At 70.1% G+C, this 57,671-nt stretch carries 43 protein-coding genes and 1 pseudogene (1 of these 44 running past the window's edge); 25 read left to right on the top strand and 19 right to left on the bottom strand.

The window, feature by feature from the left end; genetic code table 11:
* Positions 1-220 precede the first annotated feature (220 nt).
* The 3 genes from CRP27_RS02865 to CRP27_RS02855 all read right to left on the bottom strand — a co-directional run bounded on the left by CRP27_RS02865 (position 221) and on the right by CRP27_RS02855 (position 5,654).
* Positions 221-1,174, bottom strand: a complete 954-nt coding sequence (locus CRP27_RS02865; RefSeq protein WP_097179219.1) for an HAD family phosphatase — start codon at positions 1,172-1,174, stop codon at positions 221-223.
* Positions 1,171-2,745 carry a SulP family inorganic anion transporter gene (locus tag CRP27_RS02860; protein ID WP_255257443.1) on the bottom strand — a complete coding sequence of 525 codons (1,575 nt, stop codon included), beginning with the start codon at positions 2,743-2,745 and terminating at the stop codon, positions 1,171-1,173. Before CRP27_RS02860 ends, CRP27_RS02865 begins: the two co-directional genes overlap by 4 nt.
* 581 nt (positions 2,746-3,326) lie before the next feature.
* Positions 3,327-5,654, bottom strand: coding sequence for an arylsulfatase (locus CRP27_RS02855; protein WP_097179217.1), 2,328 nt, complete (start codon positions 5,652-5,654; stop codon positions 3,327-3,329).
* A 429-nt stretch (positions 5,655-6,083) separates the two neighbouring features.
* On the opposite strand from CRP27_RS02855, the gene CRP27_RS02850 reads away from it, so the two are divergent.
* Positions 6,084-6,965 (top strand): formylglycine-generating enzyme family protein, encoded by an 882-nt coding sequence (locus CRP27_RS02850; protein ID WP_255257442.1) that lies wholly within the window; start codon positions 6,084-6,086, stop codon positions 6,963-6,965.
* 340 nt (positions 6,966-7,305) lie between these two features.
* Here the strand turns inward: CRP27_RS02850 and CRP27_RS02840 are convergent, their stop codons facing one another.
* A complete protein-coding gene (locus CRP27_RS02840; protein WP_369680006.1) occupies positions 7,306-8,130 on the bottom strand; it encodes an alpha/beta hydrolase in 825 nt (274 codons plus the stop codon).
* Between the two features lie 485 nt (positions 8,131-8,615).
* The gene (locus CRP27_RS02835) at positions 8,616-14,597 is read right to left on the bottom strand and encodes a DUF5979 domain-containing protein (RefSeq protein WP_097179214.1); all 5,982 of its coding nucleotides are present in this window, start codon (positions 14,595-14,597) and stop codon (positions 8,616-8,618) included.
* A 229-nt stretch (positions 14,598-14,826) separates the two neighbouring features.
* Here CRP27_RS02835 and CRP27_RS02830 point away from each other — a divergent pair, with 229 nt between their 5' ends.
* From CRP27_RS02830 to CRP27_RS02790, 9 genes are all read left to right on the top strand, one after another.
* Positions 14,827-15,252, top strand: a complete 426-nt coding sequence (locus CRP27_RS02830; protein ID WP_097179213.1) for an SHOCT domain-containing protein — start codon at positions 14,827-14,829, stop codon at positions 15,250-15,252.
* A complete protein-coding gene (locus tag CRP27_RS02825) occupies positions 15,200-15,685 on the top strand; it encodes a DUF6325 family protein (RefSeq protein WP_255257408.1) in 486 nt (161 codons plus the stop codon). The genes CRP27_RS02830 and CRP27_RS02825 overlap by 53 nt, the downstream gene beginning before the upstream one ends.
* Positions 15,686-15,696: 11 nt before the next feature.
* Positions 15,697-16,026, top strand: coding sequence for an SHOCT domain-containing protein (locus CRP27_RS02820; RefSeq protein WP_097179211.1), 330 nt, complete (start codon positions 15,697-15,699; stop codon positions 16,024-16,026).
* 57 nt (positions 16,027-16,083) lie between these two features.
* Positions 16,084-16,584 (top strand): general stress protein, encoded by a 501-nt coding sequence (locus CRP27_RS02815; RefSeq protein ID WP_141399663.1) that lies wholly within the window; start codon positions 16,084-16,086, stop codon positions 16,582-16,584.
* Positions 16,585-16,611: 27 nt separating this feature from the next.
* A complete protein-coding gene (locus tag CRP27_RS02810) occupies positions 16,612-17,106 on the top strand; it encodes a DUF1269 domain-containing protein (RefSeq protein WP_097179209.1) in 495 nt (164 codons plus the stop codon).
* A 29-nt stretch (positions 17,107-17,135) separates the two neighbouring features.
* Complete coding sequence (locus CRP27_RS02805) at positions 17,136-18,494, top strand: hypothetical protein (RefSeq protein ID WP_097179208.1); 1,359 nt, start codon at positions 17,136-17,138, stop codon at positions 18,492-18,494.
* A gap of 132 nt (positions 18,495-18,626) precedes the next feature.
* Complete coding sequence (locus CRP27_RS02800) at positions 18,627-19,661, top strand: AI-2E family transporter (RefSeq protein WP_176505438.1); 1,035 nt, start codon at positions 18,627-18,629, stop codon at positions 19,659-19,661.
* Positions 19,658-20,332 (top strand): GAP family protein, encoded by a 675-nt coding sequence (locus tag CRP27_RS02795; RefSeq protein WP_176505437.1) that lies wholly within the window; start codon positions 19,658-19,660, stop codon positions 20,330-20,332. Before CRP27_RS02800 ends, CRP27_RS02795 begins: the two co-directional genes overlap by 4 nt.
* On the top strand, positions 20,242-21,984 hold the full coding sequence (locus tag CRP27_RS02790; RefSeq protein WP_255257407.1) for a SulP family inorganic anion transporter: 1,743 nt from the start codon (positions 20,242-20,244) through the stop codon (positions 21,982-21,984). The genes CRP27_RS02795 and CRP27_RS02790 overlap by 91 nt, the downstream gene beginning before the upstream one ends.
* 22 nt (positions 21,985-22,006) lie before the next feature.
* On the opposite strand, the gene CRP27_RS02785 is transcribed toward CRP27_RS02790, so the two are convergent.
* Together CRP27_RS02785 and CRP27_RS02780 are read right to left on the bottom strand one after the other, a co-directional pair.
* Positions 22,007-22,240, bottom strand: a complete 234-nt coding sequence (locus CRP27_RS02785) for a hypothetical protein (protein WP_217990678.1) — start codon at positions 22,238-22,240, stop codon at positions 22,007-22,009.
* A 186-nt stretch (positions 22,241-22,426) separates the two neighbouring features.
* Entirely contained in the window at positions 22,427-24,952 is a 2,526-nt protein-coding gene (locus CRP27_RS02780) for a LuxR C-terminal-related transcriptional regulator (protein WP_141399661.1), read from the bottom strand.
* Positions 24,953-25,210: 258 nt separating this feature from the next.
* Here CRP27_RS02780 and CRP27_RS02775 point away from each other — a divergent pair, with 258 nt between their 5' ends.
* From CRP27_RS02775 to CRP27_RS02730, 10 genes and pseudogenes are all read left to right on the top strand, one after another.
* Positions 25,211-25,705 (top strand): DUF1269 domain-containing protein, encoded by a 495-nt coding sequence (locus tag CRP27_RS02775; protein ID WP_097179204.1) that lies wholly within the window; start codon positions 25,211-25,213, stop codon positions 25,703-25,705.
* Positions 25,706-25,778: 73 nt separating this feature from the next.
* The gene (locus CRP27_RS02770) at positions 25,779-26,045 is read left to right on the top strand and encodes a hypothetical protein (RefSeq protein ID WP_141399660.1); all 267 of its coding nucleotides are present in this window, start codon (positions 25,779-25,781) and stop codon (positions 26,043-26,045) included.
* A 2-nt stretch (positions 26,046-26,047) separates the two neighbouring features.
* Positions 26,048-26,343: pseudogene (locus CRP27_RS02765) on the top strand (IS3 family transposase); the annotation flags it as partial.
* A gap of 271 nt (positions 26,344-26,614) precedes the next feature.
* Positions 26,615-29,026, top strand: a complete 2,412-nt coding sequence (locus CRP27_RS02760; RefSeq protein WP_141399659.1) for a hypothetical protein — start codon at positions 26,615-26,617, stop codon at positions 29,024-29,026.
* A 304-nt stretch (positions 29,027-29,330) separates the two neighbouring features.
* Complete coding sequence (locus CRP27_RS02755; protein WP_097179201.1) at positions 29,331-29,867, top strand: DoxX family protein; 537 nt, start codon at positions 29,331-29,333, stop codon at positions 29,865-29,867.
* 77 nt (positions 29,868-29,944) lie between these two features.
* Positions 29,945-30,307, top strand: coding sequence for a metalloregulator ArsR/SmtB family transcription factor (locus tag CRP27_RS02750; RefSeq protein ID WP_097179200.1), 363 nt, complete (start codon positions 29,945-29,947; stop codon positions 30,305-30,307).
* A complete protein-coding gene (locus tag CRP27_RS02745) occupies positions 30,304-31,341 on the top strand; it encodes a cation diffusion facilitator family transporter (RefSeq protein ID WP_097179199.1) in 1,038 nt (345 codons plus the stop codon). The genes CRP27_RS02750 and CRP27_RS02745 overlap by 4 nt, the downstream gene beginning before the upstream one ends.
* A gap of 325 nt (positions 31,342-31,666) precedes the next feature.
* Positions 31,667-33,106 (top strand): ferric reductase-like transmembrane domain-containing protein, encoded by a 1,440-nt coding sequence (locus CRP27_RS02740; RefSeq protein ID WP_097179198.1) that lies wholly within the window; start codon positions 31,667-31,669, stop codon positions 33,104-33,106.
* Positions 33,103-33,609: an FMN-binding protein gene (locus CRP27_RS02735; RefSeq protein ID WP_097179197.1), complete on the top strand. Its 507-nt coding sequence runs from the start codon at positions 33,103-33,105 to the stop codon at positions 33,607-33,609. The genes CRP27_RS02740 and CRP27_RS02735 overlap by 4 nt, the downstream gene beginning before the upstream one ends.
* A complete protein-coding gene (locus tag CRP27_RS02730; RefSeq protein ID WP_255257406.1) occupies positions 33,606-34,355 on the top strand; it encodes an FAD:protein FMN transferase in 750 nt (249 codons plus the stop codon). Before CRP27_RS02735 ends, CRP27_RS02730 begins: the two co-directional genes overlap by 4 nt.
* A 152-nt stretch (positions 34,356-34,507) precedes the next feature.
* Here CRP27_RS02730 and CRP27_RS02725 read toward each other — a convergent pair whose 3' ends face one another.
* The 5 genes from CRP27_RS02725 to CRP27_RS02705 form a co-directional block, all read right to left on the bottom strand.
* Positions 34,508-35,257: an ABC transporter permease gene (locus tag CRP27_RS02725; protein ID WP_097179196.1), complete on the bottom strand. Its 750-nt coding sequence runs from the start codon at positions 35,255-35,257 to the stop codon at positions 34,508-34,510.
* A 48-nt stretch (positions 35,258-35,305) separates the two neighbouring features.
* Complete coding sequence (locus CRP27_RS02720; protein ID WP_097179619.1) at positions 35,306-36,886, bottom strand: Na+/H+ antiporter; 1,581 nt, start codon at positions 36,884-36,886, stop codon at positions 35,306-35,308.
* Positions 36,887-37,029: 143 nt separating this feature from the next.
* Positions 37,030-38,544 (bottom strand): glyceraldehyde-3-phosphate dehydrogenase, encoded by a 1,515-nt coding sequence (locus CRP27_RS02715; RefSeq protein WP_255257405.1) that lies wholly within the window; start codon positions 38,542-38,544, stop codon positions 37,030-37,032.
* A complete protein-coding gene (locus CRP27_RS02710; protein ID WP_097179195.1) occupies positions 38,541-39,920 on the bottom strand; it encodes a phosphoenolpyruvate carboxykinase (GTP) in 1,380 nt (459 codons plus the stop codon). Before CRP27_RS02710 ends, CRP27_RS02715 begins: the two co-directional genes overlap by 4 nt.
* Before the next feature lie 123 nt (positions 39,921-40,043).
* On the bottom strand, positions 40,044-41,492 hold the full coding sequence (locus CRP27_RS02705; protein WP_097179194.1) for a helix-turn-helix transcriptional regulator: 1,449 nt from the start codon (positions 41,490-41,492) through the stop codon (positions 40,044-40,046).
* 134 nt (positions 41,493-41,626) lie between these two features.
* On the opposite strand from CRP27_RS02705, the gene ppsA reads away from it, so the two are divergent.
* Positions 41,627-44,029, top strand: a complete 2,403-nt coding sequence (gene ppsA / locus CRP27_RS02700) for a phosphoenolpyruvate synthase (RefSeq protein WP_097179193.1) — start codon at positions 41,627-41,629, stop codon at positions 44,027-44,029.
* A gap of 71 nt (positions 44,030-44,100) precedes the next feature.
* Here the strand turns inward: ppsA and CRP27_RS02695 are convergent, their stop codons facing one another.
* The 5 genes from CRP27_RS02695 to CRP27_RS02675 form a co-directional block, all read right to left on the bottom strand.
* Positions 44,101-44,643 carry a HutD family protein gene (locus tag CRP27_RS02695; RefSeq protein WP_176505435.1) on the bottom strand — a complete coding sequence of 181 codons (543 nt, stop codon included), beginning with the start codon at positions 44,641-44,643 and terminating at the stop codon, positions 44,101-44,103.
* A complete protein-coding gene (locus tag CRP27_RS02690) occupies positions 44,640-45,968 on the bottom strand; it encodes an MFS transporter (RefSeq protein ID WP_097179192.1) in 1,329 nt (442 codons plus the stop codon). The genes CRP27_RS02695 and CRP27_RS02690 overlap by 4 nt, the downstream gene beginning before the upstream one ends.
* 23 nt (positions 45,969-45,991) lie before the next feature.
* Positions 45,992-47,554: a histidine ammonia-lyase gene (gene hutH / locus CRP27_RS02685; RefSeq protein WP_097179191.1), complete on the bottom strand. Its 1,563-nt coding sequence runs from the start codon at positions 47,552-47,554 to the stop codon at positions 45,992-45,994.
* Positions 47,551-48,216: an IclR family transcriptional regulator gene (locus CRP27_RS02680; RefSeq protein WP_097179190.1), complete on the bottom strand. Its 666-nt coding sequence runs from the start codon at positions 48,214-48,216 to the stop codon at positions 47,551-47,553. Before CRP27_RS02680 ends, hutH begins: the two co-directional genes overlap by 4 nt.
* 157 nt (positions 48,217-48,373) lie before the next feature.
* Complete coding sequence (locus CRP27_RS02675) at positions 48,374-49,147, bottom strand: IclR family transcriptional regulator (RefSeq protein WP_097179189.1); 774 nt, start codon at positions 49,145-49,147, stop codon at positions 48,374-48,376.
* Positions 49,148-49,350: 203 nt separating this feature from the next.
* Between CRP27_RS02675 and hutU the strand changes: the two genes are divergently transcribed.
* The 4 genes from hutU to hutI are packed head-to-tail and all read left to right on the top strand — an operon-like array spanning position 49,351 to position 54,831.
* Positions 49,351-51,033 carry a urocanate hydratase gene (gene hutU, locus CRP27_RS02670; RefSeq protein ID WP_255257441.1) on the top strand — a complete coding sequence of 561 codons (1,683 nt, stop codon included), beginning with the start codon at positions 49,351-49,353 and terminating at the stop codon, positions 51,031-51,033.
* Positions 51,034-51,035: 2 nt separating this feature from the next.
* Positions 51,036-52,262, top strand: a complete 1,227-nt coding sequence (locus CRP27_RS02665; RefSeq protein ID WP_217990677.1) for an allantoate amidohydrolase — start codon at positions 51,036-51,038, stop codon at positions 52,260-52,262.
* Entirely contained in the window at positions 52,259-53,587 is a 1,329-nt protein-coding gene (locus CRP27_RS02660; protein ID WP_255257404.1) for a formimidoylglutamate deiminase, read from the top strand. The genes CRP27_RS02665 and CRP27_RS02660 overlap by 4 nt, the downstream gene beginning before the upstream one ends.
* Positions 53,584-54,831, top strand: a complete 1,248-nt coding sequence (gene hutI, locus CRP27_RS02655; protein ID WP_097179187.1) for an imidazolonepropionase — start codon at positions 53,584-53,586, stop codon at positions 54,829-54,831. Before CRP27_RS02660 ends, hutI begins: the two co-directional genes overlap by 4 nt.
* Here hutI and CRP27_RS02650 read toward each other — a convergent pair.
* Together CRP27_RS02650 and CRP27_RS02645 are read right to left on the bottom strand one after the other, a co-directional pair.
* On the bottom strand, positions 54,800-55,954 hold the full coding sequence (locus CRP27_RS02650) for a DUF475 domain-containing protein (protein ID WP_097179186.1): 1,155 nt from the start codon (positions 55,952-55,954) through the stop codon (positions 54,800-54,802). The two genes, hutI and CRP27_RS02650, sit on opposite strands and share 32 nt — an antisense overlap.
* 146 nt (positions 55,955-56,100) lie before the next feature.
* Positions 56,101-57,671, bottom strand: the 3' portion of a protein-coding gene (locus CRP27_RS02645; protein WP_176505434.1) for a UDP-N-acetylglucosamine 1-carboxyvinyltransferase. It continues 4 nt past the right edge of the window; only the last 1,571 of its 1,575 coding nucleotides appear in the window; its start codon lies off the right edge, out of view; it ends in the stop codon at positions 56,101-56,103.

The following is a 57,671-nucleotide window of genomic DNA, read 5'->3' as shown; positions in this document are numbered from 1 at the left end:
AGGACCCGCGCCGCTGCGAGGAGCCTGACGCTCGACGAACAGAACAGGATCAGGACATGGCGCAGTAACCACATGGTTCGAGCATCGGTGACTCGATCGCTGCGGGGTCCGCCCGGTTCGGTTGAACGACCGGAACTCCCGAGGGCACTCCGTGCTGAAGTGCAGGGCGCGTCGCATTGGCGGAGCACCGATGTCAGAGCGGTCGCGACGGAGAGGACCATCAATGGAGCGACGTCGGTACAGCCCGTTCCGTCGGCATCGGTCGTACGAACACGCGAGCCCAGTCGTCGCGAACGCTCACCACGGTGATGTCGGACCGGTCTGCAGCGTGCAGGATCTGACCGGCGCCCTCGTCGTAGGGAGCGTCTCCACGCCCTGTGTCGTCATCATGGTGGATGAGTAGTCGCAGTGCGCGGTGGGCGGGCCCGGCGTACTCGAGCATCTCGCGGTCCCCATCGGAGTTGCCGACGGCGACGACTGGGCGCCGTCCGATCCGGCTCCAGATCCGTGTCGGCTTCTCCGGTCCGTCGTCGAAGAACGCCATCGTGTCCCCGTACCTGACGTCGCTGTTTGAGTACTTGAGTCCCATGGCGGTGCCGATGACCTGTTCGGGTGGGATTCCGTAGTTCAGCTCGGTCATCGGCCGCATGAAATCGCGTTCGCCTGCCGACACGACGTAACAGGTGAAGCCGCGCGATCGGAGCCACTCGATGAGTTCGACCATCGGCTGGTAAACGGTTTGCGCATACGGCACGCCCAGCGTCGGGTGGAGTGCGCTCGCGTAGAACGACGACACGATCTCCGCGTACCGTTCGACACTCATGTCGGCGGTCACTCGGACGACTGCAGCGAGGAGCGCCTGCAGGTCGGCATCATCACCTGCGGCGTGCTTCTCGAGGGCCCTGCCGAACCACGAGTGATCGCCAGTTGAAGCGGCCAGGTACGGCTGAGTACGTCGAAGCGCGGGATCGTGCTCGGCGGCTGACGCCCAGCGGCCGATCAGCCAGTGGAGCTGCGTCGGCATCGGCTTCTCCGTCCAGAGCGTGCCGTCGTTGTCGAACACTGCGACTCGGTCGGAGACCGGCAAAGCGTTGCGACCACTCGTGACTCGATCGACGTAGCGTTCGATGACGTCCCGTGTGTGGCCGTTCCGCCACGAGTTGAGTGTGCTCACGAGCTGCTTTCCTCTCTCGGCTCTGACTGCTGTGCGGCGTCGCTCGGTCCTGGATGGCTCGGGAGGAGCTTGCTCGACCTCGCCGCGGTCAAGGCGCTGTCGAGGTCCGGGTGGACACGCCCGGTCGCGGCGAGTCCGCGGAACCACTCCGTACGGCGCGCGGTCGCGGTCGCTTCTTCGGGCAGCGCGGCGATAAACAGCGTGACGCCGCGTGTGGTGAGTTCGCGGTCGAGATCGGCGAGGCCTTCGAGCACGGTCACCGAAGTGACGTACATCTGTGGAAGCTCGAGGACGACGACGTCCGTCGAGCCATCATCGCTGACGAGCGCGAGGACAGCGCGTTCGTACTCGAGCACGTTTGCGGTGTACACGGAACCATCGATCCTGGCCGTGAGGACGGCGCCGAACCTCGGGCCAGGTGTCAGGCGCACCCGACGGAGCTCCCGGAGGACGAGGAAGAACGTTCCGAGCACTCCGACAAGGACTGCGGGGAGGAGCCCTGCACTCAGCCCGACCGCAGCCGTGACGGCAGCGAGACAGAAATCTCGTCGACTCACGCGGGCGAGGTCCGCCAGCGCTCGGAGGTCGATGAGGCCGATCACCGCCGTGAAGACAAGCGCGGCCAACGTCGCGGCCGGCATGGCGGCGAGCACCGGCCCGAGAACGAGCGCCACCGAAACGGCCAGGGCGGCGGTGATAAGTCCGGACAGCTGGGTCCGAGCGCCAGAACGTTGGTTGACCGCGCTCTGCGAGAACCCGCCGGCGGCCGGAAGCGCCTGCGTCGCGGCGCTGGCGATGTTCGCGACTGCGGTTGCCAGGAGTTCCCTGTCGCTGTCGATCTGGGGCTCATCGGGACGGCGGATGCCCCTGGCGACCGCGGCTGATTCGAGGAACGCCATCGTGGCGATGCCCACAGCGCCGGGCAGCAGCGCTGGAACGAGCGTGAGGTCGGGAACCACCGGAACCGGGAAGCCCGAAGGGATCGCAGCGATCGACTCCACGCCGACGGACGGGAGGTCGAGCACGATGCTGGCGGTGATCCCACCCGCGACAACGACGAGCGGGCCGGGAACGCGCGGTGCCACCCGACGAAGGACGAGGAGCGACCCGATCGAGATTGCCGAGAGCACGACGGTCGGCACGTTCGCGTCACCGATCGCTTCGAGGGTCGCCACGAGGGAGCGGAAGAACCCTCGGCCGGATGGAGCGTCGTCGATTCCCAGCAGCTTCGGCACCTGACCGACGGCAACGGTGGCCCCGACGCCCACCTGCACCCCCACGAGCGTGGATCGGTTGATGTTCTCGACGAGCGAACCGAGGGAGAGGAACCTCGCCGCGAGAAGCACGAGTCCCACGAGCAGCGCAAGCGTCGCCAGTGCCCTGGTCGGTTCGTCCGACGTCGATGCGACGTTCGCCGAAACGAACGTGGTCGCCGTGAGCGTGGCGATCGTCGATGTCGTCGACACGCTCATCGAGCGGGAACCGCCGAGCACTGCGTACGCGACCATCGGAGCGATGCAGGTGTAGAGACCGACCTGTACTGGGAGGTCGGCGATCGTCGCGTAGGCCATCGCCTGCGGTACGACGACGGCGCCCGCCGCGAGGCCAGCAACGAGGTCACGGGTGAGCCATGCACGGTCGTAGCGGCGAAGGGTGGGTGCGAACCAATCCATCCGAAGGGCGTGGCCTTCGGATGACGTACCACTGCGCACTGCTCCGGCTGGCGACATGGGTTCATGGTCGCCGCGCGGCTCCTGCCGCGCACCACCCCTTCAGGGTGACCGGAACGAGCGGTCGCGACATCAGTGGATCGGAAGGTGACCACCATGTTCCGAGACCGTGAGGCGCCGATCGGAAGCTCTTGTGCGGGATCAGCGCGACGTCCGACCGACGCCGTCAGTGCATCCGCGTGAGCAGCGCCGTGAGGGGTGTCCCACGGGACGGGAAGGGGCCGGTCGTCGTTCGGTCGTCAGCTCATCCCCACTGCTCGAACGCTCGCCGCGCCGCAGCGTGGCGCGCGCATCACGTGCCTTCGCGGCGCTGGGGAACGTCGCGGGTGATCATGTCGGTCCGACCACTCGACCGTCGATGCCGGCCGCGGGGTCGGGCGCGCCTCGATCAGAATCGCACGACCGACCCCGCAGGGTGACTGCTACTCCCGGGCGAGCATGCCGCGAGCCTCGATCTCCTCGTCGACGTAGTGGTCACCAGCGAGGGAGACTGCGACGTGGTCGATGGTGATGCCCGACGAGCGGGATGTGGTGCCGTACCGCTGCGTGACCGGGTCAGCGGAATCACGTCCGACAGCGAGTCCTTCTCCCGCGAGTGCGAACTTGCCCGGTTGCGTCCGCAGCGGACCGGCTCCGACGGGCTGACCGTCGATGCGGAGGGTCAAGGTGCCGTTCGCGACGCCTCTGGGCTCCTCACCCTCCTTCGCGAACTCCGCCGTGATCGTGTGGTTCCCGACCGGGACGACTGTGTCGCTGGAGACGACGGTCTCGTCGATTCCGAGGAAGTTGTACACGTAGTACAGCCGACCATTGTCGAGGAACAACGCGTGACCTCCGAAGCGGCTGCCTTGCGCGAGCACGATTCCCGCGGCATCGGTGGAGTCGACGTCGACCACTGCCGAGATCGTGTAGGAACGGTTCCGGATGTTCGGTGCAACTCCCTCCGGAACCTCAGCTGTGCCGGGGTAGTACGTGTACTCGGTCCGGTGCGGTGCCACTTCCGGCCGGGTCTCGGTCAGCCGTTCGCGGGCGGTCCGGTCGTCGAGCGGGAAGACGTTGTTGCGGCCCGCGATGGCGAACCACATGCCGATCATCTCCGTGACACGTTCTGGCTCCTGTTCTGCGAGATCGTGCATCTCGGATCGGTCCTGATCGGTGTGGTAGAGCTCCCACACGTCGTTGCCGAAGCTCCCGACGCCGGACAGCGGTCCGTGGCGCGAGACGATCTTCCATCCGTCGTGGAACAGTGCCCTGCTCCCGAGCATCTCGTAGTACTGCGTGCGCCGGCGGGTCGGAGCTTCCGCGTCGGCGAACGTGTAGTCGAGGGATTCGCCCTGGATCGGAACCTGCGGGTACCCCTTGATCGTCTCGGGCGGTTCGACACCGAGGCAGCTGTAGATGGTGGGAACGATGTCGATCGCGTGGTGGTACTGGTCGCGGACCTCGCCAGCCACGTCGCGCATCCTTGCCGGCCACGCGATGATCAACGGGTCGGCGATGCCGCCCTCGAGCGTGTAGCGCTTGAACATCTTGTACGGGGTGTTGAACGCGACGGCCCACCCAGTCGGGTAGTGGTTGTAGGTCCCCGGGCCGCCGAGCTCGTCGATCTTCGCGAGGTTCTCTTGAAGGTCGTCGGGCCAGTTGTTGAAGAACTTGTTCTCGTTCACCGAGCCGTTCGGGCTTCCCTCACCGCTCGCCCCGTTGTCCGAGCACACGACGATGATCGTGTTGTCGAGCTGGCCCGACTGTTCGAGGTACTCGACGAGACGTCCGAGTTCGTGGTCCGTGTAGCTCGAGAACCCTGCGTACACCTCGGCCATCCGGACGAAGAGCTTCCGCTCCGCGTCGGACAGCTCCTCCCAGGGGCGCACCTGATCCGCCTCGGTGACGACTTCTGGTGCCGGCCACGGATTGATGGGCCCGAGTTCGGTGTCCAGCGGCACGATCCCCAGTTCCTTCTGCCGAGCGAGGGCGCCTTCCCGGTAGAGCTCGTATCCGTCGTCGAACACGCCCTTGTACCGGTCCGCCCACTCTGCCGGGGCGTGGTGCGGCGCGTGATTCGCGCCGAACGCGAGGTACATCAACCATGGCTTGTCCGGAGCGATCTGCTTGCCATCCCGGATGAATTCGATGGACTTGTCCACGAGGTCCTTCGACAGGTGGTACCCCTCTTCCGGCGAGGCAGGCTGGTCGACGGCGTGGTTGTCGTACACGAGGTCCGGGTACCACTGGTTCGTCTCTCCGCCGAGGAACCCGTAGTAGCGCTCGAACCCGCGACCGATCGGCCAGGTGCGCCGGGAGGACGCCATGTTGGACTCGTTCTCGGGCGTCAGGTGCCACTTGCCGACGCAGTACGTGTTGTAGCCCTCCTCGACGAGGACTTCGGCGACCGTCCCGTTTTCGGGCGGGATGACCGCGGACTGACCGGGGTAGCCCGCGGCACCTTCGACGATGCAGGCCATCCCGTTCATGTGTGCGTTCCGACCGGTGAGCAGGCTCGACCTGGTCGGCGAACACAACGCGGTGGTGTGCCAATTCGTGTAGCGGAGTCCGAGCTCCGCGATGCGGCTGAGCGTCGGCATCTCGATGCGGCCGCCGAACACGTCCCAGGCGGCGATGCCGGTGTCGTCCCAGACGACGTAGAGGACGTTCGGGGACCCGGGCCGTGCGGTCGGGGGCTGGAACGGCTCCCAGTCCGGGGTGGAATCGCGGACGTCCATGTTGATGACGCCGCGGAATGATTGCGACATGTCTCAGTCCTCACGCTCGATCGGCGGAACCGCGGTTCAGCGGGCCGCGGGACGTCGCAGTGTTCGCCCCGTACCACCTTCCGACCTCGCGTGCGGCGCGCCCTCGCCCGGAGCGGGTGAACCGCAGGATCGTGACCGTCCCGAGTCCGCCCTGCGACGCGCTCCCGCGGCTTTCACCCCGAGTGGGTGATCCGGACCACCGAGAACCGGTCGAATCTGTGCTCAGTGGTAGCCGGCGAGCACCTGCCGCGAGGGATGTGTCGGAACGAGCGAGGGGAACGGCCGATGAACGGGGAGACGCCCGGCGGATGCTGCGCTCCCAACGGCCGGATGATGCCGACCGGGTGGAACAGCACGACGACCTCCGGGCCGACTGATCCGCGGCACCGCGGGTCTTCGGCGACACGTCACACGATCGCCCAGTCTCGAGTGCCTGCGCAAACGTTCTGGATGGGCGATGCCCATGGTGACGCGAAGTGGGGCGACGGTGAGACGCCTGCGCACCCCGTCTCGCTGGACTCCTTCGACATCGACGTCACGAGTGTGACGAACGACGATTTCGCCCGGTTCGTCGACGCGACGCGGTACGTCACGGATGCTGAGCGCTTCGGGTACTCCGCTGTGTTCCACCTCGCGCTCGAAGCTCCACCCGAGGACGTCCTGGGACAACCCCCCGCCACTCCTTGGTGGTTCGGCGTGGCGGGGGCCGACTGGCGGCACCCAGGGGGGAGATGGTCGTCCATCGAGGAGCGCGGTGACCACCCGGTGGTGCACGTGTCATGGAACGACGCAGTCGCGTACTGTGCATGGGCTGGTCGCGAGCTTCCCACCGAGGCACAGTGGGAAGTCGCGTCACGTGGAGGCCTCGCCGCTGCTCGTTATCCGTGGGGCGACGAACTCCGCGCTGGCGGACGGTGGCAGGTCAACATATTCCAGGGCGTCTTCCCTGGGCGGAACACACTGGATGACGGGTTTCTCACGACGGCACCCGTTCGATCGTTCGACCAGAACGGGTACGGCCTCTGGCAGATGGTCGGAAACGTCTGGGAGTGGTGCGCGGACGTCTTCGACGTCGACACCTATGGCCGAGACGCAGCGCGCGGACGAGTCGAGAACCCCAAAGGTCCGCCCGCACGCTCATCTGAGGAGCCGCGAGTGATGCGTGGTGGGTCGTACCTCTGCCATGACTCCTACTGCAACCGCTACCGGAACTCCGCGCGGTCACAGAACACCCCGGACTCATCCATGGGCAATGCGGGCTTCCGCACCGTCAGCCGGACGCACACGCCCGGTCGGCAGGACGATCAATGAAGGCGTAGAGCTTCGGGAGGACTGCGGGGTGGGCGTGACGAGGATCACCGCACGACGCCGCCCGAGCAGCCGCTGATCGGCTCCGCACCCGTTCCAGGTGTGGACCGCGAGCAGGCGAGGAAGCCGCCCATCCGACACTGCGAAAGCTGCCCGGCCCTGCTGGAAGGCCCGGCGCTCTGGCTCGTCGGCGGGGACACCAGCGGAGACGGACTGCAGGTGGATGGCGACGAGACCGTGCTGTCAACACTACAGTCCGTTCTGCAGCCCGGAGGCCCGGCGTCCAACATCGTCGTGCCGTAGCTCGTCACTCGGCGATCGGGCGCACCGGTCGCTTCCCGCCTCAGCGGGACGCGACCGGCAGCGTCCGACCCCACCGCCGCACGGCCGTGTAGGCCTGCTCGCGGACGTCCGGTGCGGAGAGCATCACGTCGTGGAGCGCGTCGTGGACGCGGACGACGGACACGTCGTCGCCGAGCGACAGCGATCGGTGTGCGACGGCGTCGACGTTGAGTGCGACGTCCGAGCGGTTCATCTCCTCCGACCACTTGGGTGAGAGCAGACTGTGCGTACTCAGCAGCACCAGGGTGGGGGTGCTGCTGGCGAGTCCTTCCGCCAGTTGCGCTTGCCCTGCGAACACGGCCGAGAGCCATCCGGGATGAAGGGGAAATCCGCGCTCTGGCCGCCAGGACTGGTTGTAGGCCCATTCGCCGTCTGCGTCGCTCGACACCGTCCGCGTGTAGAAGCCGGGGTCGACGGTCGGCATCGGAGCAAGCGGATTGCGGCGTGCTCCGAGTTTCAGGATCGGCGCGATGAACTCGCGGGCCAGACTGCTCGCTTGGAACTCCAGCCATGGACTGTTGAGCATCAGCCCGGAAGCGATCCCCGGGTGGCGAGCGTTCCAGAGCGCGAGGGTGAGCCCACCAGTCGAGTGGCCGAAGAGGATCAGCCGGCGGCGACCGCTTCCTGTTTCGCCGTGGCCCATGACTTCCAGTGCGGCGGCGATGTCCTCGTCGTACGTCTGGAGGTCATCGACGTACCCGGGGGTCTGGTGCGGCAGCAGGCTCCGGCCGTACTTGCGGAGATCCACGGCGTAGAACCGGGCACCGAGCAGCTCGATGTGCTCCGCCATCTCGCGTTGGAAGAAGTAGTCCGACCATCCGTGCACGTACAAGACGTCCGACCGGCTGAGCGGCCGCCGGTCGGTCCGCGGTCGCACCGTGGTCCGCCAGCGACCGAGCGGGCGGTGCGTCGCGGTCCGGCGGACCAGTGTCGCGGTGACAGGTCCTTCGTCGTCGTCTTCGAGGGGGAGCCGGAGCGATTCGAAGTCAGCGCCCAGGACGTCGCGCGTCCACCGCGTTGTTGGGTGGTCATGGGGGCGACCTCGTGTCGACGGGGCGGGACTCACTTGCGGTGGCGGGGTTTGGTGGGGCTGTCCGAGGAGAGTCTGATCGGGGTTGTCGTGGTCGGCAGATCCCGACCGTTCGGTACGGGCACGATCGTCACCGGCACGGGTGCGGGTTGGCGGGACTCTTCGGGGCGTCGTTGCGGGTTCATCGGCCCTCCTTGTTCGTGCACCCCACTGCACCACGCCGCGACAGTAGGAGGATCACCCTGTCCGTGCGAATTCCCGGCCGCCGTGGCGGCCGGTGATCATCGGCGGCGTCGAACGGTGCGCCGGATGAGGAGGCCACTGGTACACAGCAGCGCGGCGAGGATGAGCAGCGACAGTGCTGCGCCACCGTCCGCGCCGGTGAATGCCAGCCCGACCGGGCGGGGGCCGCTCGCGTCCGCGCTGCCGCCGTCGGAGCCGTTCTGGCCGGGAGCGGGTGCCGGTGTGGGGCCCGGCGGGGTGGGGGTGGGCGTGGGCGGTGTGGGTGTGAGGTTGTAGGAGTTCGTGATGGTGACCACCTGCAGCTCCGGGACCGCTTCGCCGGCGCCGGTCGGCGTCAGGATGGTGACGGTGCCGGGCGTGATGGTGCGGACGGCTTCGCCGTACGATCCGTCGTCGCCGTCCTCGGTGACCGTGCACTGTGCTCCGAGGGGGATGCCGTCGACACGGGCTTGAAGCATGTCGGCGCGGTCCAGGACCAGTTCGGCGGAGTCGCCCAAGTCCACCGGCGCGCCGGCGACTACGCAGCTGACGTTGGCGGTGAATCGGTCGGGTGCCGCTGCGGCTCCTGCACCAGTGATCTCCTTCTGCACCAGGAGCGAGCCTGCGGTGAGGATCACGCCGACCTTGACTGGTGCTTGCGCGAGGGGCAGCGCACCGTTGGTGAGGGTGGCGGTCGTGCCGACCTGGTTGTACGCGACGTCGCCGCCGGCCGGCACGCTGACGGGAGCAGCGTCTGGACGTGCGGCGCCGGCGGGCACGTTCACGGTGCGGTAGCGAGCGGTCACGGTGCCGCCAGGTGCGACGCCGCCGGCCGGGGATACGTCCACGATGATGCGGACGCCGGTGACGGCGCCCCAGTCGCCGGCGAAGGTGTCACCGTCGGTCCACGTGTTCGCCGCGCAGGTGGTGTCGGAAGTCCACGTCGATCCGCTTCCGTCCGCGCACACTGCCGCGTCGGTGGTCACTTGCCAGGTTGTGGTGGCACCGTCCGGTGCGTTGACGCTCACCCCGAACGGGCCGTCGAATGCGGGCCGATAGGTGCTGCCGCGACTGGATCCGGTTGCGAGCAGGATGTCGCCTGGCGTGGGAAGCGCGTCGACGAAGGTCACGGTGTCCTGGTTCACGGTGCCGGTGTTCCGGGCGGTCAGTCGCCATTCGTCGGTTCCGCCGACCCGGGTTTCGGCGACGCACGGCGGCAGCGTGAACCCCTCGCCGTCCGGGGTGCAGGTGCTGCCCGGATCGGTCGGGTTGACGGCGCCCGAGACGAGGCTGTTGATGATGTCGCCGCGGACGGCCTTGCTCGTTTGGAGGGCCGGGCCGGGGGTCGGCTGCACATAGTTCGTGGTTCCGCACTGGTTCGCGGGGAGCTCCGGGATGGTGCCCTGGCCGTTGCCGGAGGTGTTGGTGCAGGCGTCCAGTGCGGTGGTCGTGGTCGCGGTGACGGCGTTGGTGGCGCGCTCGTTCTCCTGCAAGCCGGGTTGCAGGGTGAGCGGGATGACGACGGTGAACGTCTCGTCCGGAGCCATCCGGTTGCCGGTCGTGGGCCACGTGAAGGTGAGGGTCCCGTCGTCGTCTTGCGCGAGGGTGACGTCGGTGGAGAGTGTGCCGCCGTCGCTGGTGGTGTACGTCGGGTCGGTGCCGTCCCAGGTCAGGGCGGCGGGCAGCTGATCGTCGACGGAGGTGAGGGTGATGATGCCCGTGCCGGTGTTGTGCATCGTGATCGTCCACGGGACGGTGCTGCCCACTGGAACGGTGTGCTGGTTGTCTGCGGGCGCCTTCACGATGTCGAGGCTTCGCGTGCCCGGGTCGAGGGTGAGCGTGTCGTCGGCGGTGCTAGTGGCGTCGGGGAACAGGGTGTCCTCAGCGCGATGCGAGGTCACCGTGGTCGTGTCGCCGATCGTGCTCGGGAACCTGACGGCGTTTCCGTCTCGTTCTGTCTCGAGGATCCGGACGTGCAGTGTGGCGGCGGCGGTCCATGCTGCGGGCGGGGTCGTGTGGGAGAGGACGTCGCCGTCGGCGCGGGTGAAGACGAACCGGATCCCGGTGATCGCCGCAAGGTTCGACGTGGGAAGGGTGGCTGTGGTGGATGGGGTGCCGGTCTGCCAGGAGGCCGTGCCGTTCGTGCGCACGTCGACGCGGACCTGGTCGGCGCCGGCGGGGAGGGTCACGTCATCGGGGGAGAAGGACTCGAGTCGGACGGCGTTCCAGAAGTCTGTGTCGCTGTCCTCGATCGTGACGGTGTCCGGCGCGACGGTCGCGTCCGGCCCCTGCTTCGCGGTAAGGGCGACATCGATGGTGCTGGCGCGATTCGCTTCCAGCACCGTGTTGGGTGTGAAAGTCTTCCCGGCGTTGACGTCGAGCACCCCGCGGACGAGGCGGACGTCGGCCGAGGTGGAGTCCGTGGGGGTGCTGGTCTGACCGGACGGTGCGAGAACCGGGTCGTACGACTGCGCGAAGGCACGGTTGGTGACGGTGGTGGTTGCGGTGACCGGAACGGATGGCAGGCTCCGGAGCGTTGCGCGGAGCTGGGTGTGCATCGTCATGACCAGGGCGTCGTCGGAGGAGATGGTGCCGCCGGTGGTGGCGGGGTCGGCGCCTTGGTACACGACGCTCACTCCGACGACGTCGGCGAGGTCGGCGGTGGATGCCGCTCGAGCTCCGGTGATCGTGGTCGTGCTGGTGGTCAGTGTCCCGTCCCCGTCGCGGTGGAGCAGGGACACGATCGAGGCGTCGGCGTCCACTTCGCTGGCGTCGAAGGTGAAGTCCAATCCGGTCAGGGTGAACCGTTCGAACGGGTTGGTGGTCGTGTAGATGGCGTCGGTGTAGGGGTCTGCTGCCCAGTCGTCGGCGGCGCTGGTGCAGTCGGCAAGGGTCGACGGTGAGCACGGCATGGGATCGGTGACGCGGACGTAGGACGCTCGTGACGCGGAGCCATTTCGCGCGGAGACGGTCATGTCGTTCGTCGGGTAGGCGGATGGGTCGACGTCGCCTGGCACCGGGACGGACAGGACGTCGTGCTCGGACGTCTTGGCGACGCTGACCAGCGGCGGCCGGTCGAGGATGACGAGGTCGTCGTGGGCCGTCGCATCGCGTGGCCCGTCGGTGGTGGCGGCGTCAACGTTCACGGTGTTGCGGATCGATCCGGCCGCGGTGAGGTTGTAGTCGGTGGTGCCGTTCACCCACCGGTCGCCGGCGTTCTGCGGGTCGCGGAGCGTGTTCCGGAGCGCCCAGACGAGGTTGAACGCGCGCGGTGTCGTGCTGGTCGCGATGCCGGATCCGGGGACAGGGCGGGTCGGGTCGGTGCTTGCTGCGCGAGCGGCGTCATCGGGGGTGATGGTGATGCGCACACCGGTGGTCGCCGCGGACTGCGCAGCGGTGAGCGTGTAGCCGACGAAACCGCTGTCGTCCACCCAGCCGGCGGCGGGGGCGGGGACTGTCGACCAGGTGCCGCCGCTGAACAGCTCGATCGAAGCGACGTCGTCCCACTGCCAGAGTCGGTCGGTGGTGACGGGGACCGGTGCGATGGCTTGGAGGTTGAACGCTTGGAACGTGGTCGCCGCCGGGTCGTCAGCGTTGCCGGCGGGGTCGGTGACGGTCATCGTTGACGTGCCGGTGGTCCGTGCGCCCCACTCGAGTGTTGACCCGACCTGTTCGCCGGACTGACTGTCGACGGTGGTGCGGTCGGTGGTGAAGTCGGTGTCGGTCCACCGTTTCCCGGCGATGAGGCTGCCGTCGCCGCTGGTCGACTCGATCGACGTGCCCGCATCAGCTTCGGCGACGTCGCTGTCGATGGTGCCGCCGCCATCGACGGTGCCCTCGCCTTGCGCTGTCGCGTGGTTCGTGTACGGGGTCGGGTCGCCGTCGGGGGTGCTGGTGGGGTCGCCGCCGTAGCGTTGGTCGGCTCGAGCCTGCGAGACGAAGTTCGGTTGCACGGTGGTGCCCTGTGGGAACCCATCTGGGTTGGTGAACACGAACCGGAGCCCGGTGATGTCGCCCTGGAGATCCGTGGGGATGGTGCCAGAGAACGTCGTGGGACCGGTGGCGGGCAGACCGTCGATGGGGAGCTGCTGCCAAGTGTCACCGTCGTCGCTCGTGTACTGGATCGTGAGGGTCGCGCCCGCGGGAACCTGCGTCGGTGCGATCGCGACGGGGTCGAACGCGTTCCAGAAGGAACTGTCTTCATGGGGTGACGGGGCGACGTCCTCGATCGTGATCGTGGTCGGGGTCACGAATGCGGAGTCGGTGGAGGTGGTTGCGGGAAGTTCGGCGACGACGGTCCCGCCGGGGGCGATCGGTTCCTGCGGACTGAGGGTCTTGCTCAGGGCGATGTCGATGTCCGGCGTGAACACGTCGAGCGGAGCGTTCGCGTCGTCGGAGGCGGAAGCGTCGCCATTGACGACGGTGACGTCGGCGGTGTTCGTGGTTCGGAGTGTTTCGGTGGCGGCGGCATCCGGTGCGGTGTCGATCGTGAACGGTGTCGTCGTTGATGCGCCGGCGTCGACAGGACCCTCGTACGCGATCTCGAAACCGGTCACGTACGTGTCCGCTGGCGGGGAGGCGACGGGAGTGTCACCGTTGTCGAACGAATCGGTTCGCGTCGTCTCGTCGCTGAAGTGCCAGGTGACGGTCGCCCCGGTGGCGGACGCCGGGTACGTGAGGGGCGCGGTGAAGCCGCCGAAGCTGATCTCGGCGGTGAAGTAGTCGAGGTCGCTGATGGTGAGCTCTTGGACGGGACCATCGGATGCGTTGGTGGCGGTGATGGTGCCGGTCGCGGAGCCGCCAGCCGGGATCCTGCCGGGGGTGATGGTCTTGGTCGCGGTGGCAGCGAGTGCAGTGGGGGTGACGGTGTGGTCGGCGGAAGCGCTGTCGGTGGCGGGATCGTGCCCGGGAACGGTGACCGTTCCGCTTGCCGTGTTGGTGGTCGTCCATCCCCCGTCGATGCCCGCGCCGGTGTCACGGTCGGTTGCGCGCTGCGTGACGTCGAACCGGACGGATGCTGCCGGGTCGCCTGGGGTGAGGACCGCACCGTCGTCGCCGGTGTAGGTGAGGCGGATGCCTGCGACGCTGTCCGCCCCGACCCCGGCGGGGAGCGCGGCGTTGTCGGGCGGTCCGGGCGCGCCGGTGACCCAGTGGTATGTGCCCGTGGCCGGATCGAGGACGTACGCGTCGATTTGGACGGCCGTCGCGCCGGCTGGAAGCGTGATGTTGCCCGGCCCGGTGATGTCGACGTATCGGAACGGGTTCGTCGGTGAGAGCGCGTCCGCGCCGTCGGTCGCGTCCGCGGGCTCTTGGATGACGATCGACGTCGCGGGGACGTTGGAGGTGTTCTCTGTCGTGAGCGTGACCACTGAGGCGGCACCGGGCGAGTACCGCTCGGTTGCTGGCGTCCAGCTCTTGGTCGTGTTCGCGTCAATGGTGGTGGGGATGTTGACGGTGATTGTTGCCGTACTGGCCGCGGTGGCGGCGTTGTCTGCGGTACCGGTCCCGGTGTTCGTGATCGGGGTGCCGTTGTACGCCCAGGTCGGCGGCAGATCGTCGGGGACGCGCAGCGTGAGGGTGAGGGTGTACGCCTGGCCGGCGGCAAGGCCGGTGGTGCCGTCGGCGAGGGGCTGCACGAACTGGACGGACCCGACGCAGGGTGGCGCCGTGGTGACCTCGACCGGTGGTGTGCCGCCACAACCGGAGTGCGACACCACCCAGTCGGGAGCTGCTGGAGGTGCGGGGTTCGGCGGGGTCGCGCTGAAGCTGACGATCGGGAACCCGGCGAGTTCGGCCGGGAGGGAATCGTCGATGCGCGCGTTGACGCAGTCGGCGTCGTCACATCCCAGACGGATGGTGAAGGTGAACTCGTCGCCGGGACCCACTGTGGCGGCCTTGCCGCCGTTGACGAGCTTGTTCACCTCCAGCGCGGCGGGGTCGGCTGCGGCCGCGGGGAGCGCGGCGGTCGTGACCGCGCCGAGCGCCAGGAGGACGACCGTGCTGGCTGCGATCGCGGCGCGCAGCGGATGGTTCCAGCCCATGGGTAGTCGATCCTCTCCGTCGTACCGGCCATCGTCCTGAGGCGCGTGCGCGACGTGCACCATCCCCTTCGGGTGAGTTTCCTCCCACGGTGAACGGTTCTGAAGGCCCGTGCTCCGGCCATCCGCCGGTGACGTGATTGCGCGTCGACCAGATCGCCCGATCCGGGTGGTGCCCCGGCCCGACACCCGGAACTAGACAGAAGCCACCGATCTCGAGAGGGAGAACATCATGGACTTCTGGAACACGTTCTGGGAGGTCGTCTGGTACGGCCTGGTCGCCTTCGCATGGGTCGCCGGGCTGATGGCGATCTTCGCGATCCTGGCAGATCTCGTACGAGATCGGGCGCTCAGCGGCTGGTACAAGGCGATCTGGGTGTTCTTCCTCGTGTTCGTCCCCTTCCTGACGGCGTTGATCTACCTCATCGCCCGAGGACGCGGCATGGCCGACCGGGGCGCCGAAGCGGCAGCCCGCCAGAAGGAAGCCGCCGAGGGGTACATCCGGACCGTCGCGGGCACGTCACCGTCGGACGAGATCGCGAAAGCACAGTCCTTGCTGGACGCCGGGACGATCACCCGCTCCGAGTTCGACACGATCAAGGCACATGCACTCGGTCGCCAGAACGCCGGCGCGCACGCCGGCGCTGCGGCGGTGTGAAGCCGTGGTGTCCTTCAACTACGGCCCAGCGGAAGTGTTCATCTTCCGGTATGTCGGTGAGTTCCCGGACTCCCGAGTGCTCGAGGCGCTGGCCGACCTGGTGTCGAACGACACGGTCCGACTCCTGGACATCCTGATCGCCCACCGCGACGTGCAGGGACAGGTGCGCGTCCTCGAGATCGACGACATCCCACCGGAGCACATCGGGCAGGACCTCGCCCTCGAAGCGCGCGGGATCGCTGGCAACGACGACATCGACGAGATCGCCGCGAACCTGCCAGCGGGCGCGTCAGCAGCCATCGCGGTCATCGAGCAGCGGTGGGCGAGGACACTCGCCGAACGCTTCACCGACAGCGGCGCCGAACTCCTGCAGACGGTCCGCGTCCCGGCGCCCGAGCTGAACGCCATCGCCGCAGCAGCACACATCGAGTAGAGGAACACATCATGCCGTTCAGACGATTTGGACGCCCGGGACTGCTCGGGATGGCCGCACGAACCGCGGTCGTCGCGGGCACGGCCTCCGCCGTGAGCGGCGCCGTGCTCGGCCATCAGCAACGTGCCGCGCAACAGCGAGCAGAAGCAGATGCCTACGAGCTCGAGCAGACACGGCCGATGTCGGAAGTGCCGCCGCTTCCGCAAACACCGCCCCCGGCAGGGCAATCCCAGCCGCCCGACCTGATGAGTGAACTCGATCGGCTCGCAGCTCTCCGGCAACAGGGGCTCCTCAACGACGACGAGTTCACCGCCGCGAAGCAGCGGCTCCTCGCCGGCTGACCGCTTCCACGAACACCTTCCGAACTATCAGCGCACCACCGAAGCAAAGGGATGACCATGGCAACGACCAAGACCGCCTCCGACTCGACCATCGGCGTGTTCGCGACCAGCGACGAAGCCCTCAGCGCCGTGCAGGCACTCAAGGACGCCGGCTACGGCGAGGACGTCGTGTCCGTCGTCGGCAAGGGAGTCAAGGATGAAAAGACCGTCCACGGATGGATCCCCGTCGGGAACCAAGCCGGATCGTTCGGTGGCTGGGGAGCGCTGTGGGGTGCCCTCACCGGGTGGCTCCTGCTCGGCTTCGTCTGGCTGCCCGGCGTCGGATGGGTCGCCGCGGCCGGCTGGCTGGCGAGCACCCTCGTCGGCGCGGGTATCGGCGCCGGTCTCGGCGCACTCGTCGGGCTCGCCGTCCCCGAAGAGGAGATCCCGCAGTACGAAGACGACCTCAAGGCCGACCGGTACCTCGTCATCGTGCACGGAGACGCCGACACAGTCGAAGCCGCACACCGCATCATCACCGACGCCGCACCCCTGCGTGCGCAGCGCTACGCAGAGTGACCACCGCTCCAGGAAAGGACCCAACCGATGTCTGATCTGATCGTCATCTCGTTCGACGACGAAGCGAAAGCCACCGCCGCGTACGAAGAGGTACAACAGCTGCAGGACGACCTCATCGTGGAACTGGCGGGGCTTGCCCTCGTCCGAGTCGACGACTACGGCAAGAAGCACGTCGAGACACCCGGGCCGGTCGGCAAGGTCGGTGCCGGCGCTGGGGCCGGCGCCCTGTTCGGCACCATGATGGGGCTGCTCTTCTTCGTCCCGTTCTTCGGTCTCGTCATCGGCGGAGCACTGGGCGCACTCTTCGCGGGGCTCGACAAGACCGGCCTGAACGCGGAGTTCCGCGACCGGGTGAAGACCGCCGTCGCCGACGGGCGCTCCGCCGTGGTGATCTACGCCACGAAGATCACCGAGGACAAGTTCGGTGAAGCGCTCCGTGGGTTCGGCGGGACCATCGTGCAGACATCGCTGTCCGACGCGGACGAACACGAGCTCGCCCACGACATGACCGCGGCCCGGTAGTCGCTCCTCATCCGCCGACGGGATCAGCCATGGACCCACAGGACGAAGCGGAACTCGCGGCGCTGCGCGCTGAGAACGAGCGCCTCCGCGCCGCGTTGCACGCGGGGTCGGACGTCGCCGACGAGCAGCGACGTCCGCGGGGTCTCGGATGGGTGATCCCGTCGGCCGCCCTCATCGTCATCGGGGCGATCCTCGCCCCGGCAGCGGTCATCACCACCTGGGCGAGCAGGGAACTCACCTCCACGGACGCGTTCGTGCAGACGTTCTCGCCACTGGCCCGCGACGAGGCAGTGCAGAGTTTCATCGCAGCGCAGACGATCGATGCGGTCGATGAACACGTCGACGTCGCAGAGCTGACCGACACCGTCTTCGACGGCGTCCGCGATCTCGATCTGCCGCCGCGTGCCGCGCAGGCACTCACTGCCCTGCAAGCTCCCGCCACTGCCGGCGTCGAGGACCTCATCCACCAGACGGTCCACAGATTCGTCGCCTCTGACGCGTTCGCCACGCTGTGGGAGGGGCTGCTGCGCACCGGCCACACCCAGATGGTCAGCTCGCTCAGCGGCGACCAGGACGCAGCCGTCGCGATCGCAGCGGACGGAGCCATCGGCGTGCAGCTGGGGCCCATCGTCGCGGAGGTGAAGGACCGGCTCGTCGACCGCGGGATCACGTTCGCCGACCGCATCCCGGACATCAACCGCACCATCGTCATCGCCACCTCCGACGCCGCAGTCCGGGCGCAGACGGCGTACACGCTCGTTCAGGTCGCATCGACGTGGTTGCCGTGGGTGGCGGTCGCGTTCATCGCAGGCGGGGTGCTGCTGGCGAGGCGGCGAGCCCGTGCCCTGGCGCTGGCCGCCGTCGGAGTCGCCATCGCCATGCTCGTGACCATCCTGGGACTCGGGTTCGGCAGGGTCGCGACGGTCCGGGCCCTCGCGCCGGAGCTGATGCCGCGCGGTGCCGCTCGGGCGATCTACGACACGGTGGTCGCGTTCGTCCTGAGCGCATCGGTCGCGGTGACGGTCCTGGCGCTCGCGGTCGCGGTCGTCGCCTGGTTCGCGGGTTCGTCGCGACCCGCGACGCGGTTCCGGTCCGGGTGGAACCGACTCGCCGGAGGGCTCCGTGACCGAGCTGAAGCGCACGGGGTGACGACCGGAAGGTTCGGCAGTGAGGTCTACCGGTTCCGCGCTGTGTTGCGGACCCTGATCGCTCTGGGCGGCGCGGCGATCATCGCGTTGCACCGGCCGCTCGAGCCCGGGCTGATCGTCTGGACACTCGTCGGGTCCCTGATCGCGGTCGGCGTCGTCGAGCTCGTCGCCCGTCCCGAGGACGTCCCACTGACGGTGCGACCGCACGCCGACCCGACGGCCGGCGTCCCAACGCACTGACCCGTGCGTCAGCCCATTCTCCAAGGAGCACTCATGTGGTTGCGGAAACGATGTGCACCACCGGCGCAGCTCGGCGCGTCATCGTCGGATTCGACGTCCTCGGCGACATCCACGGGGCGTGGTTTGCGGATCGTGGTCGGTCTCGCAGCCGCGGTCGTCATCGCGATTGGCTGCGTCCGGTTCTCCTCGATCATCGGACCGACGGCGCTCGCGCTCGTGGTCACGATCTGCGTCCAACCAGCGCGGGTGTTCCTCGAGCGGCTTGGTCTGGCACGCGGTTTCGCCTCGGCCGTGGTGATCGTCATCGTGCTCGCGCTGACGGTGGGGTTCTCCGCCGCGCTCGTGGTGTCGTTCGCCCAGTTCGCGACACTGTTCCCGCAGTACTCGGAACAGTTCCAACAGCTGGAACGCAATGTCGCTGACGCTCTGGAACGTGTCGGTGTCGGGCAGGAACAGGTCAGCGCAGTCTTCGCGACGTTCGACCCCGGTCAGATCGTCGGCGCGGTGTCGAACCTGATCGGCAGTGTGTTCGGGTTCGGGCTGTCGACGGTGGTCGTCCTGTCGCTGATCGTCTTCATGACTCTGGATGCCGGGTGGGGGCACCTCATCGCTGGGCGGCTGCGCCCCGTCCGTCCGGGTCTGGTCGACGCTCTGGTCGGCTACACGCTGAGCGTGCGCCGGTACATGCTCGTGACCGCGCTCCTCGGAGCCGTCGTCGCCGCACTCGACGCGCTCGCCCTGGCGATCCTCGGCATCCCCGGCGCCTTGCTCTGGGGGCTGCTGGCCTTCATCACCGGGTTCATCCCGAACATCGGCTACTGGATCGGGATCATCCCACCGGTGTTCATCGCGCTCCTGGCGAACGGATGGGCGAACGCTCTCGCAGTCATCATCATCTACGCCGTCATCAACGGCGTCATCCAATCGGGGCTGCAACCCCACATCGTCGGTTCCGCAGTGTCGCTCAACCAGACCATCTCGTTCCTGTCGGTCGTCGTCTGGTCAGCGCTGCTCGGTCCTCTCGGCGCCATCCTCGCGCTCCCGCTCACCCTGATCGTCCGCGCGCTCCTCGTCGACGCCAACCCCGACGCGAGGTGGGTCCGCCCGGTTCTCGGCGACCTCGAAGGACTGAAGGTCAAGCGCAAGAAGGGAACGGTCGCGCCGTGAGCCTCGCAGCACTCATCGGGGATCTCCTGCCGCAGGCGGTGGCGATCGCGATCAGCCCACTCCCGATCATCGCGGTCATCCTCATGCTGCTCGCACCACGTGCGGTACCCGTCGCGGTGGCGTTCCTCGCCGGGTGGCTCGTCGCCGTGGCGGCGGTCGCCACCGTCATGGCGCTGTGCTCGTCCCTGATCCTCGACGCCGATGCCGCGTCATCGCGGCCCATCATCGGCACCGCCAAGATCGTGCTCGGTACGCTCCTACTGTTCCTCGCGGTACGGCAGATCCGCCAGCGGAACACCTCGGACACGTCCGCCCCTCCGCCATGGATGAACGCGATCGAGCACCTGGCACCGATGCGCGCCGCCGGGATCGGGTTCCTCCTCGCCGCGGTCAACCCCAAGAACCTGCTGCTCGGCATGACGGCGGGCGTCACCATCGGCACCAGCGGAACGACCCTCGGCACCGCCGTCGGCGCGACTGCGGTGTACGTCGTGATCGCGTCGCTCAGCGTGGCGGCACCCGTCGTGGCGTACGTCGCGTTCGGCGAGCTGGCGCGAGCCAAGCTCGACCCAGCTCGGGCGTGGTTGACGGCGCACAGCGGCGCGATCGTCACGACGCTGTTCCTCATCAGCGGCGTGATGACCATCGGCAAGGGAATCGGGAGTTTCTGATGCGCGTACTGACCGGACTGCACCGACGGAACTGGCAGCGCGAAGCGCTCGGTGGTATCACCCTGGCCGCTATCGCGATCCCGCTGAACATCGGCTACGCGCAGATCGCGGGGCTACCCCCGACCGCCGGTCTGTACGCCCTCATCGTGCCGGCTGCACTGTTCGCGCTCCTGGCGTCGACCCGGCAACTGGTCGCATCACCGGACGCCGCAGCTGCCGCGCTCGTGGCGTCGTCACTGACCGGCCTCGTCGCGGCCGACAGCGACACGTACCTGCAACTCGCGTTCGCGCAGGCGCTGATCGGCGCGGTCATGTTCGCATTGTGCGCGGTGTTGAAGCTCGGCTTCCTAGCGAACTTCCTGTCCGCGCCGATCCTCGTCGGTTTCGTCGGCGGCCTTGCGTTCGACATCCTCGTCAGTCAGATCGCCAAGATGCTCGGCGTGCACATCGACAGCGGCGGCGAGTTCGTCGAGAAGGCGACCCAACTGGTGATGGGGCTCGGCACGATCAATCCGTGGTCCGTCTGCATCGCGGCGGCCTCGGTCGTCATCCTCGTCCTCGGTCGGCGCATCCGCGGCGTTCCCTGGGCGCTCATCGTCCTGGTCGCCGCAACCGTCGCGCTCGTGGTGTTCCACCTCGACGATGCCGGCGTCGCCGTCCTCGGAGACGTGCCCGCCGGGCCACCCACCTTCACCTGGCCGCAGATCAGCTGGCAGCAGTGGCTGCAGCTGGTGCCGAGCGCGCTCGCGCTCACATTGGTCACCATCGCCGAGGGCCTCCTCGTTGCTCGCCGCTACGCCGAACGGCACGGGTACCCCGAAGATCCCAACCGTGACCTGTTCGCCTTCGGCGCCGCCAACCTCGGCGCCGGACTGACCGGAGGCTTCACGGTCGGCTCCTCCGCATCGCGGACCGCTGCGATGGACCAGGCGGGCACGCGAACGCAGCTGCCCGCACTCGTCGCGGCAGTCCTGACACTCCTCGTCGTCGTGTTCGGCACGGCTCTGCTGCGGGACATCCCATCACCTGCGATCGGTGCGATCGTCGCCGTCGCCGTGGTACCGCTGCTCGGGATCTCCGAGTTCGCCCGGCTGTGGCGACTGCGCCGGTTCGAGTTCGCCGTAGCGGCCGTGTGCTTCCTCGGCGCGCTGTTTCTCGGCCCGGTGATCGGGGTCGTCCTCGCGTTCTTCCTCTCGCTCATCGACGTCGTCCGCCGCGCCGCGAACCCGCCGGTGGACGTGCTCGCCGAGTCCGGGGAACCTCGGGAGGCGTTCCGTGCAGCACGGGACGGGGCGGTGTCGACGGTGCCCGGCGTGATCGTGCTCCGATTCGCCGGCCCGCTGTTCTTCGGGAGCGCGCAGCAGTTCGGTGCAGCGGTCCGCTCCGCGGTGACGGCTGGCCGCCAGGACGGTGCGAAGCACCTCGTGCTCGATTGCGAAGCGATCACCGGGATCGACACGACCGCGGCAGACGTCGCGGAGGAGACGCTGAAGTGGTGCCGAGCGCACGGAGTGACCGTCAGCTTCAGCAGGCTCCGAACGGGCGTGCAGGCTGAGTTCAGTCGATTCGACTTGATCGGGGACGCGCAGGTGTTCAGCAGCAACAAGGCCGCCGTCACTGCGCTCACGGCCGACGCGCGTGTCGAGGGCTGACGCGGCCTCGTCGGCGCTGCTCCTACCCGTCGAACTGTCGGTCGTCGAACGGCCAGTTGTCCTGCCGGAACTCGGCGATCTCGAGGCCGAGATCCGCGATCCGCGCCAAGAGCGCGTGCAGATCGGTTTGGTCACGCAGCTCTCCGACGAGGAGCGTCTGCGCCGGCGCGACCTGCACCAGCTCGTACTCCGGGAACGCGGCCGCCAGCGTGTCGGAAAGCGCATAGGGTAAACGCACTTCGTAGCGGTGCATCATCGTGACTCCTCCCATGCGGTCCGTCCATCGTCGCCGACGCACCGGTCGCCACGCGCCCTCCCTTGTGGGTGAGAGCGGGCAGAACAGCTCAGGCCTCGCGGAGGCCTCGGAACGGCCGACGAGGATACTCACGCGGTGAGTGCCCCGGCAGCAGCCAGCCTTCGGGGCCGTCTGAAGCAGTACGCGTCAGAGGAGCCCGCGGCGCCGTCCCGCCAGCACCGCGTCGCTGCGGCCGGTCACTCCGAGCTTGGCGTAGATGCTCCGCAGGTGCGTCTTCACCGTATTCACACTGAGGTGCTGCTTCGCCGCGATCTCCGCGACGGTCTGGTGCGCTGGCAGCTCGGCGAGCAGTTCGCGTTCCTTGGGCGTGAGCGCGGTCGGTGCACCGCCGTGCTCGGTGACGACTTCGATGTGCTCAGCGGCCGCGAGGTCCAGGATGTGCAGCGCGTACGGCTCCGCCTCGCCGAGCGTGCCGTGTGCCGCGAAGACCAGCCTCGCCCCTTGCCCGCCGCAGACCAGGAACTCCCGCGCGTACCCGAACGTGTTGCTGACATCCAACGCGAGCCGGAGGTGATGCACCGCTTCCGCAGCTCGATCCGACTCGTACGCCCTGCTCGCGAGTGCGAGTCGACCGTGCACCACGCCGGCACCCGTCCACGCAGCTGTGTCCGACTCGAGGGCGTCCGTCAGCGCTCGTTCGACGGCGTACTCGGATCTGCTCGGAGCGAGCAGGCGCAGCGTCAGCGCCTCCGTCGACCCCGGCCCGAGCTTCTCGCAGATGAGTTGCCGGACCTGGCCGGCGGCGGCCGGGCCGTGGAGAGTGAGCGCCCAGTAGTGCACGCGTGGGGCCAGGGCGGCAACCAGACGGTGGTTGTCGTCGCCCTGCGTCCTCATGAGGTGCAACAGTCGGGCGAGCGGCTCGCGCGGAGACGCCCCCGTGTCGAGTGCCGCGACGAGCACGAGGGCGCGAGCGTGGAAGAGCAGCCCGAGGTCGCTGCCCGTCGGATCCGCCGCTTCGATCTGCCGAGCCGGGACGAACGACACGGGTTCGCACCGTGAGTAGGAGCTCGCCACCGCGAGAAGTGTCGCCCGGGCCGTAGCGCGGTTGTACGGCGGCTTCATGTCGAAGGGGAGCGCACCGACCTGCTCGTCGAAAGCGTTCGCGGTCTGCCAATCCCCGCGCCGAGCGGCGAGAGTCGCAGCCAACTCCGTCGACACGAGGTACACCCATGAGTAACTCGCACGCAGCGCCGCCGCTTGCACGTACCGCAACAACGGTTCGGCGTCGGAGAAACGTTCCGCCAACACGAGGCACCACGCGATGGCTGCTCGGACGGCCAACGCGGCGTCGAGGGACTCCAGGGGCGTGGCGCGAAGGTACCCGCCGAGCGCCTCGAGCGCGTGCTCTGCTCCATCGCGATCCTCGACCATGAACCCGGCGATGGCACGCACGAGGGGCTCCCAGCGCACTCTGGCGTTGGGCGCCGCCGAATCGAGCAGTCGCTGCACGACGATGAGTCGGTTCTCGGCGCCGATCCGGTCGGGGAAGGTGGGGACGTCCATCCCCAGGCGAATCACTGCGGTCGACAGCGTCGGTGGTGCCTGTTCGAGGTGGCGAAGGGCCGTGGCGACGATCGCGCTGCGCCCCTGCATCAAGAGCTCCACGCCGGAGCGCTCCAGTTGGGAGTCGATGACGTGCTGGTCGTGGGACAACAGCGCCTGCTCCAGGGCAGCGTCGTGCGCCCCTTCATCAGCGAACCACTGTGCCGCGGCCTGGTGACGCTGGATGAAGGCGCACTCATCGCGTCGGCGGAACTCGGCCCGCAGGTAGCTGACCAAGATCGGGTGGAAGCAGAAGACGTCGTCGCTGTCACGCTCGACCAGGGTGTTCCGGCGGCTCAGCCGGCCGAGGATCGCCCCTGCGTCGCGGCGCCTCGTGAGCGCCACCGCGAGGTCGAGCGGCACGCGTTCGGCGGCCGCGGCGAGCATCAGCACGGCCTGGTCCTCAGGAGCGAGGCTGTCAAGCACTCGCACCACCAAGTAATCCGCGACCTGATGCTGATCCCCGTCGAAGCTGGCGATGGCCGTTGACGGAGCAGGCTCCGATGCGAGGTACGGCATCGATAGTGCAATTCCGGCGGCCCATCCTTGGGTGCGAAGCGTGAGGACCTCACCATCAACTGCCGTCAACGACACCTGCATTCTCGACGCGAGTTCAACCGTCTCGTCGACGGTGAAAGCAAGCTCCGCATTCCCCAAGCGATGCACACCGAACCCGAGTGACGTGATGGCGGTGAATCCGCTCGGCTCGAACCGTCCAGCGACGACGATGCGGGTCCCTTCGCCTAGACTGGACAGTAGCGGGAGCAACGGTGCGACACCCCGGGCGTCGAGCATGGCGCAGACGTCGTCGATGAGCACCCACTGGTCTTCGCCGGAAAGGCTGAGAGCGAGGTCGAGGAGCCGTTCTTCCAATGTGCGTCCGTCGGGATGGATCTCGAAGACCTGCGCCTGGCGGGCCTCGAGTACATGCCGCCACTGTGCGAGAAGCGTGGTCTTGCCAGCACCGGCGGCGGCCCAGACGGTGAGGAGTCGTGCGCCGCTTCGGGAGAATCCGTCGAGCGCCTCGACGAGTCGGGGACGTGGAATCGTACTGCTCAACGATTCAGCCGGTGAGTCCGCGAGCGGTGCCGTGTGATCGAGCGCGCGCAATTGATACCGCCTTCTCCCTGTAAAGGCCTGGTCTGTGCACACTCTAAGCGTCGGCTGTCCGCTCTGCGCCGACTATTGCGATTTCGGTGCTCCGCTTCGGTGCAGTCACCCGTTCTGGGTGAGGCGGAGCGAGGTGTTCGACACCTCTCCGACTTCACCCGGATCAGGTGGGGTGGCATCGGGAGCGCGCGACTACACCAGGATGCAACGAGCAGTGGCACGGCTGCCGCCGTCTGCCGCATCTGAGGAGCGCGACCCATGCCCGAATTCATCGTGATCGCTTTTAGCGACGAGGCCCGAGCCCTTGCGGCGTACGAGGAAGTACAGCTCCTCGAGGATCGGCTCGTCATCGAAGTTGGCGGTGTCGCATTCGTGCATATCGACGATAACGGAAAGCTTCGCGTGGAGACCCCGCGTAGCACCACTCGCCTCGGCTCGCGAGCAGCTTCGAGCGCAGTGTTCGGAACCGTGCTCGGTGCTGTGTTCTTCATGCCTCTGATCGGCCTCGCCGCGGGTGGTGCGGTCGGCGCCTTGTTCGCTGGACTCGATCGAACGGGCATTGATGACGAGTTTCGTAAGCGGGTCAGGAACGCGGTCCCGGACGGTCATTCCGCTGTTGTCGTATATGCGCTTCGGGTAAAGGAACAAGCATTCGAGGACGCGCTCGAAGCCTTCGGGGGTGAGATCCACCGTGCGACTGTGTCCGAGTCCGACGAAGAGGAGCTGCTGAGGGAGTTGACCGACCTTGAGTAGCTCCGCCGGACGCTCAAACCTTCGCGACGGCACGAAAGCCCGGGGCGCGGGAGGTGCGTCCGCTCAGCGAGCGTTGCGCGCCAACGTGGTTGTTGCCGCGGTACTCACTACGGCCTTCTTCGTGGTGTTCCACTTCGCAGATGAACGCACATGGCTGCTCGCCGTTCCCGCCGCGTTCGTAAACCTGCTTGTTCTGAGATCGCTCGCGATCAACCGGCGCGCATTGCCAACCGAGGCGACTCTGGCGCACTGGGTCTGCACCGCTGCGATCATGCTCGGGCTCATGCCCGCTGTATGCCTCCTCGCCCTCGTGGTCGGAGTGCTCGCAACGATGCGCTAGCTCGGGGCCGCTTCAAAGCGGCCCAGTTCGAAGACCAGACAGCGCGCGATAGCTGCTCGGATCGATGGGGCGGGTCGGGGCGTGCGCGGACAACGCGGCGATGGAATCGTTCTTCGCCTTGCTGCAGAAGAACGTCCTCAACCGAAAGCGATGGGCGACCCGGGAAGAGCTCCGACTCGCGATCATCACCTGGATCGAGGCGACCTACCACCGGAAGCGACGCCAGCGCGGTCTGGGGAAGTTGACCCCGATCGAGTACGAGACGATCATCAACCGACAGGTCGCACTCGCGGCCTAAACGAACGAGTCAACCGAACCTGCAGCAGTCCCGACAATTCGGGACGCTCACAGCGTGTCACTTGTATCCCGAGGCCGAGGGACACGGTCATGAAGGCGTCCCGGGCAGTCTTCCCCTAAGGCGTCCTGCCGCCGCCGACGCTAGAAGGAGCGTCTTTGCAGATTGCGCGGAAGCGACGGGTCCAAGCGGTAAGTGTCAGCGAGCCCGTGCGCCCCACTTGGGGGTCGCTCGAACTCGCACCTTTGAGGCATGGTCGTGGCGGAGGTTCCACATGTCATCAACAAGCAAGACCCCCCTTGAGCGTGAAGTACCCTCACAGGCAGATCGAAACAAGTTTGCGGACTTTGTCGACCTCATGCGGCTTCTCGCGGACTGCATCATCGGGGACGACTACACCGTCCCAGACGACCTCAGTCAGGCGCTGCAACTGAGCGCGGCGGGACAGTCGATGGTGGACAAGGTGGCGCGGGCTCCCAAGCCGGACCGGCGCATCCCGGTCAAGGAGGCACGCCTCATGTGCGGTTTGGCACTTGGTCAGGGCCAGTTGTTCATCGACGTCAAGAAGACGGATGTCGACGCTATAGCTGCTTCAGTCTCGAAGCAGTTGCTGTCTGGCAAGATCCGCTTTCCGTTCACATTCGGGCGAGAAGCGTACGACGCCTACGCAGATCAACACGATGAAGGACTGCCGACGCTGACGTTTGAGGAATCACAGCGGTTCTTGGATGCGCTTCCGCAGGGGGTGCATCAATACGGGAAGTTCGTAACTGGCCCCTTCGGCCTCCATACCTCCGCAGACAATCGTGAAATCCGATCCGGACGCAGCGTGGAGGCTTTCCATTGCGCGGACATGATGTGCGAACGGATTCACCGGACGTTGCTGACAACGAGCGTGAACGCGCCGATCAACAAGTTCCGCGAGCGGTTTCACGAAGAGCTGGATGGCGACCACCAGGCTGCAATCGACTGGTTCCAAGAGGTCGACAACATGCGCGATATCGGCGCCGTGATGTTCTCAGACGTCGAGGTGGGGGTCACTGCCACCCTCATCGGGGACGCTCTCTCCGTCGACGAGCTTCGTTCGTTGGTCGCGCACCTATTCGATGCTACAGCGGGAGTCATGCGAGGGAGGGTTTCTGCATTCCTCGAGGTTGGCGACGCTCACGAAGCCGTGCGCAGGCTCAATCGGGCCAGCCTGATGCAGATCCTTCTCCTGTCGGATGAGCGCTCGGTTCAGCGCGGGCTCGACAGACTCGTCAATGACGGCGCGATTACAATTCCTCGTGGCGAGGTGCGGCGCCCAGTTGTGAATCAAGTCCGCCGATCAGGGGCGTTCGGTTTGCTACCCGAGTTGGGCCATCACGGTGTTCGTTTCGCCTCGGTGGACCAGGGGTTTGCGATCCTGAGACTGCGCAATGAACTCCAGAAGCTGCATGACCATGACCTCGAGGGACGTGACGAACTCGCTTGGCAGCTCCGCGACGTACCGGGGGAGGGGACGGCGGAGAAGCTGGACCGCTTTTTCCGTAACTCGGACCCGGCGGAAGCGATACAGCGGCTGGTGCTGAGCCGGCATACTCTGGTCGAACGACTCGCGCAGAGCATCGGTATCGAACATGGGCTAGACGAAAGCGACGAGAGCATCGTCGAACGCGTCCTTTGGAAACTCGGCTTCTCGCGTTACGAAAGTGAGGATCCACGTGCCGAGTTCTGGCGACTTCACCACCGTCTGATCGAACTGGCGAAGGTGTCCCGGACGCCTGCCTCGCGGGACACCGAGGAGTACCTCGGTGTGGCGAGCAAGTACTTCCGTGAACTGGAGCGCTTCTTGAGCGAGGCGCTTGCGTTTGCTGCCTGGAGCCTCCTCCATGACCACACTTCGAGTGCCCGACCGTACGAGTATGGTCTCGAGTCGGATCAGCGGCACGGTCTCGAACTGGTACAGGCTGCGGCGGACTCCCAGGATACGGGAGATCACGAGTTCGACTTCCTCAACGGGCGTCTTGAGCTCTACTCCCTCGTGCGGGGTTTCGGGCTCTTGGGTAATCACCTGCGAAGCTTGGACCCGGACGAGCACCCGCGCCCGGCGTCGGAGGTTCCTGCCTACGCCCGCGGGAGTCAACTGAAGCGGTTCCCCTTCCGGCACCGCGTTCCGTTCCTCGATCTCACGGCCGAGGCACGTGCGGTCATCCCAGCCGAATTGATCAATCTCTCGAAGCAACTTCAACGAGACCGGGTCAATGATTTCCGGAACTCCCATCAGCATTACCAGAAGACGGCGGCCGGCATCAAGCAGATCGAGGATGCCCTCGCGGGTCTCGAGCTCGCCCTCCGCACGGTTGAAGCGCTTGGATTTGCACTCGTGGAATTCAAGGTCGACGACGAAACGCACGACCGCTGGGGTCGCAGCGAGTTCTACTTCGCCGCCCCTAGAGGGCAGCGCCACGTCATCAGCCGACCATCAGGCTTCGATTGGCTCGGGATGCCCCCTCTCAGTTCTTCTCAGTACGTGGTGACCAGCGCGATCTTCGATGCGCCGAACGAGGTCATCCGAGTGCGCCGCCGCGTCGACAGCACCTTCGCGGATCTCTGGGCGGGTTTCCCGGCCCGACGGCAGGATCGCGCCAACGCCCTCAAACAGAACCCTGTGGAGCATCCGAACACGGAGGTCCACGGTCAGTAGCTGAGTGGAGGAGACACTTGCGGCCGAGCGAGGAAACTCGTCCCTGTTCGCCGAGAGACAGGCCAGGCACCGGAAGGGCCAGGAGACACCCCTGGTTTCCGACAGATCGGCTGGGCGGGCGCGGTTCGCGCGCGGTTGTTCGCGTTCGTCCGCGTTCAGCGAGCAGAAATGGTCGAGTCGGGTGTTCCGACTCGACCATTCCTGCTCAGTGGACGGCCGGACGCGGGCACCGGGACGCGCGCGTGGGACACGAACGGCACGGTGCGGCGTACCGTCGTCGGCACACCGACCTCCGGAGGACCGCATGAGCTCGCGCACCACCACCGCATCCGTCACCGCCAAGACCCTGCTCCGCATCGCACTCGGTGCCGTCCTCGTGTCGCACGGCTCCCAGAAGCTCTTCGGCGCGTTCGGCGGCGGCGGCATCGAGGGCACCGCGAAGGGCATGGACGCGATGGGCTTCCGGCCCGCCCGTCGGAACGCCGTGCTCGCAGGCATCGGCGAGGCCGGGTCCGGCGCGGCCCTGGCACTCGGCCTGGCCACCCCGATCGCGGGCGCCGGGGCCGCGACGACCATGGGCGTGGCGTCGAGTGTGCACACCCCGAACGGGTTCTTCAACGCTGACGGCGGGTTCGAGTTCCCCGCGTTCCTCGGGTTGTCCGCGGCGATGTTCGCGCTCGGCGGCCCGGGTCCGGTCTCGCTGGACCACGCGACGCGGCACGTGTTCGACCGCCCGTGGCTGCGCGGTCTCGCCCTCGCGGCCGTGCCGGTCGCGATCACGGTCCAGGTCGCGCAGCGACGCAAGGCGCTCGCGTCCGACGGCGCGACGAACGAGTCGTAGGACGAGGCGGACGGGAGGCACGGTGCCAGCTGGCACCGCGCCTCCCGTCCGCTTGTGGGTTGCGTTAGTATCTGCGTGTGCACGTAGGCAAGCAATCATGCGGACTCGATCCCGAATCGGAGTACGTCGAACTCGCCGTCGAGGTCTTCGCGATGCTCGCGGACGCGACGCGGGTGAAGATCATCCTCGCCCTGCGGGGTGCCGAGGAGATGTCGGTGAACCACCTGGCGGACGTCGTCGACAAGAGCCCGGCCGCCGTGTCGCAGCACCTCGCGAAGCTGCGGCTCGCCCGGATGGTCTCGACGCGGCGTGACGGCACGACGGTGTTCTACCGGCTCACCGACGAGCACGCCTCGGAACTCGTGATCGATGCCGTGAAGCAGGCCGAGCACGTCGTCGGAGCGGCGCCGCACCACCGGAGCGAACAGACACGGGCATGACCGGCCACGATCACGATCACGACCACCCGCTCGACCACGATCACCCGCACGACCACGATCACCCGCACGGCCATCCGCACGGCGGCGTCACGGGGTTCCTCCACGACCTCTTCGTGCCGCACACCCACGACAGTGCCGACTCGATCGACGACGCGATGGAGGCCAGCTCGGCAGGTGTCCGCGCCCTGAAGATCAGCCTGTTCGTCCTGCTCGGCACGACGATCCTGCAGGCCGTGCTGGTGGCGTTCACCGGCTCCATCGCGCTCCTTGCGGACACCATCCACAACTTCGCCGACGCCCTGACCGCCGTACCGCTGTGGATCGCCTTCGTGCTCGGCCGAAGGGTGGCGACCCGTCGGCTCACGTACGGGTACGGCCGCGCCGAAGACCTCGCGGGCATGTTCATCGTGTTCGTCGTCGCCCTGTCCGCAGTGGTCGCCGGGTGGCAGGCCGTCGATCGATTCGTGCACCCGCGCCCGGTCGAGGCGCCGTGGCTGCTCGTCGCAGCCGGGCTCGTCGGGTTCGCGGGCAACGAGATCGTGGCGGTCTACCGCATCCGCGTGGGTCAGCGCATCGGATCGGCGGCGCTCGTGGCCGACGGCGTGCACGCCCGGCTCGACGGCTTCACGTCGCTGTCCGTCGTCCTCGGTGCGGTCGGCGTCATGCTCGGGTTCCCCCTCGCCGATCCGATCATCGGTCTGCTCATCTCGATCTCGATCCTGCTGCTGCTCTGGGGCACGGTGAAGTCGATCGGCGCACGGCTCATGGACGCGGTCGACCCCGCGCTGGTCGCTCGGGCGGAACACGCGCTCGAGCACGCCGACGGGGTGCTGGCCGTCCGCGACGTCCGGCTCCGCTGGACCGGGCACCGGCTCACGGGGTCCGCGACGGTCGAAGTGGAAGCCACCGAACTGCCGGCGGCGACGCACCTCGCGCAGCACGCCGAGGAGCACCTCCGCGACGCGGTGCGCAACATCGACGTGTTCACGATCACACCGGCTGTGGCCACGCGCACCGGCGGACACACGCACTGACCGCCGCGCCGACGGCGTCCGCAACCCCTTCCGGACGGACGCTGCTCCGGCGTGGCCGATGACGACGACCGCGACGATCGAGACGACGGCGATCGCCTCCGGTGGGCCCGGCAGCGGTTCGGGGCCACGCGCGTGCGGAACGGCGACGCGGTGCGAGCCGTCGGGATCTTCGGGCCCGTCCTGCTCCCGCGAAGTGACGTGGATCCGGCGCCAGCCCAGATCACTCGAGGTCTCGAACGAAGCGCACGTCCCGTTCCGGGTTCCTCCATAGGGCCGATGCCGATGCTGTGAGTCACCCGATCACCTGCTGGAGAGGACCGCGACGATGATCGACACCGCGCGCACCAGTGCCCACCGCCCGCTCGCCGCTGCCCCCACGGCGGAGACCCTCGACGTCGCCGCACGCCGTCGTCGCCGTGTCGGGCGCCGCCGCACCGCCGTCGCCGACCTGCTCGGCATCGTCGCATGGGTCTCGGCAGCCGTGGCCGTCATGCTCTGGCTCGCGTCGCCCGGATCGCACACGGTCGTCGGGATCGGCGGCTGGCTCACCGACGCCGGGATCGTCGCCGGGCTCGTCGCGACCGACCTCGTGCTCGTGATGCTCGTCCTCGCCGCACGGGTACCGCTCATCGACCGGACGTTCGGCCAGGACAACGCCATCGCGGTCCACCGGTCGCTCGGGAAGCCCGTGCTGTACCTGCTGCTCGCGCACGGTGCGCTCCTGACACTCGGGTACGGCGCCTCGGCGGGCACCGGACCGATCGCCGAGACGATCGCGCTCTTCTCGACGCCGGACATGCCGCTCGCCTACCTCGGTCTCGGGCTGTTCGTCGCCGTGGTGGTGTCCTCGCTCGTCGCCGTCCGACGCCGTCTGGCCTACGAGGCCTGGCACGTCATCCACCTCCTCAGCTACGCCGCAGTGCTCGTCGCGTTGCCGCACATGCTCAGCGTCGGCAGCGTCCTCGCGGAGGGCACGTGGCAGCGGGTCTACTGGGTCGCGCTCTCCGTCCTGGCCCTCGGGCTGATCGCCCTGTACCGCTTCGCGCTACCCCTCGTCGTGACCTTCCGCCACCGCATCCGTGTCGTCGGTGTCGAGCCCATCGCGCCGGGCGTCGTGTCGATCCACCTCGCCGGTCGCGACCTCGACCGACTCGGGACCGAGGGCGGGCAGTACGGGGTGTGGCGCTTCTGGACGGCCCGGACGTGGTGGCACGCCCACCCGGTGTCGTTCTCCGCCGTCCCCGGCCGGGATCGTGCCCGGATCACGGTGCGGGACCTCGGCGCGGGCTCCGCGCGACTCGGCCGGATCACCCCGGGAGCGTTCGTCTCCCTCGAGGGCCCCTACGGCCTGTTCACCAGCCGGGCTCGGACCGCTCCGTTCCTCGCCCTCGTCGCGTCCGGGATCGGGATCACCCCCGTCCGGTCGCTGCTCGAGGACACCGACCTCCGGCCCGGCGAAGCGACCGTGCTGCTGCGCGGGACGGACGCCGACCAGCAGTACCTCTGGCACGAGACGGCAGAGCTCGCCGCGGCGACCGGCAGTCGCCTGTACGCCATGGTCGGTCACCGTGCGTGGTCGCGCGAGAGCTGGATGACCGAGGAGGACGTCCGACGCGACGTCACACTCCAGTCGGTGTTCCCGAACCTGCTGCAGTCGGACCTGTACGTCTGCGGGCCGCGTGCCTGGTCCGACCTCGTCGTCCGCGAAGCACGGCTCGCGGGCGTCCCCGAGCACCAGATCCACCAGGAACGGTTCGAGTCATGAGAGCACGCATCGTCGCCGGCGGAGTCCTCTCGTCGATCGCGGTCCTGGTCATCGGGTGGCAGCTGGGCGGCCAGCCCGCGGTGACCGTCCCGACCCAGCAGAGCACGACCTCCGGTTCCGGTACGACCGGCACCGGGTCGACGAGCGACGGCACCAGCAGTGGGACCACCGGCACCGGCACCACCGGTGGGACCACCGGCACCGGCACCACGGGTGGGTCTTCCGTCTCCGGCACCTTCGCCGGCGACACGGCCGAGACCCGGTACGGTCCGGTGCAGGTCCAGATCACCGTCGCGAACGGGAAGATCACCGGCGTCACCGCGCTCCAGCTCACGAACAGCGACGGTCGGTCGGTGCAGATCAGCCAGCAGGCCGCCCCGATCCTCCGCCAGGAGGCACTGCAAGCGCAGTCAGCGCAGATCCAGTCCGTCAGCGGTGCGACCTTCACCAGCGAGGGTTACACGACGTCCCTCCAGTCAGCGATCGACAAGGCCGGACTGTGAGCGGCGTCGCCACCTTCGAGACGATGGGCACCGTCGTGAGTCTCCGGGGTGCAACCCGGGAGGCGGCGGCCGCGGTGCGCGCCGTCTTCGCCGGCTACGACCACCGGTACAGCCTGTACGACCCGTCGTCGGTCCTCAGCCGCGTCGCGGACGGTTCGCTCCGGCTCGCGGACACCCCGTCCGAGGTGCGCGACGTCTACGCACTCGCGCTCGACTGGCGAGAGCGGACCGACGGAGCGTTCACCCCGCACCGCCCCGACGGCGTGGTCGACCTCTCCGGCGTCGTCAAGGCCCTCGCGCTCCGCGACGCCGGTGCAGTCCTCGACGCCACGAGCGGCGACGGCGACTGGATGATCAGCGCCGGCGGAGACGTCCTCGTCCGCGGTCACCACCGCGCAGACGAACCGTGGAGCGTCGGCGTCGTCGACCCGTCGCGCCGGGACACCGTCGTCGGCATCGTCCGGCTCGAGGCACCCCGCCGGGCGGTGGCGACCTCCGGTACCGCCGAGCGCGGCGAGCACATCTGGCGCCGCGCGGCCCCGACGTTCGTCCAGGCGACCGTCATCGCCGACGACATCGTCGCGGCGGACGTCCTCGCGACCGCGGTGGTCGCCGGCGACGAGGACGACCTGCGCCGACTCACGAGCGACGCCGGCGTGGACGTGCTCGCGTTCGGGGTCGACGGCACGGTCTGGGCCACTCCCGGCGCGTCCGACACCGTCCGACAGGTCCCTGCGGTCACCTGATCGGTGGCGCCCGACCGACGAAGGGCGTCGCCGAGCACGGTCGGGTCCCGGTCCTCGACCGGCACGTCGAGGAGCTCCCCCCCCCCCGCACCATCCAGAACGCGATGCGGACACCAGGACCGAGCGCCGCGGGGAACCGTCGAGCGTCGCGGTCAGGCGGGCTGCGGTGGCCGGGTCCGGACCGGTGCCAGCGCGTGCGTGAGCGTCGTCGCGACGATCGCACCGGCCGCGATGATCGCGGCGAGCACGACGATCTGGAAGCGCCCGGCCTCGATCGGGGAGACGCCGCCGAAGATCGCACCGACGAACGCCCCCGGCAGCGTGACGAGGCCGGTCGTCCGCGTCTGGTCGGTGCTCGGCACCATCGCGGCGTGCACGGCGCGCCGGACCAGATCGGCTGTGGACTGCCGGGGTGTCGCGCCCAACGCGAGCCAGCCCTCGACGTCGTCCCACCGATCGTCGACCAACTCGACGAAGCGGCGACCGGACAGCGTCGCGCTCGTCATCGCGTTCCCGATCACGATGCCGCCCACGGCGAGCACGTAGCGTGGCGTGAACGCGATCGCCCCCGTGAGGAACACGACGCTGAGCGCGCCGACGATCCCGGCGGCCATCGCGAGCGCCACCGGCAGGAACCGCGTCCGGAGCGTGCCGAGCCGTCTCGCCGCCGTCGTCGTCGCGACGCCGAACATCACCACGAGTGCTGCAGCGATCCAGATCGGGTCCCTGATGACGCCGCTGAGGACCAGGCTGATGAGCGCCAGCTGCACCGTGCCCCGCACCACCGCGAACGCCGGCGCCCAGGGCGACGGCGCGCGCGCGAGCAGGAGCACGGCGGTCGCGAGGGCCACGAGCACCAGGACCCCGAGGAGTGTCCACGGGAGACCGCTCGGATCGTTCACGGACCGAGCCTGCCACGGTTGTGCGGATCTGGACGATGCCGGCCGGGATCAGGCCGGGGCCGCGCCGCTCAGTCGTGCCTCCTCGGCGTCGTAGCCGGCACGCACCTGCCGGAGCACGAGGTCGTCGATCTCGTCCGCGTCGCGGAGTCGCAGGAGCGTTGCGGCCTTGTGCTGCACGAGCGCCAGTTCGAGGGCGACCGCGGTGTCGTGCCGCTGCAGGGCCGGATGGTCGTCGTCGTCCTCGGCGCGCGCCTGGATGACGTCGAGGTGGGCCTCGTAGTCCTTGCGCACGCGGTCGACGGTGGCACGGTCGGCGCCGGTGGAGCGGGCGAGGCGGGGGAGCGCGTCGAGCGCCTCCTCGATCGCGGTGCGCTCGGCGTAGCGGCGTTCCTCACCGACGGACTCGTCCTCGGGCAGGGCGGCGCGGCGCAGGACGGCGGGGAGCACGAGCGCCTGGCCGACGATGGTGACGACGACGACCCCGGCGGTGACGAAGACGATGAGGTCGCGGTCGGGGAACGCGTCGCCGGACTCCAGCATGCGCGGGACGGCGACGGCCATGGCGAGCGACACCGCACCGCGGAAGCCGGCGAAGCCGCTGACGAGGCGGTCGCGGTGGCCCTCGCGGGGTGCGCCGCCGGTGCGTCGCGTGACGAGCCACACGGTGCCACCGGCGGCGTTCAGGAAGGCGAAGCGCACCAGGACGAGGAGCACCGCCACCGCGGCGATGACCCCGGCGGCACGGAGGAGCTCGGCGGGTTCGAGGGCGCGTGCGGCGACCATCGCCTCGATGCCGACCAGGACGAACAGGGCGCCGTTGAGCAGGAACGTCAGGAACGACCAGAACGCCCGGACCTGCTGCCGGGTCTCGGCGCGGTCGAGCTTCGGTCCGACCTGACTGACGACGATCCCGGCGGCCACCACGGCGAGCACACCAGAGGCACCGATCGCCTCGGCTGCCAGGAACGCGCCGAACGGCACGAGCAGCGTCACGAGGTTCTCGAGCACGACGGTGTCGACGCGGCGCAGGACGAGGGTGCCGACCCAGGCGGCGGCGAGCCCGGCGGCGACACCGCCGAGGTACGACAGCACGAGCATGCCGGACACGCCCCAGAAGGTGAGCTCCTGCGTCCCGACGGTGACGGCGACCGCGATCCCGTAGACCACGAGGGTCGTGCCGTCGTTCACCAGGCTCTCGGCGCGGAGCACGGTGACGTTCCGGCGCGGCAGCATCTTCGTGAGGACGCCGACCGCCGTGGCGTCCGTCGGGGCGACGGCGGCGCCGAGCACCCAGGCGGGTCCCCAGGGCATCCCGAGCAGGTGCAGCAGGACGGCGACCGCGCCGGCGGTGACCACGACGAGCAGGGTGCCCATCAGGACGATGCCGCGCAGGTTCTTCCGGATCTCCCGGAGCGAGGTGGTGACGCTCTCCCAGTACAGCAGCGCGGGCAGGAACAGCAGGAGGACGGCGTCGGCGGGGAGCTCGACGTCCGCGAACTCCGGGACGAACGCGAGCCCGGCTCCGATCACGAGCAGGAGCACGGGCGGGGCCACCCGGATGCGGTCGGCGACACCGGCCGTCAGGGCGATGGCGAGGCCGAGCACCACCACCAGTTCAGGTCCCAGCACACGCACTCCTCGTTCGACCGACACCCCAGTCAACGCGGTGGGTGCTGACAGCGCACGGCAACGGGGCCGTGTCCCCACACCCCTGCGCGGACACGGCCCCGGTTCGGCCCGGTCGGGCCGCTACCGCCCGGCCCGGTCGGCGGTCACCGCTCGGCCACCGCGAGCGGTGCGATGGACCGGCCGGCGGCGTCCACGCGGTCCCGGGGGAACGCGGGCAGGCGGACGCCGGTCATGGACTCGAGCACGCGGACCACCTGCCGCGAGTACCCGTGCTCGTTGTCGTACCAGACGTAGACCACCGCGGAGCCGTCGCCGTCCGCGATGGTCGCCAGGCCGTCGACCACCCCGGCCTTGCGGGAGCCGAGCACGTCACTGGACGCGAACTCCGGAGACTCGACGTAGTCGACCTGGCGCCGGAGGGACGAGACGAGCGACACGTCGCGCAGGAAGGCGTTCAGCTCGTCGCGGTCCGGAGCGCCGTCGAGTTGCAGCGACAGCACGGCGAGGGACCCGTTCGACACCGGGACCCGGATGGCGTTGCCGGTGAGGCGCCCGGCGAGCTCCGGGTACGCCGCACCGACGGCCTTCGCGGCCCCGGTCTCGGTGACGACCATGTTGAGCGTCGCTGCTCGTCCCCGGCGGTCGGCACGGTGGTGGTTGTCGGTGAGGTTCTGGTCGTTCGTGAACGCGTGCACGGTCTCGACGTGCCCGTGCCGCACCCCGTACCGCTCGTGCAGGGCGGCGAGGACGGGTGTCACCGCGTTCGTCGTGCAGCTGGCCGCGGCGAGGATCCGCTCGTCGGCGATCTCGGCGTCGTTCACCCCGTGCACGATGTTCGGGACGTCGCCCTTCGCCGCGGTCGTCAGCAGGACGCGCCCCGCACCCGGTGCCGCGAGGTGCCGTTCGAGGGCCGCCCGGTCCCGCCAGCTGCCGGTCGAGTCGACAACGACGGCGTCCTCGATCCCGATCGCCCGGTAGTCGACGCGGTCCGGCGCCTCCGCGCGGACGACCTGGATGACGGTGCCGTTCGCGGTGATGGTCTGCGCGGCCTCGTCGACGGTGATCGTGCCGTCGAAGGGGCCGTGGATGGAGTCGCGTCGAAGCAGGCTCGCGCGCTTCGTCAGGTCGCCCGGTCCACCGGGGCGGAGGACGACGGCGCGGAGCCGCAGGCCGCTCGCTCCGCCGGCGCGGGCGAGCAGGATCCGGGTGACGAGCCGCCCGATGCGACCGAAGCCGTAGAGGACGACGTCGGTCGGTGCGAGTGCCTCCGACCCGTGGCCGACGACGTCGGCGAGCTCGGTGCGCAGGAACGCGTCGAGGTCGTGCGGCGCACCGGCGTCGAGCTCGCCGGGAGCGGAGCCCGCAGCGAGCAGTTCGCGGTGGCGGCGGAGCAGCGCAGCGACGTCGACGACCGCTGGGCCCAGGTCGAGCGTGGCGAGGGCTCGGAGGACCGGGAAGGTCTCGGACGGGTGCAGCTCGGCGCCGTCGAGGTGCCGGGCGAACCGGTGTGCCTTGAGCACCTGGTTCGCCGACAGCCCGACCAGTCGCCGTCCGTGGATCGTGGTGACGACGTTCTGCCGGCGGTAGAGGCTGCCCACGATCGGGATCGAGGCCTCGGCGAGGGACTCCTCCTCGATCCAGTCCGCGAACACGCTCACGCCGCGACCCCCCGGCGCTCGGACGGCGCAGTCGCAGCCGCAGCCGTGGCCGTGGCCACGCTGGACAGGCCGTCGAGCGCGTCGGCGATCTCCGCCGGGCCGCCCCACGCGGTCGTGCTGACGGGCATCGCCGCCCCGAGGAGCGCCGCGAGTGCGTCGACGTCCGCAGCACCGGCCGGGTCGGTGACGACGAATGCCTCGACGGGGACGCTGCCCGAGCGGACGGCCGCGCGGGCAGCCGTGCCGTGCAGGCGGACGGCGACGGTCGCGTCCGGAGCCCCGGCCGCGGCTGGGTCGCCCCCGCGGGGCAGGTAGTGCCCGTGCCGGTCGATGAGGTGCAGCGCCCGGGCGTCGTCGCTGCCGGGCCACCACACGTCGCCGTCCTCGTCGAGTGCGGTGTCGACGAACACGGCGTCCCGTTCGACGTCGGCCGCCACCGCCGACCTCGGCGAGAGGCCGGCCACGGGGACGACCGTGCCGTCGGTCAGGGCACGAGCGACCACGCCGTCGCGTCCCGGCCCGACGAGCACCGGCCCGGCGGCGAGCACGTCGACCCGCCGGCCACCCGGGGTCCGCTGCTCGATCCGGACCGCCGAGCGACGACCCGTCACGGCCACGGTCGTCGTGCCGTGGTCGCCGTGGACGTGCAGCAGGGTGCACTCCACGGCGAGGTCGTCCGTGTGGGCCCCGAGCGCCTCGACCACGCCCGCGCCGTCGTCGCCGCCGACGAGCCACACGGTGCGGACACCGGCGCGGTCGTCACGCAGTACCGTGCGCAGGGTCGGACGGGCGTCCCGTGGGCTGCGGAGGCTCGTGTGCACCGTGCGCACGACCTCGGCTTCCGGACCCATCGCGTCGAGGGCGTCCGACCCGACGCGCGTCAGGGCACGGAGGGTGGCCACGCTCGCGGGGGAGTCGGTGACGTGCACCCCGAGGAGGTCCGGCGCCTCCGGGGCACCGAGCAGGAAGGGGACGACGTACATCGTCCGACCGCGCATCGACTCAGCGACCCGGTCGACGACGCCGACGCTGTCGACGACGCCGACGCTGTCGACGCCGCCCGCGCGGTCGACGGGTGCTGCAGCGGACCCGGCCCGGGCGGCCGACCGCACGAGCAGACTCCCCGGCCGCGCCCCAGGATCGAGCCGGACGACCTCGTCGTCGAGGGTGAACCGCGTCACGAGCTCCCGCCACTGCTCGTCCGACCCGTCGACCCAGACGACCTCGTCCGGCCGGGTCAGGAGCGCCGTGCGCGCCACCCACTGCGCGGTCCCGGCGTGGGCGAGGTCGTGGTTCCGCGCACCGTCCGGCACCTCGGGCAGGGGCAGGACCCCCGCCGGTGGGAACGTGTGGCGGTGCTGGGCGGTCCGGGGCATGGTGGCCTCCTCGTCGAGATCCGTGCTGGTGTGCCACCACCCTCCGTCCGACGGACCGGCCCGGACGACCGTGCGGGTCTCGAAGAGTCCGGGAATTTGCGACGAGCCGGAAACAGGCGTTCCCTACGAAGCGTCCCCCGTGTGCCGCTCCAGGAACTCGAACACCTCGGTGTCGTCCACCCCGGGGAACCGCCCCGACGGCAGCGACGCCAACACCCGGGTGTGCATCCGCGCGCTCGGCCACGCAGCGTCCGACCACCGGGACGCCAGCGGCGCCGGCGGCCGGCGGCAGCACGACTCGTCCGGGCAGGTCGACACCTGCCGTTCGGTGGTCTCGCGCCCGCGGAACCACTTCGCGTCGTCGAACCGCACGCCGAACGTGATGCTGAACGCGCCGTCGGGCCCGGAGCCGGTCTGGGTGGACGACCAGTACGTCCCCGCGGTGGTGTCCGTGTACTGGTGGGCCTCGGACGTCCGGGCGCTCCGGTCCCCGGCCCAGCGCGCGACCCACTTCCGGCACACCACCTGTCCCTCGACCGCGCCGGTGACGTCGGCAGGCAGCGGCAGGTCGTCGTTCTCGTAGGCCTTGTAGATCGCCCCGTCCTCACCGACCCGCAGGAAGTGCACCCGGATCCCGAGGTGCTCGGTGAGCAGGTTCGTCATGCGGAGCGCCGCCGACTCGTGGGTGACGCCGAACGCGTCACGGAAGTCCTCGACGGCGAGGTCCCGCGACGCCTTCGCCTCGGTGAGGAACCCGACGGCCTGCTTCCGGGGCATGAGGCACGCCGCAGCGAAGTAGTTGATCTCGAGTCGCTGCTGCAGGAACTCGGCGTAGGACGACGGCGGCTGGTGGCCGAGCAGCCGGTGCGCCATCGCCTGCAGCGCCATCGACCGCAGGCCGTGCCCGCCCGGGATCGAGGCGGGCGGCAGGTAGATCCGCCCGTTCGCCAGGTCGGTGATGCTCCGGGTGGAGTGCGGCAGGCCGTCGACGTAGAGCAGGGTGAACCCGAGGCGCTCCGCCATCCGGCTGACCTCGCGGTGCGTGAGCGCCCCGACCTCGTGGCCGACGGCGCCGACGACCTCCTCGGCCAGCGCGTCGATCTCCGGCATCGCGTTGTTCCGCGCGCGCATCCGGTCGCGCAGCTCGGTGTTCGCCCGACGGGCCTCCTCCGGCGTCGCCGAGGCCTCCCGCGCCTTCCGGTCGAGTTCCTGCAGGGTGCGGACCAGCGCTGCCAGCGCGTCCTGCGGCAGGGACTTCGAGACCCGGACGGGAGGCACGCCCAGCGCCGCGTACTGCGGCCCGCCCTGCAGCCGTTGCAGCTCCAGTTCGAGCGCGGACCGCGGGTCCGGCGCCTCCGCCTGCAGCAGGTCCAGCACCTCGACGCGGAGCGCCGACGCGAGGCCCGGCAGCTCCGCTGCACGGACCGGCCGCTTGCCGTTCTCGATGAGGGACAGGGTGCTCGCGGTGGTCCGGAGCTCGGTGGCGAGCGCGGTGAGGGTCCAGCCCGCGCGGGTCCGGAAGTGCCGGATGCGTGCTCCGAGGATGCGTGCGTTGTCGTCGTCAACCTGCATGGAACGGACCGTATCCGAAAATTCGGCAGATTTCGAGGGCAACCGTCGGGTCCACGGTTCGAGCGACCCCGCACGGTGGGTGACACGCCCCGCCGGGACACGATCCCGGCGATTCACCGACGAAAGGCGACCTGATGACGATCATCGACGAACGGACGGCTGCAGCGCCGAACGTCCTGCCCCTCGACGTGGTCGGTCTGGAGGACCTCGCGACCGTCGGCGGCAAGAACGCCTCGCTCGGCGAGATGCTCCGCTCGCTGTCGGGCCTCGGCGTCCGCGTCCCGGACGGCTTCGCCACGACCGCGACCGCGTTCCGCCGCCACATGGAGCACACCGGGCTGACGTCCTGGATCAGTGCGACGCTCCTCGCGCTCGACGTCGAGGACACCGCAGCCCTCGCCGCGGCCGGCGCCGAGATCCGTCGCCGTGTCCTGTCGACACCGCTCGAGCGAGGCCTCGAACAGGCCGTCCGTGACGGGTACGACCGGCTCAGCGCCGAGGCACCCGACGAGGCCTCGTTCGCCGTCCGGTCCTCGGCGACCGCGGAGGACCTGCCCGATGCGTCGTTCGCCGGGCAGCAGGACACGTACCTGAACATCCGCGGGATCGGGAACGTGCTCGACGCCGTGCGCCGGGTGTTCGCCTCGATGTACACGGACCGGGCGATCGCCTACCGGGTGCACCACGGGTTCGTCCACGACGAGGTGGCGATCTCGGTCGGCGTCCAACGGATGGTGCGCTCCGACCTGGCGTCCGCCGGGGTGCTGTTCACGCTCGACACGGAGTCCGGCTTCGACCGGGCGGTGTTCGTCACCAGTGCGCACGGGCTCGGCGAGGGCGTGGTGTCCGGCGCCGTGAACCCGGACGAGTTCACGGTGTCGAAGCCCGCGCTGGCAGCGGGCCGTCCCGCGATCCTCGGACGGGTGCTCGGGTCGAAGGCGCAGCGCATGGTGTTCACCGACGACCCGACCGTCGGGCGCACGACCGCGTTCGTGGAGACGAGCGCCGCCGAGCGTCGGCACTTCTCGTTGCGCGACGACGAGGTCACCGAGCTCGCCCGCATCGCCGTCGTCATCGAGCAGCACTACGGCCGCCCGATGGACGTCGAGTGGGGCAAGGACGGCCTCGACGGTCGCCTGTACGTCCTGCAGGCCCGCCCGGAGACGGTCGCGTCGCGTGCCTCCGCGTCCGTGATCGAACGGCACCGTCTGGCCGTGCAGCCCACGACGCCGCCGCGGCTCGACGGTCGGGCGATCGGCCAGCGCATCGGGTCCGGTGCGGTCCGGGTCCTCGCGAGCGTCGACGAGATGCACGACTTCCGTCGCGGCGACGTCCTCGTGGCGGACATGACCGACCCGGACTGGGAGCCGATCATGCAGCGGGCGTCGGCGATCGTGACGAACCGCGGCGGTCGGACCTGCCACGCGGCGATCATCGCGCGCGAACTCGGCATCCCCGCGGTCGTCGGCACCGGGACCGCCACGAGCACGCTGCACGACGGCGAGCCCGTGACGGTGAGCTGCGCCGAGGGGGAGACCGGTGTCGTCCACGACGGGATCCTCGGAGTCGAGACGGAGCGCATCGAGGTCGGCGACCTGCCGGACCTCGACGTCGACCTCATGCTCAACGTGGGCAACCCGGCGCAGGCGTTCTCGTTCGCCGCGCTCCCGAACGCCGGCGTTGGCCTCGCCCGCATGGAGTTCGTCGTCGGCCGGCAGATCGGGGTGCACCCGAACGCCCTGCTCCGACTCGCCGACCAGCCCGCCGACGTCCGCGAGCAGATCGAGGACCGGATCGCGGCGTACGGCTCGCCCCGGGACTTCTTCGTCAAGCGCCTGGCCGAGGGCGTCGCGACCCTCGCTGCGGCGTTCGACCCGAAGCCCGTCGTGGTCCGGCTGTCCGACTTCAAGTCGAACGAGTACGCGGGCCTGCTCGGCGGCGCACGGTACGAGCCCGTCGAGGAGAACCCGATGATCGGGTTCCGCGGTGCCTCCCGCTACCTGTCCGAGGAGTTCGCGCAGGCGTTCGCCCTCGAGTGCGAGGCGATCCGCACCGTCCGCGAGGTGATGGGCTTCGCGAACGTGCGCGTCATGATCCCCTTCGTCCGGACCGTCGAGGAAGCCGAGGCGGTCGTCGCCCTGATGGCGGAGCACGGTCTCGAACGAGGTCGCAACGGCCTGCGGGTCGTGATGATGTGCGAGATCCCCGCGAACGCGCTCGACGCCGACCGGTTCCTCGACCACGTCGACGGCTTCTCGATCGGGTCGAACGACCTCACGCAGCTCACCCTCGGCGTGGACCGGGACTCCGCACTCGTCGCCGAGTCGTTCGACGAACGGAACCCGGCGGTGCTCCGCCTGATCGACATGGCGGTCGACGCCTGCCGCGCCCGCGGGGCGTCCGTCGGCATCTGCGGGCAGGGCCCGAGCGACCACCCGGACCTCGCGGACCACCTCCGCGCCCGCGGGGTCACGTCGATGTCGCTCAACCCCGACACGGTCGTGAGCACCTGGCAGCGGCTCGCGTCGGTGGTCTGACCCGACCACGGGAGACCGCATCCAGTGAGCAGCAATCGTCGGGTCACGGTCCGTGACTCGACGATTGCTGCTCACTCGACCGCTGGCCCGGCGACGGGGACGGCGGCGAGCGCGAGACGGCCGCGGCCGGTGAGGGACACCGGGCCGACGACCGCGTCGAACGGCGCCAGCGGGCCATCGGCGGCGCCGATCGTGCCGTCGAGCACGACGGCGACGCCGTGCACCTCGAGGTCGCCGTCGACGGCGACCACCGTCAGCGCGGGCTCGCCGCTGCCCCGGCGCACCATCAGGTTCAGGTCGTGGCCCGGGGCCGTGACGCCGACCGCGCTGACGGCTGCCTCGCCGGCGAAGGCCACCGTGTCGAACTGCTCGAGCACCGTCCGCTGGCCGTCCACGTCGAGCGTCAGCGTGTGCGGCGAGAGCGACAGCAGCACCCGGTCGACGCCCGGGAGCGACGAGAAGGGCACGTCGGAGCCGATCGTCGCGATGCTGAGCCGGGCTTCGAAGGGTCCGTCGCCGGGCGTGCGCCAGAGCTCGACGGTCTCGCCGAGCCCGTTCGCCCACCGGCTCCGAGGCGCGTCGGCGAACCGGACGGTGCGGCCGGGGCGGGTCACAGCTCGTCGTCGTCCATGCTCAGGTGCGAGGTCTCCGGCGCCATCAGGATCGACACGACCATGCCGATCGCCAGGATGCCGGCGAGCACGAGGAGCGTCGGCGTGATGCCCCAGGCGCCGAGGGTGAGCGGCAGCAGGAACGTGCCGACCGCGGACCCGATGCGACTGACGCCGTTCACCAGGCCGACCCCCGCCGCCCGGACGTTCGTCGGGAAGAGCTCCGGCGGGTACACCTGGTCGAGGTTCGAACTGGCCGACATCACGAACGTGAAGACGAGGAACGCCGGCAGCACGACCCAGAGCGGGGCGTGCTCGCCGAACGAGACGACCGCGAGCGCCACGGCCATGATCCCGAACGTCCAGATGATGAGCGGTCGGCGGCCGGTCTTCGCCACGAGCCACAGGCCGACGAGCCCGCCGAGCAGCAGGAAGACGTTGAGCAGCGCACCGGCAGCGAAGCCGTCGGCGTCCATGCCGAGGCTCAGCAGGATGATCGGCAGGAAGCTGTAGACCGCGAAGTACGGGATGACCTGCGCGTTGTAGAACACCGACCCGAAGACGGTGCTCCGGAGGTTCTTGCCGCGGAACAGGTCGCGGTACCGGCCGGGTGTCCGCCGTGCGTGGGCAGCGGCGACCGCGTCGACGTCGAGTCCCTCCGGCAGGAACTTCGCGACGATCGCCCGGGCCTCGGTGAGGCGTCCCTTGGTGATGAGCCATCGCGGCGACTCCGGGGTGCCGAGTCGCAGGACCAGGACGGCTGCAGCGGGGATCGCGCCGCTCGCCAGCAGCCAACGCCAGCCGTCGCCGGTGCCGAGCGCGCTCACCCAGGTCCCGATGAAGTACGCCGCCGTGTAGCCGACGGTCCACGCGACCGTCAGGGTCGCGAGCAGGCCGCCACGGAACCGGGCGGGCACGAACTCCGCCACCAGAGTCGGCCCGAGCGCGTAGTCCGCCCCGACGCCGAAGCCGATCAGCAGGCGCAGGACGAACAGCGTCCCGGGGTCGTGCACGAAGAACTGCGCGGCCGAGGCGACCACGATGAGCACGAAGTCGAGCATGTACACGAGCCGGCGCCCGAACCGGTCGCCGAGCCAGCCGCAGGTGATGCTGCCGACGAAGATGCCGATGAGGACCGAGCTCGCGATGAGCCCCGACCAGACGTCGTTCACGGGGAAGGACTGCGGGATGAGCGTCAGCGCGATGCCGATGCTGCCCAGGGCGTACCCGTCCGAGAAGTTCGCGCCGAACGTCAGCGCGGTGATCCGCAGGTGGAACCGGCTGAGGCGCTCGGGCGGGGCCGCGGTCCGGGGTGACGACGCTGACATGGTGCTCCGATGGTGTGGGGTGGTCATTCGAGCGGGCCCGTGACGGACTCCGCGGCGGCGACGAGGTCGTCGGACGTCAGGAAGGTGCGGAGGGCCTCGATGTCCCGGCCGAACTCGCGGTCGACCGGGGCGGTGGGGACGAGTCGGCGGACGGTGTCCCGGCCGGCGCGGAGGGCTGGCGAGCCGGACACGCCGACCTCGTCCTCGAGCAGGTCGGCAGCCTGCGCCGCCGCGAGCAGTTCGATCGCGAGCACGTACTGCAGGCGGTCGACGGAACGGTACGCCTGCTGGGCGGCGAGATGCGCGTTGCTCACCGGGTCCTCCTGGCCGGCCGACGTCGGGATCGACTCGACCGAGGCGGGGGAGACCTCGCCGCGCATCTCGAGCACGAGCGCCGCGGCCGTGTACTGCGGGATCATCAGGCCGTTGTTGAGCCCGGGGGTCGACGCGAGGAACGGCGGCAGCTCGCTCACGGTGCTGTTCACCATGCGGTCCGTGCGGCGTTCGCTGTGGTGGGCGAGCACCGCCGCGGCGGCCTTCACGGCGTCCATCGCGAGGCCGACGGAGGTCCCGTCGAAGTTGCCGGCCATGACCGCGTCGCCGTCCTCCGGGAACAGCAGGGGGTTGTCGCCGACGGAACCGAGGGACTCGTCGACGACCCGGGCGGCGTCGTCGAACGAGCGCCGGACGGACCCGTGCAGCTGGGGGAGCGCACGGAGCAGGTAGGGGTCCTGCACGCGGTGGTCGCGGTGCAGCTCGGCGATCGCGCTCCCCTCGAGCAGCCGGACGAGGTTCCGCGCGCTCGCGGCCTGCTCGGGGTACCGGCGGAGCGCGTGCACCCGTGGGTCGAGCGCGCGGGTCGTCCCGCGGAGCGACTCGAAGGCCAGCGCCCCGATGACGTCGGCCTGCCGGACCGCCCGCCGGAGGTCGTGCGCGACGAGGGCGGCGACCGCGGTGATGCTCATGATGCCGTTGAGGAGCGTCAGCCCCTCCTTCGCCCGGAGCCGCACGGGCGTCAGGCCCCGGCGGCGGAGTGCCTCGGCGCCGCTCACCACGTCGCCGTCGACGGTCGCCTGACCCCGGCCGGTGAGCACGAGGGCGATGTGCGCCTCGAGCGCCAGGTAGCCGAGCGAGCCGGCGCCGGGGACGACCGGCGTGACGTGCTCCTCGAGCAGTGCGCGGATCAGTTCGAGCGTCTCCAGACGGGTGCCGGACCGCCCGGCGCCGAGGTGCGCGAGCATCACGACGAGGATCGCCCGGACCTGGTCCTCGGGGATCGGCGCGCCGACCGACACCGCGTGGGAGACGATGATGTTCTCCTGCAGGCGCAGGGCGTCCTCCGGTGCGATGGTCTCGGTGTAGTTGTCGCCGAAGCCGGTCGTCACGCCGTACACGACGGTGCGGTCGTCCAGGAACCGGGTGACGAGGTCGGCCGCGGCGTCGACCCGGCGGGCGTACCCGTCGGAGAACCGGACGACGGCACCGTGCCGGGCGACGGCGACGACCTGGTCGACGGTGAGCGGGGCGTCGTCGAGCAGCACTGTCTCGGTGCCGGCGCGGTCGCCCGTCCGGGGACCGCCGCTCATGCGGGCACCGCCGGGTACACCGCGGTCGACTCCCGGACCAGGTGCTCGCCGATCCGGGCGACGTCGGCCGGGTCGGTGAGCCGGTAGCTGGGGACCAGGCAGGACATCGCGGCGACCACCCGGTGGCCGGCGCGCACCGGGGCGGACACCGCCGTCACGTCGCGCTCGGCGCCCTCGGCCACGACGACGTACCCGTCCTCGCCGACGTCGTCGAGCAGGACCCGGCCGACGGCGGTGTCGGTGAGCGGGATCGTGCGGCCGACCCACCCGACGTGCCGGATGGACTGGGTGCCCTCGGCGATGGCGAGGTGCATCGCGGTGTCGCCGACGCCGAACACGCTGAGGTAGCAGGACTCCGTCGTGCACTGGGCGACGCGGCGCATGGCGTCGCGGGTCTGGGCGACGAGCGCGGTGTTCGAGAGGGCCGCCGCACCGAGCTGCACGAGGTGCGGGCCGGCCGTGAACGCACCGTCGTCGTCGCGGCGGACGAACTCCCGGTGTTCGAGTGCTCGGAGGAGGCGGAGGGCGGTGCTCGCCGACAGATCGGCCCGCCGTGCGGCCTCGGTCAGCGAGATGCCGTCCGCGTCGCACACCAGGCCGAGCAGGACGAGCGCGCGGTCGATCGTCCGCATGCCCTGTCCGCCCGTGGATTGCTCGGTCATGGCTGCCACCCTACGGAATCTGATTTTCATTGAGTAGCAATGCCGTGTTTCGTTCTCGTGAAATCTGCAGGACTGGAGGCGCGGGGCGGGCCCGCACCGCGCCTCCAGGCCGCCCTGTGGTCGCGGAAGACCGCACGGGGTGCGTCGGCGACGTCGGTCAGGACGGCGACGTGCCGAGCCGCCGGGCGAGCACGTCGGCAGCACGACGGACCTCCGCGAGGAGCGTCGGCGGCACGCCGCCGTCCGCCGTCGACGCGTACGTCGACCCGATGCTCGCGACCGGCCACCCCGTGGTGTCGAGCACCGCGACCGCGACCGACGACAGTCCCGGCGTCACGGCGCCGTCCTCCGTCGCGTACCCGACGGTGCGGACGCCCTCGAGCTCCTGCCGGAGCGTCCGCAGGTCGCCGGGGCCGGCCTCTGTCCGCCGGACGAACGCCGTACCGGGCGGGTACAGCGCACGGAGCTGCGCCGTCGGGGTCGCCGCGAGCATCGACTTGCCGGTCGCGGTGAGGTGCGCGGGCAACCGGACCCCGACGTCCGTGACGAGCGCTCCGCGGTGCCGGGCGCGTTCCTCGACGACGTAGACGACCTCCGCACCGTGCAGCACCCCGAGGTGGGCACTCTCGCCGGTGCGGTCGACCAGGGACGCGAGCAACGGGGCTCCGAGCAGGGTGAGCGGTTGCTGCCGGGTGAAGCCGGAGCCGAGTTCGAACGCCGCGATCCCGAGTCCGTACTTGCGCGCCTCGACGAGGTGCAGGACGAACCCGTGCTCGGTGAGCGACGTCAACAGTTGGTAGACCGTGGAGCGCGGCAGGTCGAGCCGGGCGGCGATCGTGCTGGCGGCGAGCGGTCCACGCTGCGTGGCGAGGAGCCCGAGGACGCGCAGGCCGGCGTCGAGCGCGGGGACCTTCGGCGAGGGGCTGGGCATGGTGCTCCGATGTCGGCGTCGTTTCCTGTCCGGTACCCCGGACACTATCTGGCGCCGCGACCTCCACGCACCCGGGCCGCTCCTGTCAGATGGGGGGAGGCCGACGGGCAGGACCCGGCGGACGCCGACGGACCAGCGCCCGGCCGGGCGGCGAGACCACCGACGAAGGAGCCACCGTGACCGAGACAGCAGCAGACCACGCCGTGTCGAACCCGAACCCGACCCCGGCCGGATCGGGCCCCCGGACGGTCCGCGCCGCGCGCGGGACGACGCTCTCCGCCAAGAGCTGGCAGACCGAGGCACCGCTGCGCATGCTCATGAACAACCTCGACCCCGAGGTGGCCGAGCGCCCCGAGGACCTCGTCGTCTACGGCGGCACCGGCAAGGCGGCGCGGAACTGGCAGGCGTTCGACGCGATCGTGCACGCGCTGCGCGACCTCGAGTCCGACGAGACGCTCCTCGTGCAGTCCGGCAAGCCCGTCGGGGTGTTCCGCACGCACGAGTGGGCGCCCCGCGTGCTCATCGCGAACTCGAACCTCGTCGGGGACTGGGCGACGTGGCCGGAGTTCCGCAAGCTCGAGGCCGAGGGCCTGACCATGTACGGCCAGATGACCGCCGGCTCGTGGATCTACATCGGCACCCAGGGCATCCTGCAGGGCACGTACGAGACCTTCGCGGCCGTCGCCGAGAAGCGGTTCGGTGGAACGCTCGCCGGGACCATCACGCTCACCGGCGGCTGCGGCGGGATGGGCGGCGCGCAGCCCCTCGCCGTCACGCTGAACGGCGGCGCCGCGATCGTCGTCGACGTCGACCGCGCCCGGCTCCAGCGTCGCGTGGACCACCGGTACCTCGACGAGCTCGCCGACGACCTCGACGACGCCGTCGCCCGGGTCACCGCCGCGAAGGCCGAGCGGCGTGCGCTCAGCGTCGGACTCGTCGGCAACGCCGCCACGGTGTTCCCCGAGCTGCTGCGCCGCGGCGTCCCGATCGACGTCGTCACCGACCAGACGAGCGCCCACGACCCGCTGAGCTACCTGCCCGAGGGCTACGACGTCGACGAGTGGGCAGCCCGTGCCGAGTCCGACCCGGAGACGTTCACCTCCGACTCCCGCCGGGCGATGGCGAAGCAGGTCGAGGCCATGGTCGGCTTCCAGGACGCCGGTGCCGAGGTCTTCGACTACGGCAACTCGATCCGCCGCGAGGCCGAGCTCGGCGGCTACGACCGCGCGTTCGCGTTCCCCGGCTTCGTGCCGGCGTACATCCGTCCGCTCTTCGCCGAGGGCAAGGGGCCGTTCCGCTGGGCGGCGCTGTCCGGCGACCCTGACGACATCGCCGCCACCGACCGGGCGATCCTCGAGCTGTTCCCCGAGGACGAGAAGCTCCGCCGGTGGATCACCGCCGCCGGCGAGAAGATCCAGTACGAGGGCCTGCCCGCACGCATCTGCTGGCTCGGGTACCAGGAGCGGCACCTGGCCGGGCTCAAGTTCAACGAGATGGTCGCGTCCGGCGAGCTGCGCGCCCCGATCGCCATCGGCCGTGACCACCTCGACTCCGGCTCGGTCGCGTCCCCGTACCGCGAGACCGAGGCGATGGCCGACGGCTCCGACGCGATCGCGGACTGGCCGCTCCTGAACGCCCTGCTCAACACCGCCTCTGGTGCGACCTGGGTGTCGATCCACCACGGCGGCGGCGTCGGCATCGGCCGCTCCATCCACGCCGGACAGGTGATCGTCGCCGACGGCACCGACCTCGCCGCTGAGAAGATCGCCCGCGTGCTCGTGAACGACCCCGGTACCGGCGTCATGCGCCACGTCGACGCCGGGTACGAGCGTGCCGAGGAGGTCGCCCGCGAGCGCGGCCTGCGCGTGCCGATGTGGGAGGTCTGACCGTGACGGACTCCGGCGCGACCGTGCTGCCCGGCCTGGCCGAGATCGCCGAGGTCGGTCGCGACCGCGTCCGCGGCGGCTACACGCGGCACCTGCTCGACCACGCCGAGCGCACCCTGCGCGACTGGTTCGTCGAGCGGGCGACCCGGCTCGGTCTGGACGTCGAGGTCGACCGCAACGGCAACAGCTGGGCCTGGTGGGGCGCGCCCGGTCCGGACGCGTTCGTCACCGGGTCGCACCTCGACTCCGTGCCCGGCGGCGGTGCCTTCGACGGCCCGCTCGGCGTCGTGTCGGCCCTCGACGCGGTCGCCCGGCTGCAGGCCGAGGGGCACCGGCCGTCCCGCCCGACCGCGATCGCGGTCTTCGCCGAGGAAGAAGGCTCGCGCTTCGGCGTCGCCTGCCTCGGCTCGCGCCTGCTGAGCGGCGCCGTCAGCCCGGAACGCGCGCTCGCGTTGACGGACGCGGACGGCACCAGCCTGGAGGCAGTGCTCGCGTCCGCGGGCATCGACCCGTCCGGCGTCGGGCCCGATCCGGATCGGTTGTCCGGGATCGGGACGTTCGTCGAGCTGCACGTCGAGCAGGGGCGCGGGCTGGTCGACCTCGGCGCACCGGTCGCGATGGCGTCGAGCATCCTCGGGCACGGCCGGTGGCGCTTCCGGTTCACCGGGCAGGGCAACCACGCCGGGGCGACGCTGATGACCGACCGTCGGGACCCGATGGTCGCCGCAGCCGCCGTCATCGCCGGCGTCCCAGCACTGGCGCGGCAGCACGGCGACGCGCGTGCGACGGTCGGTCGGCTCCGTTCGGTACCGGGCGGGACGAACGTGATCGCGTCGGCCGTGGAGTTCTGGCTCGACGCCCGCGCCGGGGACGACACCGTCACGCAGGCCCTGGTCGCCGAGATCGCCGCCGCGGCCCGTGCGGCGGCGACCGCGAACGGCTGCGAGGTCTCGGTCACCGAGGAGTCCTGGTCGGCCCGCGTCGACTTCCCGGACGGACCGCGGACGGCGATCGACCGGGTGCTCGTCGGCGCCGGCGGTCGCCCGGTCCCCGTACTGCCGACCGGAGCCGGACACGATGCCGGCGTGCTGTCCGCGCACGTGCCCGCCGCGATGCTGTTCGTCCGCAATCCCACCGGGGTGTCGCACGCGCCCGAAGAGTGGTCCGACGCCGACGACTGCGCCGCCGGTGTGGACGCCCTGACCCGGGTGATTCGGGAGCTGACGTGAGCGCCGAGGTGCGTTCGGTGCACTGCGCGACGGCGCTGATCGACGGCGTGGTGGTGGACGACGTGCGCCTCGGCGTCGGACCGGACGGGCGGATCACCGCCGTCGACCCGGGTGTCCCCGCGGCACCGGGCGACCTCCGGCTCGGCACCGTCCTCGCCGGGTCGGGCAACGCGCACTCGCACGCCTTCCACCGACTGCTGCGCGGTCGGACCCACGGCGACGGCGGCGACTTCTGGCAGTGGCGCACGGCGATGTACGGCGCCGCCGGAGCCCTCGACCCGGACTCGTACCGTACGTTGGCGGTCGGGGTCTTCGGCGAGATGGTCGCCGCCGGGTGGACCGCCGTGGGGGAGTTCCACTACGTGCACCACCGTCCGGACGGCACCCCCTACGACGACCCGAACGCGATCGGGCTCGCGCTGGCCGAGGCCGCCCGCGAGGTCGGGATCCGCCTCACGCTCCTGGACACCTGCTACCTGACCGGTGCTCCCGGCGAACCGCTCGCCGTCGAGCAGAGGCGCTTCGGCGACGGCACGGCGGCAGCCTGGCTCGAGCGCTGGCACCCCCTCCGCGACGCCGTCGGTGACGACCCCCTCGTGACGGTCGGCGCCGCCGTCCACTCCGTCCGGGCGGTCCGACCCGACGACGTCGCCGTCATCACCCGCGAGCTGCCGGACGACGTCCCGCTGCACGTGCACCTGTCCGAGCAGCCGGCCGAGAACGCGCAGAGCCTGGCGGCCTGGGGTGCACGGCCGACCCGGGTGCTCGCGGACGCCGGTGCACTCTCCCCGCGCCTGAGCGTCGTGCACGCCACGCACCTCGACGACGACGAGATCGCGCTCCTCGGGTCCGCCGGGGTCACCGCGGTCATCTGCCCGACCACCGAAGCGGACCTCGGCGACGGGATCGGCCCCGCTCGGCAGCTCGCCGACGCCGGGGCGACGATCGCGCTCGGGTCCGACCAGAACGCCGTGGTCGACCCGTTCCTGGAGGTCCGCGGGCTCGAGGCCGGAGAACGGCTCGCCGCACGACGGCGCGGTGTCTTCAGGCCCGCCGAACTCGACGCAGCCAGGAGCACGGCCGGCTACCGCTCGCTCGGCCTGCGCGGCGGCATCGCGGTGGGTGCGCCGTGCGACCTCGTCGAGGTCGACCCGACGAGCGTCCGGACGACGGGTTCGGCGGTGCCGCAGCTCGTCCTCACCGCGACCGCCTCGGACGTCCGGCGCGCGGTCGTCGGCGGGACCGTGCGCGCCGTCGACGGCAGATTGGCGGACGACCGCGCACCCGCGGACCTGCTGACGGCGTGGACGGAGGACCACCGGTGACCAGCGAGCTCATCACCGACATCGGCGAACTGCGCACGCTCGACCCGCGCGAGGTCCCTGGCGACGCGTCCGGCGCGGCCGAGGACGACGCCGCGGCGGCCGCCGTCGTCCGGCACGACCAGGCGCTCGTGGTCGAGGACGGCCGGCTCGTGTGGATCGGTGCGCGCACCGATGCCCCGGACGCCGACGTCCGGACCAGCGTCGGCGGTCGCACCGTCCTGCCCGGCTGGGTCGACCCGCACACGCACCTCGTGTTCGCCGGCGACCGGTCCACCGAGTTCGTGGACCGGATGGCCGGCCGTCCGTACGCGGCCGGAGGCATCATGACGACGGTCCGTGCGACCCGGGCGGCCTCGGAGTCCGACCTGCTCGCCGGTGCGCGTGCGGTCGTCGACGGCGCCGCGGCGCAGGGCACGACCACCATCGAGGCGAAGACCGGGTACGGGCTCGACGTCGCGACCGAGGAGCGGCTCGCCCGGATCGCCGCCCGGGTGGCGGACGTCGTGACCTACCTCGGCGCGCACGTGGTCCCGGAGGGGGCGGACCGGGACGCGTACCTCGACCTCGTGACCGGACCGATGCTCGACGCCGTCGCCCCGCACGCGCAGTTCGTCGACGTGTTCTGCGAAGCAGGAGCGTTCACCCCGGACGAGTCCCGCGAGGTCCTGCTCGCCGGACGTCGGGCGGGCCTCGGGCTCCGGGTGCACGGCAACCAGCTCGGCGAGAGCGGCGGGGTCGCCCTCGCCGTGGAACTCGGCGCCGCGAGCGTCGACCACTGCAACCACCTGTCCGACGCCGACGTCGCCGCCCTCGCCGGCTCGTCGACGATCGCGACGCTCCTGCCGGCGTGCGACCTGTCGACCCGGGCGCCGTTCGCCCCGGCACGACGACTCGTCGACGCCGGTGTCCGGATCGCCCTGGCGTCGAACTGCAACCCGGGGACCTCGTTCACGTCGTCGATGCAGTTCCAGGTGGCCACGGCCGTCGTGCAGCAGCACCTGACGCTCGAGGAGTCGCTCGCTGCCGCCACCCTCGGCGGGGCCGCCGCGCTCGGGCTCGACCGCGGGGACGACGCCGTCGGCAGCCTGCGCATCGGGGGACCGGCCGACCTGCAGGTCCTCGACGCCGCGACCGCCGCGCACATCGCCTACCGTCCGGGCATGCCCCTGACGGTCGCGACCTGGCGTCGTGGGGTCCGGGTCCCGGCCCCGGTCAACCCCGTGCGATCCGGGTCCGGCCGGTGAGCCCTCGACGAGCCCGCTTCCACCACGCCCGCCACGGCAACGAGGTCGCGAGCGCCAGCCCGATCACCACGCTGCCGAACCACCCGACGACGACGCCGGGGATCGGCACGAGCAGGCTCGTCCAGAGCAGGACCGCGAGGATCCCGAGCACGTACGCCGCACCGGCCTTGAGGTAGCGGAGCCGCTTCAGCCCGGCGGCCTCGTCGAGCCGCGAGGTCAGGCGGGCCAGGAAGACCGCCCCCACCCCGATGGCCGCGACCGCGACCGCCACCTGCTCGAGTGCGCCGAGGCCGTCGCCACCGAAGAGACCAGCGCCGAGGACCCCGGACCCGGACAGGCTGTACACGCCGTCGAGGATCTCGAACAGCATGAACACGACGAGCCCCCGCTCGAAGACGACCGTCGACGCGTAGGCGTGGATCCGCCAGGCGCCGCCCGTCCCCACCGACGAAGTGTCCGACGACGTCAGACCGCCGAGCGACCACGCCGCCACCCGCTTCGACAGCAGGTACGCGCCGATGCCCGCCACCCCACCGAGCACCACCGGCAGGAGCCTGCCAGTGGCCCACCCGGCGTCGACCCCCACCAGCACCGCGGTCAGCACGACCCCGGTGCCGGCGGTGACCAGCGACCAGACGCGAGGACGCGCGACCCGGGCGAGCCGTGCCTCCAGGCGGCCCAGCCAGGACCTGCGCGACGCGCGGTCCGTGTTGAACAGGTACTCCGCGAAGACCAACCAGATGAAGGCGGCGCCGAAGGCGGCGAGCGCGGGCCGGACCTCGGCGAGGTGGGCCGAGAACGAGCCGGGGGCGAAGACGGCCTCGCCCACCGAGCTCGCCGGGTCGGTGGCGTCGCCGACCGCCACCGCGGCCGGCGGGAGCAGCAGGCGCATCGCCAGGACGCCCGCGACGATGCCGAGCGACAGGAACAGCCGTCGTGCGGGGGAGTGCAGGCGGCCGGCGATGCCGGCCATCGGCACCGACGAGTCGGCGGCCATCGCGATCTCGAGGAGCGCGAGCGCCACGAAGGCGAGCGCAGCAGCTGGTCCGAGCACGAACCACGCGACGGCGGCCGCCGCGACGGTGAGCAGGAGGGGGACGGTCAGGAGCGATCTCGTGGCCATCACCCCATCCAGCACCGTCGGCCTGGGCGGGCAGTGGAGCGCTCCTGGGCATCGGCCTGGAGGCACGGGTCGGTTCCCGCAGAACGGGTGACGGCCCGTCCCCACTTGCGGGGACGGGCCGTCGGGTCACGCTGGGCGGACCGGGTTCAGTCGTGGAACGTCTCGATGGACGCGCCGAGCGAGTTCAGGCGCTCCTGCAGCTGCTCGTAGCCGCGGGCGATGATGCCGACGTTGCGCAGGACGCTCTCGCCCTTCGCCGCGAGCATCGCCAGCAGGATGACCACCGCGGGACGCAGGGCCGGCGGGCAGCTGACCTCGGCACCGGAGAAGTGCGTCGGCCCCGTGACGTCGAGGCGGTGCGGATCGCGCAGGGTGACGCTCGCGCCGAGTCGGGTCAGGTCGAGCAGGTGGATCGCGCGGCCCTCGTAGACCCAGTCGTGCACGAGCGTGGTGCCCTCGGCCATCGCCGCGATGACGACGAAGAACGGCAGGTTGTCGATGTTCAGGCCGGGGAACGGCATCGCGTGGATCTTGTCGATCGGGGCGTGCAGCTCGGACGGGTGCACCGTGATGTCGACCAGGCGGGTGCGACCGTTCGCGGCGGCGTACTCGTCGGAGACGTCGAAGCGCAGGCCCATCTCGGCCAGGGTCGCGAGCTCGATCTCGAGGAACTCGATCGGCGCGCGGGTGACCGTGAGCGTCGAGGCGGTGACGATCCCGGCGGTGAGCAGGCTCATCGCCTCGACCGGGTCCTCGCTCGGCCAGTAGTCCACGACCTCGTCGATGCGGCTCTTGCCCGTGATGCGGAGCGTCGTCGTGCCGATGCCCTCGATGCGGACGCCGAGCAGCTCGAGGAAGAAGCAGAGGTCCTGCACCATGTAGTTCGGGCTGGCGTTCCGGATGACCGTCTCGCCGTCGCGCGCCGCTGCGGCGAGGATCGCGTTCTCGGTCACGGTGTCGCCGCGCTCGGTGAGGACGATCGACTTCGTGGGGACGGCGGTGTTCGCCACGTCGACCTCGTACCAGCCGGAGGTCGCCTCGACGTCGACGCCGAAGGGCCGCAGGGCGATGAGGTGCGGCTCGACCGTCCGGGTGCCGAGGTCGCAGCCGCCGGCGTACGGCAGCCGGAAGGACTCGTACCGACCGCTCAGCGGACCGAGGAACATCAGGACGCTGCGGGTGCGGCGGGCGGCGTCGGCGTCGATGGCGTCGAGGCGGAGGTCGGCCGGGGCGACGATCTCCAGGACCTCGCCGTCCGCCGACCACGTGACGGTCGCGCCGAGGCTGCGGAGCACGTCGATGATGCGGTCGACCTCGACGATGCGCGCGACCTTGTGCAGTCGGGTGACCCCGCGGTTGAGGAGCGAGGCGCAGAGGAGTGCGACGGCCGCGTTCTTGCTCGAGTTCACCGCGATGGAGCCGCTGAGCTTCCGGCCGCCCTGCACGCGGAGGTGGGCACGCTGCGGGGCGCCGCCGATCGACACGATCTGCTGGTCGAGGGCGTCGCTGATGCGGGTGAGCATCTCGAGGGACAGGTTCTGCCCGCCCTGCTCGATGCGGTTGATCGCGCTCTGGCTGGTGCCGACGCGTTCGGCGAGCTGCGCCTGGGTCATGTTGCGGCCCTTGCGTGCGCCCCGGATGAGGGCGCCGACCTCGCGGAGGGGTGCTGCGCTCGTGACTGCCGTGGTGGTCGGCGTGACGACGGTGGTGGTGTCGG

Origin of the sequence: Curtobacterium sp. 314Chir4.1 (genome assembly GCF_900215175.1) — a bacterium.
In the GTDB taxonomy this organism is placed as follows: Bacteria; Actinomycetota; Actinomycetes; order Actinomycetales; family Microbacteriaceae; genus Curtobacterium; species Curtobacterium pusillum_A.
This window is presented reverse-complemented; position numbering and strand designations above follow the sequence as displayed.

What these genes read in the sequence shown, in the direction of transcription:
- CRP27_RS02855 (WP_097179217.1), bottom strand. Translation starts at nt 5,654, where the DNA reads ATGTCGCAATCATTCCGCGGCGTCATCAACATGGACGTCCGCGATTCC.
- CRP27_RS02835 (WP_097179214.1), bottom strand. Translation starts at nt 14,597, where the DNA reads ATGGGCTGGAACCATCCGCTGCGCGCCGCGATCGCAGCCAGCACGGTC.
- CRP27_RS02775 (WP_097179204.1), top strand. Translation starts at nt 25,211, where the DNA reads ATGCCCGAATTCATCGTGATCGCTTTTAGCGACGAGGCCCGAGCCCTT.
- CRP27_RS02785 (WP_217990678.1), bottom strand. Translation starts at nt 22,240, where the DNA reads ATGATGCACCGCTACGAAGTGCGTTTACCCTATGCGCTTTCCGACACG.
- CRP27_RS02860 (WP_255257443.1), bottom strand. Translation starts at nt 2,745, where the DNA reads ATGGCCTACGCGACGATCGCCGACCTCCCAGTACAGGTCGGTCTCTAC.
- CRP27_RS02650 (WP_097179186.1), bottom strand. Translation starts at nt 55,954, where the DNA reads ATGGCCACGAGATCGCTCCTGACCGTCCCCCTCCTGCTCACCGTCGCG.
- CRP27_RS02710 (WP_097179195.1), bottom strand. Translation starts at nt 39,920, where the DNA reads ATGCCCCGGACCGCCCAGCACCGCCACACGTTCCCACCGGCGGGGGTC.
- CRP27_RS02745 (WP_097179199.1), top strand. Translation starts at nt 30,304, where the DNA reads ATGACCGGCCACGATCACGATCACGACCACCCGCTCGACCACGATCAC.
- ppsA (WP_097179193.1), top strand. Translation starts at nt 41,627, where the DNA reads ATGACGATCATCGACGAACGGACGGCTGCAGCGCCGAACGTCCTGCCC.
- CRP27_RS02755 (WP_097179201.1), top strand. Translation starts at nt 29,331, where the DNA reads ATGAGCTCGCGCACCACCACCGCATCCGTCACCGCCAAGACCCTGCTC.
- CRP27_RS02760 (WP_141399659.1), top strand. Translation starts at nt 26,615, where the DNA reads ATGTCATCAACAAGCAAGACCCCCCTTGAGCGTGAAGTACCCTCACAG.
- CRP27_RS02740 (WP_097179198.1), top strand. Translation starts at nt 31,667, where the DNA reads ATGATCGACACCGCGCGCACCAGTGCCCACCGCCCGCTCGCCGCTGCC.
- CRP27_RS02735 (WP_097179197.1), top strand. Translation starts at nt 33,103, where the DNA reads ATGAGAGCACGCATCGTCGCCGGCGGAGTCCTCTCGTCGATCGCGGTC.
- CRP27_RS02805 (WP_097179208.1), top strand. Translation starts at nt 17,136, where the DNA reads ATGGACCCACAGGACGAAGCGGAACTCGCGGCGCTGCGCGCTGAGAAC.
- CRP27_RS02690 (WP_097179192.1), bottom strand. Translation starts at nt 45,968, where the DNA reads ATGTCAGCGTCGTCACCCCGGACCGCGGCCCCGCCCGAGCGCCTCAGC.
- CRP27_RS02810 (WP_097179209.1), top strand. Translation starts at nt 16,612, where the DNA reads ATGTCTGATCTGATCGTCATCTCGTTCGACGACGAAGCGAAAGCCACC.
- CRP27_RS02830 (WP_097179213.1), top strand. Translation starts at nt 14,827, where the DNA reads ATGGACTTCTGGAACACGTTCTGGGAGGTCGTCTGGTACGGCCTGGTC.
- CRP27_RS02705 (WP_097179194.1), bottom strand. Translation starts at nt 41,492, where the DNA reads ATGCAGGTTGACGACGACAACGCACGCATCCTCGGAGCACGCATCCGG.
- CRP27_RS02825 (WP_255257408.1), top strand. Translation starts at nt 15,200, where the DNA reads ATGCACTCGGTCGCCAGAACGCCGGCGCGCACGCCGGCGCTGCGGCGG.
- CRP27_RS02815 (WP_141399663.1), top strand. Translation starts at nt 16,084, where the DNA reads ATGGCAACGACCAAGACCGCCTCCGACTCGACCATCGGCGTGTTCGCG.
- CRP27_RS02820 (WP_097179211.1), top strand. Translation starts at nt 15,697, where the DNA reads ATGCCGTTCAGACGATTTGGACGCCCGGGACTGCTCGGGATGGCCGCA.
- CRP27_RS02675 (WP_097179189.1), bottom strand. Translation starts at nt 49,147, where the DNA reads ATGCCCAGCCCCTCGCCGAAGGTCCCCGCGCTCGACGCCGGCCTGCGC.
- hutH (WP_097179191.1), bottom strand. Translation starts at nt 47,554, where the DNA reads ATGAGCGGCGGTCCCCGGACGGGCGACCGCGCCGGCACCGAGACAGTG.
- CRP27_RS02680 (WP_097179190.1), bottom strand. Translation starts at nt 48,216, where the DNA reads ATGACCGAGCAATCCACGGGCGGACAGGGCATGCGGACGATCGACCGC.